Source organism: Brevundimonas sp. 357 (assembly GCF_003938605.1).
GTDB lineage: Bacteria > Pseudomonadota > Alphaproteobacteria > Caulobacterales > Caulobacteraceae > Brevundimonas.
Map to the genome: position 1 here is coordinate 1 of NZ_RHWX01000002.1, position 54,867 is coordinate 54,867.

Here is a 54,867-nt window from a genome sequence, read left to right on the forward strand (position 1 = left end):
CCGCAAGGGCGGTAGGCCGAGAGTAAAGCGTAACAGAGCGGCCCCCGGAGACATCCGGGGGCCGTTTTGCATGTCAGCCGTTCGGCGCGCCGGTCGCGGGATCGGTTTCCGTGCGGCCCGAGTTGCTGCTGCCCTCGGCGCCCTTGGGCTCGGTGGCCGGGCGAGGCGGACTGCCCTCCTTGTCGGGACGCTGGTTCTCGTTCTCGGTTTCGCGGGTCTTGGGGCGTGGTTTCGGCATGAGCACCTCCTGAATGAGGTCAATGCGGCGATACGCGGTGAAGCTCCGATCTTTTGTGCAAGGCGCTGAACGCTAACCCGGCCTCAAGGGCTTGGCCGTATGAGGCGGTGTTGGAACGGGACTTGCTGGGATCGTTCCGAAGGGAGCGTCATGTCGGGACCACTATCAGTTGAAATCCGCAACCTCGTCGACCTGTCGGCCGAGGAGGGCGTCCAATGGAACAAGTGGGCGCGCGCGGATCCGGACCTGAGCAGCCCCTATTTCCGGTGGGAGTTCGCACGGACGGCCGGGCCGATCTGTCCCGGTTCGGCTGTGGCCGTCTTCAAACGGGACGGCCGCGTCGTCGGCTATTATCCGCATCAGCGTCGGGGCGGGACGGTTCAGCCCCTCGCCGCGCCGATGAACGACTATCACGGCGTCATCGGCCCGCGCGAGGACAAGCCTTCGATGCAGGAGGCGGCGGCCTTGATCGGCGCGCCGCGTTTCGCCGCCGCCGCCTGGATCGGCGAGGCGCCGCAGGCGATGCTGCGCAATCACAGCGTGGTCTCCGTGGTGCCGGATGAGGGCGGATTCGACGCCTGGTACGCACGGCGCCGGAAGGCCTTCCCGAAATACTTCAAGGACAAGGAGCGCTCTCGTCGCGGCCTGGACGGTGCGTTCAGGGCGGTCGAAATCGAGATCGAGCTGCACGACCACGCCCTGCTGAAACGCCTGATCATCGAGAAGAGCGAACAGTACCGCCGCACGGGGCATCACGACATCTTCGCCTGCGGCTGGACGGGCGATGTCCTGCACGCCTTGATGGATTGCCGGGGCGAGGACGGCTTCGGCGCCTCCATGGCCGTGCTGCGGGTGGACGGACGGGTCGTCGCCATGGAGTACTCCATGCACGCCGGGCGTCATTTCCACCTGTGGTTCCCGGTCTATGAGCAGGAGGTCGCGCGCTGGTCGCCCGGCATCGTGCTGACGCAGGAGACGATCCGTCTGGGCTCGGAGCGAGGCTATCGCATCTTCGACTACGGCGTCGGCGTCGGCGGCAACTACAAGAAATACTATGACGACGGGGGCCTTGTGACCGTCGAAGGCGTTGTGGCTCGACCGGGCGTCGGCGTCGCCATGTGCGCGACGGCGAGCGCCGCCCTGGGCGTGCTGGGCCATGCACGGGCGGAGCGGTTGCGCATCAGCACGCGGCGGCGTTGGTCCGTGGTCGAGGCGTGTGAGACAAGTCTGGCCGGTCAGGCCTCGGGCGTGCTTAGAGCGGCCGCCGACATGGTCCGGAAACAAAAAGCGGCCGGCTCGGCCGATTGATGAGGAGAGCGGAATGACGGCTTCCATGACGCGCTACGCGGGCCCGATCACCCAGGCCGAGATTCACCCGCACGCCCTGGCGGCCGACGGCTTCGCCGAGGATCAGGCGCTGGCCGAGGTGCTGGACCGCTATCCGGCCGATTTGTTCGACATCAACCTGTACGACTATGACGACGAGGGTCAGGTCAGCCTGCGCACCGGCGCGCGCGGGCGCCTGAACGGCGCCGAACTGCTGGAGGCGATCCAGCAGGGCCGCCTGTGGGTCAATATGCGCAAGGTGGAGCAGGGCTGGCCCGAGCTGTGGCGCGCGGCCATGGTCGACTTCGAGCGCATCCTGGGCGGTTATGGTCTGAAGGCGGCCAGCGCCAGCGGCCAACTGATCCTGTCCTCGCCCAAGGCGCGGGTGCCCTACCACTTCGACGCCGGCGGCGTGGTGCTGTTGCACATGCGCGGTCGCAAGCGCCTGTTCGTCTATCCGGGTGATGAGGCCCATCTGCCGGAGCGCAGCATGGAGCAGGTCGTCACCCGCCAGACGACCGAAGAGATTCCCTATCGCCGCGCCTTCGAGGACGACGCTCGAATCGTCGATCTGGAGCCGGGCCAGGCGCTGACCTGGCCCTTCTATGCGCCGCATCGGGTGGAGAACCTGGACCGCTTCTGCGTCTCCCTGTCGGTGGAGTTCCAGAGCTGGCCGTCGCGTATCCGCAACGGGGCGCTCTACACCAACGCCTTCCTGCGCAGCCGGGGAGGGGAGCCGCGCACGACGGATCGCATGAGCAAGCCCGAACTGGCCGCGCGCTGGGCCGCTTCGGTGGCGTTGAAGCGCACGGGCCTGATGAAGAGCCGCATCGCCGCGTTCGAGCGGGATTTCGAGCCTGCTGTGGGCGCGACGGATGGCGCTGCGGCCTTGGCGCCGGATCGTGCAGGCGGTCCCGCAACCTGACGGTCGCCTTAGGTTAAAAGGGGTTCATGACCTCGATTTAAACTGACTTTGCGGGGCGCGGCCCTCAGTTTCGCCTGGACACAGAGACAGGGAGACCCCGCTGATGAAACCCGCTGCAATCGCCGCCGCCATGGGAACCGCACTGGCCGCATCCGCCGTTCTGGCGGCGCCGGCCATGGCCGAGGATGTGACGATCCGCAACGCCGTGGCGCGCGTCATCGTCATTCCGGAAGATCGCTCGGACGTCGGCGTCGAGATCACCCAGGGCTCGGCCGGCCTGCCGGAGCTTCGGATTGAACGCAGAGGCGCTCAGGTCCGCATCGATGGCGGCTTGGGACGCGGGCGCGGCATGAGCTTTAACGGCGGCCAGATCGGCTCGTGCAACAGCGGCCCCGCAGACGCTCGCCAACCCGGCGAAGGCGCGACGGTCGAGGTGCGCGGCAAGGGCCGCATTCGCATGGAGGAGGCCCCTCTGATCGTCCTGCGCACGCCGCGCGACGTGGATGTCAGCGGCGGCGGCGCCATCTTCGGTTCGGTGGGGCGCGGCGCCCGGTCCGTCGAGCTGGGTAATGGAGGCTGCGGCTCGTGGACGGTGGCCAACGTTGATGGCGATGTGGACCTGTCGGTCGGCGGATCCGGCTCGATCAGGGCTGGTACGTCACGCAATCTGGAAGCTGCGGTCGGCGGTTCCGGTTCGGTCTTCGCCGGCGCCACGGGCAAGCTGGACGCCAGCGTCGGCGGTTCGGGCGGCATCGATGTAGCGCGTGTGGATGGAGAGACCAACGTCGCCATCGGCGGATCCGGCGGCGTGCGGGTGCGCGGCGGCCGCGCCTCGACCCTGGAAGTCTCAATCGGCGGTTCGGGCGACGTGAGCTTCGGCGGAACGGCGGGCGATGTTTCGGTCGCCATCGCTGGTTCGGGCGACGTGCGAGTGGCCGAAGCCACGGGCGCGGTGTCCCGCTCGATCGTGGGATCAGGGGATCTGCGCATCGGTCGCTGACGCCGCGACCCCCTGAAGGAGAAGGCCCGGGAGCGTGGAACCCCTCGGGCCTTTTTCATGCCTGGGGCCTGGACGGTCCGGGCAAACAAAAACCCCGGCGGATCGCTCCGCCGGGGTTTCGTTGATCCGTGCGGTCGGAAGACCGCGAAGATCGCTTAGAGGCCGAGCAGGGCGGACACGCCGTTGTGCGTGCGGCCCAGGTTGGCGCCGGCTTGGTCGCGGGCTTGCAGACCGCCGCCGAAGCTGTAGCGCATGCCGATCTTGAAGACGTTGGCGTCGACGTCCAGGTCCGAGGACTTGACGTAGTCGTAGCCGCCGAAGACCGAGTACGGCGAGTTGGCGAACTGGTACTCAGCAGCCACGCCGGCCGACCAGGCGTCGACGTCGCCGGCGCCGATGAAGATGTTGTCGGCGTCGACGTTGGTGTAGGCGGCGCCGCCGCTCAGGCGCAGTTGCGGCGTGGCGTAGAAGGCGGCGTCGCCGGCCACGGTCCAGATGTCGGCGTCAGCAGCCGTGCCGTACGAGACAACGCCCGTCAGGGTGGCGCGGTCCAGGTACTTCTGGCCTTCCAGGCCGAAGGTGTTCAGCGTGGTGTTGCCCAGTTCCGAAGCGGCGTAGAAGCCGCCGAAGCGCATGTCTTCGATCTTCTTCGACAGGTGCACGGCGCCGGCCAGGGTGGTTTCGTCGCCGGCGTGCTGGACGTCCGTGTAGGCGGCTTCAGCGTTGAAGGTGACGGTCCAGTCGCCGAACACCGGCGAAGCGACGGTGCCGTCGATGACGCCGCGGTTCACGTCGGTGCCTTCGACGTCAGCGTAGTTGTAGGCGATGCCGACCGAGCCGATGGCGTCTTGAGCGAAGGCGGGAGCGGCGATCAGGGTCGCGGCGGCGACCGAAGCGAGAAAGACGGTTTTCATTTTCTTGTCCTTATGTACTGCCGCCAAACAAGCTTGGCCCGTCCGGCGATGAGCGAGACATAGGTCGCTCTTTGGCGCTTTGCCGTAACAAACATGTCATGCAGAGGTCACATCAGGGGCGATGTTGCCCAAAAGTGACGCATTGCGGCATAACTGCGTCAGTATGCGGCGCGCATTGCGGCAACGCCTTTCCGCGGCGTTCATCTGGCCGTTTTCCCGCCTCAGTCCCTAACGATCGGCCCGTGTTATGTTGCAGTGCGCGGTCAGGGAGGGGCGCGGGCGACGTGAGTCGCAAACCCTGACGGGGCGGGGATTTCCGCGCTTGACGGAAACGGAATCGGAAGGCATAAGCACCCCTCTTGTTGGACCGGCTGTGCACTTTCGGGTGCAGACGCGGTCCGCAGGGACGACCTAAGTTACTGTTCTTTGCAGCTTCTTGGGAACTTACGGCCTTCGCGGGGGACTGCGTGGGCCGCTCGTTTTTGCGGATTTGCGTTTCCTGGGGGCGAGTGATCGCTCTGAGGCTTCGGTCTTTGAAATGGTTCACAGGGACGCGGCTCCGGCCGCATGGGAATAACAACCGATATGGATCAAAGCATCCGCATCAGGCTCAAGGCCTTCGATCACCGCGTCCTCGACTTTTCGACGCGCGAAATCGTTAACACCGCCAAGCGCACGGGCGCGACCGTTCGTGGTCCGATCCCGCTGCCGACCCTGATCGAAAAGTTCACCGTGAACCGCTCGCCGCACGTCGACAAGAAGTCGCGCGAGCAGTTTGAAATCCGCACGCACAAGCGCGTGCTCGACATCGTCGACCCCACCCCGCAGACCGTGGACGCGCTCATGAAGCTCGACCTGTCCGCCGGCGTGGACGTCGAGATCAAGATCTAAGAAAGAAAGAGGCGGGATCCGACATGCGCACGGGCGTGATCGCCAAGAAGCTGGGGATGACCCGCGTGTTCGCCGATGACGGCGCACACGTTCCGGTCACTGTGCTCCAGCTCGACGGCTGCCAAGTCGTCGGCCAACGTACCAAGGAGCGCGACGGTTACGTCGCCCTTCAGCTGGGCGCTGGCGTTAAGAAGGCCAAGAACACGGCCAAGGCTCAACGCGAAGTCTTCGCGAAGGCCGAGGTCGAACCTAAGGCCTATGTAACCGAGTTCCGCGTGGGTGAAGACGCCCTGCTGGACGTGGGCGCCGAACTGTCGGCCGACCACTTCCTCGCGGGCCAGAAGGTCGACATCCAGGGCCATACCATTGGTAAGGGCTTTGCCGGCGCCATGAAGCGCTGGAACTTCGGTGGTCTGCGCGCCTCGCACGGCGTGTCGATTTCGCACCGTTCGCATGGTTCGACCGGCCAGCGTCAGGATCCGGGCAAGGTCTTCAAGGGCAAGAAGATGGCTGGCCATCTCGGCCAGGAAGTCGTCACGACCCAGAACCTGACCGTCGTCCGCGTCGACGCCGAGCGTGGCCTGATCCTGATCAAGGGCGCTGTCCCGGGTCACGACGGCGCCTACGTCAAGGTCAGCGACGCCATCAAGAAGGCCCGTCCCTCGGACGCCCCGTTCCCGGGCGCCGTGAAGTCGGCCGCTGCTCAACCCGCTTCGACCCCGGCTGAAGCGCCGGCCGTGGAAGCGACCGAAGGCGGTGAAGCGTAATGAAACTCTCGGTCATCAAACTCGACGGCAAGGCTGCTGGCGACGTTGAGCTGTCGGACGCCGTCTTCGGCATCTCCGACATCCGCGGCGACCTGCTGGCCCGTTACGTCAACTGGCAGCTGGCCAAGCGCCGCGCCGGCACGCACAAGGTTCAAACCCGCAACGAGAACTCTCGTACGGGCAAGAAGATGTACAAGCAAAAGGGCACCGGCGGCGCTCGTCACGGTTCGCGCCGTGCGCCGCAGTTCGTCGGCGGCTCGCGCGCCTTCGGTCCGGTTGTCCGTGACCACGGCTACTCGCTGCCGAAGAAGGTCCGCGCCCTGGCTCTGCGTCACGCCCTGTCGTCCAAGGCCAAGGCCGGCGACCTGGTCGTCGTCGACAGCGTCTCGGTCAAGGAAGCCAAGACGGCCTCGCTGCGCGAGACCTTCGGTAAGCTGGGCTGGACCAAGGCTCTGATCATCGCGGGTCCGGAAGTTGAAACCAACTTCGGCCTGGCCGCGCGCAACATCCCGCACATCGACGTGCTGCCGAACGCCGGCCTGAACGTCTATGACATCCTGCGGGCCGACAAACTGGTGCTGACCAAGGCGGCTGTTGAAGCCATCGAGGCGCGCTTCGCTGAGAAGGAAGCCGCATAATGGCCGCCGCTCAACCCACCGCCAAGCACTACGACACCATCCTGGCTCCGGTGATCACCGAGAAGGCCACGATCCTGTCGGAGCAGAACAAGGTCGTCTTCCGCGTCGCCGGCACGGCGACCAAGGACGAGATCGCCGCTGCGGTCGAAAGCCTGTTCAAAGTCAACGTCCTCAAGGTCAACACCCTGGTTCAAAAGGGCAAGACCAAGCGCTTCCGGGGCATCCTGGGCCGTCGCGTGGACATCAAGAAAGCGATCGTGACGCTGGCCGAAGGCCAGTCGATCGACGTCACGACGGGGCTCTAAGAAGATGGCTCTGAAGCATTACAATCCGACGTCGCCGGGCCGCCGCGCCCTGGTGCTGGTCGACCGTTCCGAGCTGCACAAAGGCCGCCCGGAGAAGTCGCTGACCGAAGGCCTGACCAAGTCGGGCGGTCGTGGTCAGGGCGGTCGCATCGCTGTCCGCTTCCGCGGCGGCGGCGCCAAGAAGCTGTACCGCAAGATCGACTTCAAGCGTCGCAAGTTCGACGTGGTCGGCACGGTCGAGCGTCTGGAATACGACCCCAACCGCACCGCCTTCATCGCCCTGGTTGTCTACCCGGACGGCGAGAAGACCTACATCATCGCGCCTCAGCGCCTTCACGCCGGCGACACCATCGTCGCGGGTGAGAAGGTCGACGTGAAGCCGGGCAACGCCATGCCGCTGCGCTCGATCCCCGTCGGCACCATCATCCACAACGTGGAGATGAAGCCGGGCAAGGGCGCTCAGCTGGCCCGTTCGGCCGGCGCCTACGCTCAACTGGTCGGTCGCGACCAGGGCTACGCTCAGATCCGTCTGGGCTCGGGTGAGCTTCGCATGGTCCTGGACGGCTGCATGGCCGTGGTCGGCGCCGTGTCGAACCCCGAGCACATGAACCAGAACCTGGGCAAGGCGGGCCGCAAGCGTCACATGGGCTGGCGTCCGCACGTCCGCGGCGTCGCCATGAACCCGATCGACCACCCGCACGGTGGTGGTGAAGGCCGGACCTCTGGTGGTCGCACCCCGGTTACGCCGTGGGGCAAGGACACCAAGGGCACCCGTACCCGCAAGAACAAGGCCACGGATAAGTTCATCATCCGTAGCCGTCACGTGAAGAAGGCTCGCTAAGAATGGCCCGCTCCTCCTGGAAAGGCCCGTTTGTCGACGGGTATCTGCTCAAGAAGGCCGACGCCGCTCAATCGTCGGGCCGCAAGGACGTGATCAAGACGTGGTCGCGCCGCTCCACCATCCTGCCGCAGTTCGTCGGTCTGACGTTCGGCGTCCACAACGGCCAGAAGCATGTGCCGGTGTCGGTCTCCGAAGAAATGGTCGGCATGAAGTTCGGCGAGTTCGCCCCGACCCGGAACTTCCCGGGCCACGCGGCGGACAAGAAGGCCAAGAGGAAGTAATCCATGGCCCAGACCAAGAACCCCCGTCGCGTTGACGCGACCGAGGCCCGCGCCAAGCTGGTCAACGTCCGCATCAGCCCGCAGAAGCTGAACCTGGTGGCCGCGTCGATCCGCGGTCTGCCGGTCCAGAAGGCGCTGAACGAGCTGGAATTCAGCCACAAGCGCATCGCTGGCGATGTCCGCAAGGTTCTGTACTCGGCGATCTCGAACGCTGAGAACAACCACAACCTCGACATCGACAACCTGGTTGTCGCCGAGGCCTTCGTGGGCAAGAACCTGGTGATGAAGCGTTTCGCGAGCCGCGCTCGCGGTCGCTCATCGCGCATCCTGAAACCCTTTAGCGAGATCACGATCGTGGTCCGTGAAGCCGGCGAGGCTGCCTGATGGGACAGAAAATCAATCCGATCGGTCTGCGCCTCGGCGTGAACCGCACGTGGGACAGCCGCTGGTTCGCCGGCGGCGCTGACTACGCCAAACTGCTCCACCAGGATCTGAAGCTGCGCACGTGGCTGAAGGAACGCCTGTCGGCCGCCGGCGTGTCGCGCATCATCATCGAGCGCCCCCACAAGAAGTGCCGCGTGACGATCTACGCCGCCCGTCCGGGTGTCGTGATCGGCAAGAAGGGCGCTGACATCGAGAAGCTCCGCAAGGACATCTCGGCCCGCACCGAAGGCGAAGTTCACCTGAACATCGTCGAAGTCCGCAAGCCGGAGACCGACGCTCAGCTGATCGCCGAGAACATCGCTCAGCAGCTGGAACGCCGTATCGCATTCCGCCGCGCCATGAAGCGTTCGATGCAGTCGGCCATGCGCCTGGGCGCCAAGGGCGTCCGCATCAACGTCTCGGGCCGTCTGGGCGGCGCCGAAATCGCTCGTATGGAATGGTATCGCGAAGGTCGCGTGCCGCTTCACACGCTGCGCGCCGACATCGACTACGGCTTCTATGAAGCCAAGACGACCTACGGCATCATCGGCGTGAAGGTCTGGGTGTTTAAGGGTGAAGTGCTCGAGCACGACCCGATGGCCCAGGACAAGCGTTGGGCCCAGGAAGCCTCGGGTCCGTCGTCCAACGAAGGCCGTGAGCGCGGCCCCCGCGGTGATCGCGGTCCGCGCCGTGGTCGTGAGGGCTGATAGGCCATGTTGCAACCGAAAAAGACCAAGTACCGCAAGGCCTTCAAGGGCCGCATCCACGGCTCGTCCAAGGGTGGTTTCTCGCTGAACTTCGGCTCCTACGGTCTGAAGGCCGTCGAGCCGGAGCGCATCACGGCGCGTCAGATCGAAGCGGCTCGCCGCGCGATCACCCGTCAGATGAAGCGTCAGGGCCGCGTCTGGATCCGTATCTTCCCCGACGTGCCGGTCTCCGGCAAGCCGGCCGAAGTGCGGATGGGTAAGGGCAAGGGCGCGGTGGACCACTGGGCCGCTCGCGTGGCCCCGGGCCGCATCATGTTCGAAATCGACGGCGTGCCGGACGACGTGGCTCGTGAAGCGCTGCGCCTCGGCGCCGCCAAGCTGCCGATCCGCACCAAGGTGGTCACCCGCCTGGACGCCGGCATCGTTACGGAGCAAGCCGCCTAATGACCAAGATCGCCGATCTCCGGTCGCAAACCGTCGACCAACTGTCCGACGAGCTGCTGAAGCTCAAGAAGGAACAGTTCAACCTGCGCTTCCAGGCCGCCACCGGCCAGATGGAAAAGACCCACCGGGTCTCGGAAGTGCGCAAGGACATCGCTCGCATCTCGACGCTTCTGCGCGAGAAGCGTGCGGCCTCGTAAGGAAACACCGATGCCCAAACGCATTCTTGAAGGCGTGGTCGTCTCCGACAAGGGCGACAAGACCGTCGTCGTGAAGGTCGAGCGCACCCTGCTGCACCCGCTGCTCCGCAAGACGGTCCGCAAGTCCAAGAACTACCACGCCCACGATGAAGCTAACGCTCTCAAAGTCGGCGATATCGCGCGCATCATCGAATGCGCCCCCAAGTCCAAGCTGAAGCGCTGGGAAATCATTTCCCCGGCCTCGGCTTCGTAAGAAGAAGGATCGGATCCCATGATCCAGATGCAAACTAACCTGGAGGTCGCCGATAACTCGGGCGCTCGCCGGGTCATGTGCATCAAGGTGTTGGGCGGCTCCAAGCGCCGCTACGCCTCGATCGGCGACACCATCGTCGCCTCGGTGAAGGAAGCGATTCCGCGCGGCCGCGTGAAGAAGGGCGACGTCGTTCGCGCCATCGTCGTGCGCACCGCCAAGGACATCCAGCGCAAGGACGGCTCGGTCATTCGTTTTGACAAGTCGGCCGCCGTCATCGTCAACAAGCAGAACGAGCCTGTCGGCACCCGTATCTTCGGCCCGGTTCCGCGCGAGCTGCGCGCCAAGAACCACATGAAGATCATCTCGCTGGCTCCGGAGGTTCTGTAACCATGGCCGCCAAGATCAAGAAGGGCGACAACGTCGTCGTCCTGACCGGCAAGGACAAGGGCCGCACCGGCAAGGTGATGCAGGTTCTGCCGACCGAAAACCGCGTCGTCGTGCAAGGCGTCAACATGGTTCAGCGCCACACGCGCCCGACCCAGGCTGACCCGCAAGGCGGCATCAAGCACAAGGAAGCCTCGCTTCACCTGTCGAACGTCGCGATCGCCGACGCCAACGGCAAGGCGACCCGCGTGGGCTTCAAGGTCGAGGGGGACAAGAAGGTCCGCTTCGCCAAGTCGACGGGAGACGTCATCTGATGGCCGACACCAAGTACACGCCGCGCCTCAAGGCCGAATATCAGGACCGCATCCGCGGCGTCCTGAAGGAAAAGTTCGGCTACTCCAACGAGATGCAGATCCCCAAACTGGACAAGATCGTCCTGAACATGGGTATCGGTGAAGCTGTCGCCGACTCCAAGAAGGCCAACGCGGCCCTCAAGGATCTGACGGCCATCGCCGGTCAGAAGGCTGTGCCGACCAAGGCTCGTAACTCCATCGCCGGCTTCAAGCTGCGCGAAGGCATGGTCATCGGCGGCAAGGTCACGCTGCGCGGCGCCCAGATGTACGAGTTCCTGGACCGCTTCATCACGATCGCTCTGCCGCGCGTGAAGGACTTCCGGGGCCTGAAGGGCACTTCGTTCGACGGTCGCGGCAACTACGCCACGGGTCTGAAGGAGCACATCGTGTTCCCGGAGATCAACTACGACCAGATCGACCAGATGTGGGGCATGGACATCGTTGTCTGCACCACGGCCAAGACCGATGAGGAAGCCAAGGCTCTCCTCACCGAGTTCAAGTTCCCGTTCGTGAACTGATCGGGAAGGGAAGAGAACAATGGCTAAGAAAAGCGCCGTAAACCGCAACGAAGCCGTCAAGGCCCTGGTTGCGAAGTATGCCGCGAAGCGGGAAGCCCTGAAGGCGACCGCCAACGACGAGAGCCTGCCGCTGGAGGAGCGCTTCGACGCGCGCCTGAAGCTGGCTGCCCTGCCGCGTAACTCCGCGCCGACCCGCATTCGCAACCGTTGCGAAGTCACGGGCCGCCCGCGGGCTTACTACCGCAAGCTCAAGATGAGCCGTGTCGCCCTGCGTGAGCTGGGCAACATGGGTCAGATCCCCGGCCTGACGAAGTCGAGCTGGTAAGGGGAGCGAACAGATATGATGATCAACGATCCCCTGAGCGACATGATCGCTCGCATCAAGAACGCGGCCACCCGCAAGCGTTCGTCGGTGCTCACCCCGGCTTCCCGTCTGCGTCAGCGCGTCCTCGACGTGCTGCAGGACGAAGGCTACATCCGCGGCTACTCGCTGGTTCAAAACCCCGGTGAGTTTCCGCAGTTCGAGATCGAGCTGAAGTACTTCGACGGCCAGCCGGTGATCGCCGAGATCGCCCGCGTGTCGAAGCCCGGCCGCCGCGTCTATTCGGCCATCAGCGATCTGAAGCCGATCAAGAACGGCCTCGGCATCTCGATCCTTTCGACTTCGAAGGGCGTCATGTCCGACGCCGCCGCCCGCGACGCCAACGTCGGCGGCGAAGTCCTCTGCAGGGTCTACTGATATGTCTCGTATCGGCAAGAAAACCATCGCTGTGCCGAAGGGCGTGACTGTCACGCTCAACGGCCAGGCCGTCACCGTGAAGGGTCCGAAGGGCGAACGCTCCTGGACCGTCGCCGAAGAGATCGAAGTCACGCAGGAAGGCGACGAACTGTCGCTGACCCCGCGTTCGGACACCCAGCGCGCTCGCGCCATGTGGGGTCTGTCGCGCACCCTGGTCGCCAACATGGTGACCGGTGTGACCGACGGCTTCGAGAAGACCCTGGAACTGGTCGGCGTCGGTTACCGCGCCGCCCTGAAGGGCAAGGATCTCTCGCTGCAGCTCGGCTTCTCGCACGACGTGGACATCGTTCCGCCGGAAGGCATCACCTTCGCCGTGCCGAAGCAGACCGAGATCAAGATCTCGGGCAACGACAAGCAGGCTGTGGGCGAAATCGCCGCCGTCATCCGCAAGATGCGTCCGCCGGAACCCTATAAGGGCAAGGGCGTGCGCTACCAGGGCGAGTTCGTCCGGCGCAAGGAAGGCAAGAAGAAGTAAGTCATGGCTCTCTCTCTTCAACAACAAGCCAAGCGCCGCGCCGAGCGCACCCGTCGTCGCCTCAAGGCGGTGGCCAATGGTCGTCTGCGTCTGTCGGTCTTCCGTTCGGACAAGAACATCTCGGCTCAGATCATCGACGATGCCCAGGGCATCACGGTGGCTTCCGCCTCGTCGCTGGAAGGCGGCAAGGGTTCCAAGGGTTCGGACGTCGCAGCCGCCGCCAAGATTGGCAAGCTGATCGCCGAGCGCGCCATCGAGAAGGGCGTCACGGACGTCGTCTTCGACCGTGGCGGCTACATCTATCACGGCCGGGTCAAGGCGCTGGCGGAAGCCGCGCGCGAAGCCGGTCTGAACTTCTAAGGGAACGGCAAGCATGGCTCGTGAACCCCAACGCGGCGGCGGCGATCGCAACCGTCGCGACAACCGCAACGCTCCCGTTGAAGGTCCGGATTCGGACATCATCGAGAAGCTGGTGCACATCAACCGCGTCGCCGCCACCGTCAAAGGCGGCCGCCGGTTCTCGTTCGCGGCCCTGATGGTCGTCGGCGACGGCAAAGGCCGCGTCGGCTTCGGTCACGGCAAGGCGCGCGAAGTGCCGGAAGCCATCCGTAAGGCGACCGAAGAAGCCAAGAAGACCATGATCAAGGTTCCGCTGCGCGAGAACCGCACCCTGCACCACGACGGCTCGGGCCGTTGGGGCGCCGGCAAGATCATGATGCGCGCTGCCCCTCCGGGCACGGGCGTCATCGCGGGCGGTCCGATGCGTGCGGTCCTCGAAACCCTCGGCGTCCAGGACGTCGTGGGCAAGTCGACCGGCTCGTCGAACCCCTACAACATGATCCGCGCCACCTTCGAAGCTCTGAAGGTTCAGTCGTCGCCGCGCCAGATCGCCTCCAAGCGGGGCAAGAAGGTGTCCGACCTGATGGGCCGCCGCAATGACGGCGCCTCGGCGCCGGAAGCCGTGGAGGGCTGATAGATGGCCAAGACCGAAAACAAGACTGTGACCGTCCGTCAGACGGCGAGCCCGATCCGCCGCAAGTCGGATCAGCGCGCCACCCTGGTGGGCCTGGGTCTCAACCAGATCGGCCGTGAGTCGACCCTGGAAGACACCCCCTCCGTCCGTGGGATGATCGCCAAGGTCGCCCACATGGTGGAAGTGGTCGAGAAGTAAGACGGATCGCCCTCTCCCGTTCGCGGGGGAGGGCGTTTCGCTTTATGAAGGAAGCATCTTGCGATGCTGACGCGGGTCGCTTAATCAGCGGCCCTTCAATTTATCCAACGCCGAGTCAGGACCGCCTGGCGGACCTGGCGCTAGAACCCGAAAGGATCAGGCAATGAAGCTGAACGAAATCCGTGACAACGAAGGCGCCGCCAAGAAGCGTATGCGCGTCGGCCGCGGCCCGGGCTCGGGCAAGGGCAAGACCGCCGGTCGCGGCGTCAAGGGTCAGAAGTCGCGTTCGGGCGTCGCCATCGGCGGCTTCGAAGGCGGCCAGATGCCGCTGTACATGCGTATGCCGAAGCGCGGCTTCAACGTGCCGAACGCGCCGAAGTTGGCTGAAGTCAACCTGTGGCGCCTGCAAGAGGCCGTCGACGCCGGCAAGCTGGACGCCAAGGCCGAGATCAACGGCGCGGCCCTGGTCGCCGCCGGCGTGATCCGTCGCGTCAAGGACGGCGTGCGCGTTCTGGGCGAAGGCGAACTGAAGGCCAAGCTGAACCTGGTCGTGTGGTCGGCCTCGTCGGGCGCCGTCAAGGCGATCGAAGCCGCCGGCGGCTCGGTCACCCAGCAGCGCATCGAAGCCGAAGCCAAGGCTGCGGCTCGCCTCGAAAAGCGCAACGCCGCTCGCGGCAAGGCGCCGGAACCCAAGGCTCCGAAGGGCGACGCCAACAAGATCTCGGCTCGCGCCAAGCGCACCGCCGCCAAGGCCTAAAATCCGATATCGTCATCCTGTCGGGGGCGCGGCTTTCGCGCCTCCGCCGGGATCGTCCGGACCGGGATGACGATTTTCCGAAAGCGGCCCTCGCAAGAGCGCCGCTTTCCGCCTATCTGACGACGGGCATAGTCGTGGGGACCGCCTGATGGCTTCGGCCGCTGAACAACTTGCTGCCAATATGAACATGGGCTCGTTCGCGAAAGCGACCGAGCTGCACAAGCGCCTGCTGTTCACGCTGGGCGCGCTGCTGGTCTACCGGATCGGCACCTATGTTCCGATCCCTGGGATCAACGGCGAGGCCTTCCTGGCCTTCTTCCAGAACCCGGATGGCCAACGCGGCATCCTGGACATGTTCAACATGTTCTCGGGCGGCGCCGTCGAGCGCATGGCCGTGTTCGCGCTGAACGTCATGCCCTACATCTCGGCGTCGATCATCGTCCAGCTGATGGGCGCGGTGTATCCGCCGTGGGAGAAGCTGAAGAAGGAAGGCGGCGAGTCGGGCCGCAAGCAGCTGAACCAGTACACCCGCTATCTGACGGTGTTCCTGGCCCTGGCCCAGTCCTTCGGCATCGCGGTGGGCCTGAACGCCCAGCCGGGCCTGATCGATCAGCCCGGCCTGTTCTTCATCATTTCGACGGTCACCGTTCTGACCGGCGGCACCATGTTCCTGATGTGGCTGGGCGAGCAGGTGACGGCGCGCGGCGTCGGCAACGGCATCTCCCTGATCATCTTCGCGGGCATCGTGGCGGTTCTGCCGTCGACGGTGGCGCGGATGCTGGGCCTGGCTCAGCAGGGTCAGATGTCGGCCTTCACCCTGCTGTTCATCGCCATCATGGCGGTGGCGGTCATCGTCTTCATCGTCTTCATGGAACGCGCCCAGCGCCGCCTTCTGATCCAGTATCCGAAGCGCCAGGAAGGCAACCGCATGACGGGCGGCGAGCGCAGCTTCCTGCCGCTGAAGGTCAACACCGCGGGCGTGATCCCGGCCATCTTCGCCTCGTCGCTGCTGATGCTGCCGACGACGGTGGCCCAGTTCACCGCCAATGCGAACCTGCCGGACTGGATGAGCTGGCTGCCCCTGGTGACGGCCCAGCTGACGCACGGCCAGCCGGTGTTCATGATCCTGTACGCCGTCCTGATCGTCTTCTTCTGCTTCTTCTACACCTCGATCACCTTCAACCCCGAGGACACGGCCGAGAACCTGCGCAAGTACGGCGGCTTCCTGCCGGGCATTCGTCCGGGCAAGCGCACGGCCGAGTATCTGGACTATGTGCTGACGCGCCTGACGGTGATCGGCGCCGCCTATATCACCGCCGTCTGTCTGCTGCCGGAGTTCCTGGTCAGCAGCCTGGGCAACAGCCTGTACTTTGGCGGAACGTCTATCTTGATCGTGGTCTCGGTGACGATGGACACTGTCGCCCAGATCCAGTCGCACCTGCTGGCGCACCAGTACGAGGGTCTGATCAAGAAGGCCAAGTTGCGCGGCCGTGGCCGGGGCGGTTCCGCTCCTGTCCGTCGCTGATCGGGTAGGGGAGCCCGGAATATAAAATGAACCTGATCCTGTTCGGGCCGCCTGCGGCCGGCAAGGGCACCCAGGCCAAGCGGCTGGTCGAAGAGCGAGGCATGGTCCAGCTCTCGACCGGCGACATGCTGCGCGCGGCGATCGCTTCCGGCTCGGAGCTGGGACTGAAGGTCAAGGACGTGCTGGCGCGCGGCGACCTCGTCACCGACGAGATCGTCATCGCCCTGATCGAAGCCCGCCTGCCGGAGGCCGAGGCCGCCGGCGGCGCCATCTTCGACGGCTTCCCCCGCACGGTGGCCCAGGCTGAAGCCCTGGACCTCATGCTGGCCAAGTGCGGCGCCAAGATCGACAGCGTCATCCGCCTGAAGGTGGACGACGCCGCCCTGACCGACCGTATCGGCAAGCGGTTCGCCGAGCAGGGTCGGGCGGACGACAACCCCGAGACCTTCAAGGACCGCCTGGCCGTGTACAACCGCCAGACCGCGCCGCTGCTTCCCTACTATGCAGACCAGGGCAAGCTGACCGAGGTCGACGGCATGGGCGACATCGCCGCCGTGGCCGCCGCCATCGACGCGGCGCTGGACGCCTGAGTCGACACGCGGTCTGATCCCCTCCGCTTCTGAAGCGTTAGCGTTCGGAAGCCTGCGCGGGAGAGACGGTTGCGGCCGAAACGAATGAAGCAATGGCGCTGGGGCGCGGCGGGGCTGGCGGCCCTTCTGCACCTCGGCGCCTTTGTGCTTTTGGGCGTCGGTCGACCCGAGGCGACCTTCGTGCCGCCACCGCCGCTCATCATTGTCGATCTGGTCCGGCCTGAGCCGGTCGCACCGCCGCCGCCGCCTCCAGAGCCTGCGCCGTCCCAGGGCGGCGGCGCCCCGGCCGCGCCATCCGTCGTGCGCCCCGCGCGTCCCCGTCCTGAGCCGCCCAAGCCGGAAGTCACGCCGCCGCCGCGTCCGGCCCCGGAGCAACCGCTGGTGATCGGCATTGCGCCCGAACCTGGCCCGACGCATGGTCAGGGGCAGGGCGGGCAGGGGACCGGCAGCGGGGGCGGCAGCGGATCGGGCGTCGGTCCTGGCGTGGGCGACGGCCCGCCGCGCATCATTCGCGGCCCCACGGTGGGGGAGCTGCGGACGCTACATCCGCGCGAGGCCTTCCGCCAGCGGCGAGGCGGTCAGGCGACCCTGGCCTGCCGGGTGCGCCTCGACACCACTCTGAGCGATTGCCGCCTGGTCGACGAATCGCCGCCGGGGATGGGATTCGGTCAGGCGGCCCTTGCGGCCTCGCGTTATTTCCGCTTTCGTCCTGCGACGCAGAACGGAGCGCCGCTTGATGGTCGAGAGGTCCGGGTGGGGGTCGAATGGCCCTGAGCCAGCCTGCTCACGGCGCTTGCCCGTTGACGCATTGGGAATCCCCTGTATAAGGGCGGCCTTCCGCGAAGGGCGTACACGTTCCAGGTCTGTTGACCGGAGCGGTTTCTGCGTCTGAATTAACGCGTACTTGGAGAATTTCGTGGCCCGTATCGCAGGCGTCAACATTCCGACGAACAAGCGCGTTGAAATCGCGCTTCAGTACATTCACGGCATTGGCGCGCACAACGCCAAGGAGATCACGGCCAAGATCGGCATCGAGCCGGCTCGCCGCGTGAACCAGCTGACCGACGCGGAGATCCTGCAGATCCGCGAGACCATCGACCGCGACTTCACCGTCGAAGGCGACCTGCGCCGCGAGACGTCGATGAACATCAAGCGCCTGATGGACCTGGCCTGCTACCGCGGCCTGCGTCACCGTAAGGGCCTGCCGGTCCGCGGCCAGCGCACCCACACCAACGCTCGCACCCGCAAGGGTCCGGCCAAGCCGATCGCCGGCAAGAAGAAGTAAGAGAGAGGCCTGACCGATGGCTAAGGAACCGGGTCGCGTTAAGCGCCGCGAACGCAAGAACATCACCTCGGGCGTGGCCCACGTGAACGCTTCGTTCAACAACACCATGGTGACCATCACCGACGCTCAAGGGAACGCGATTTCCTGGTCGTCGGCCGGCCACATGGGCTTCAAGGGCTCGCGCAAGTCGACGCCGTACGCCGCTCAGATGGCTGCGGAAGACGCTGGCAAGAAGGCCGCAGAGCACGGCGTCAAGACGCTGGAAGTGAACGTCTCGGGTCCGGGTTCGGGCCGTGAGTCGGCCCTGCGCGCCCTGCAGGCCGTCGGCATGACGATCACGACCATTCGTGACGTGACGCCGATGCCGCACAACGGCTGCCGTCCGCCGAAGCGCCGTCGCGTCTAAGGTTCACGCCGCCTAACCCTTCTCCCGGCGGCTCCTGTTGTTCTGAACGTGAGAACACGGTGCCGTCGAAACCCGTTCGAGGGACTTTATGATCGAAAGAAACTGGCAAGAGCTGATCCGTCCCGAGAAACCGCAAGTCGAGGGCGGGTCTGACCCGCAGCACAAGGCGCGTCTGATCGCCGAGCCTCTCGAACGCGGTTTCGGTGTGACGCTCGGCAACGCGCTTCGTCGCGTTCTGCTGTCTTCGCTTCAAGGCGCGGCGGTCACGGCCATTCAGATCGACGGCGTTGTTCACGAGTTCTCGTCGCTGGAAGGCGTTCGCGAGGACGTGGTCGACATCGTTCTGAACATCAAGCAACTGGCCCTGCGCATGCACGCGGAAGGTCCGAAGCGGATGACGCTGCGCGCCACGGGCCCCGGCCCGGTGACCGCGGCTCAGATCGACCTGCCGGCCGACATCGAGGTGCTGAACCCGGATCACGTGATCTGCACCCTGGATGACGGCGCTTCGGTTCGCATGGAACTGACGGTGCAGAACGGCAAGGGCTACGTCGCCGCCGAACTGAACCGCCCGGAAGACGCCCCGATCGGCCTGATCGCCGTCGACGCCCTGTATTCGCCGGTGAAGCGCGTCGCCTATCGCGTCGAGCCGACCCGTCAGGGCCAGTCGCTGGACTACGATAAGCTGATCCTGGAAGTTGAAACCAACGGCGCCGTCTCGCCGGTTGACGCTGTGGCTTACGCTGCGCGCATCCTGCAAGACCAGCTGCAGATCTTCATCACCTTCGATGAGCCGACCAAGGCGGTCGAGCAGTCGGACGGCAAGCCCGAACTGCCCTTCAACCCGTCGCTGCTGAAGAAGGTGGACGAGCTGGAGCTGTCGGTCCGTTCGGCCAACTGCCTGAAGAACGACAACATCGTCTACATCGGCGACCTGATCCAGAAGACCGAGGGCGAAATGCTTCGCACCCCGAACTTCGGCCGCAAGTCGCTGAACGAAATCAAGGAAGTTCTGGCGTCCATGGGCCTGAGCCTCGGCATGGACGTGCCGAACTGGCCGCCGGAAAACATCGAAGATCTGGCCAAGAAGTTCGACGACCAGATCTGATCATCAACCCTCCGCCCAGGTCCGTTGGATCGGTTGGGGCGGTTAGAATGAGAGGCCCCAGGTCTCGTCCGCCGAGTAGGGACGGGAAACCAGGGTTGAGTAGGAGAGACCCCGATGCGCCACGGCGCCGCCTATCGTAAGCTCGGCCGTACGGTCAGCCACCGCCAGGCCATGTTCGCCAACATGGCCGCCTCGCTGATCAAGCACGAGCAGATCACGACCACCCTGCCGAAGGCGAAGGAACTGCGTCCCTTCGTCGAGAAGCTGGTCACCCTCGCCAAGAAGGGCGACCTGCACGCTCGTCGTCAGGCTATCAGCGCCGTTCGCGACGTGCCGCAAGTCGGCAAGCTGTTCGACACGCTGGCCCCTCGTTACGCCGAGCGTAACGGCGGCTATATCCGCATCATGAAGGCGGGCTTCCGTCACGGCGACAACGCCGCGATGGCCGTGATCGAGTTCGTCGATCGCGACGTGGCCGCCAAGGGCCTGGACTCCGGTCCGGTCTTCGCCATCGAAGGCGACGACGAGGCCTGATTTCGGCTTCATCGCTACGATGCCGAAAGGACGACCGGAGCAATCCGGTCGTCCTTTTCTTTGTCTGGAATTCTGTGACGGGCAGGATGTTTCAATGACCTTCGCCATGCCTTCCATCGAGACATGGAATGGCCGCCGCGTCTCTATCTGCTCCGCGGATGGTTCGTTGTTGGCGACGACAGGCGACATCAACGACTTCCTGTCGATGGCCTTTGAAGCGAACGCGGACTGGCTGGCCCTGCCGGTCAGTCGTCTGGGGCAGGATTTTCTTCGTCTGCGCACCCGCCTTGCGGGCGAGACGACCCAAAAGTTCGTCAACTACCATGTTGGTTTGGCGATCATCGGCGACATCTCGGTCGAGAAAGCCGCATCGGATGCGCTGGCCGACTATGTGCGTGAGAGCAATCGAGGCCGTGCGGTCTGGTTCCTGCCGGACCTCGGCAGTTTGAAGACGGCTCTGGAGGCGGGGAGGGACGCGCCCTAGCGTCGTTCAACGTCGAGGCTTCGGTTTCATGCGGTACATCCGAAGAGAATTTGCGCCCGGGGGCGGTGTTTTCCGAAGTCGTGCAAATTGCGTCGGGGGCGGGAAGACGCCAAGCTGTCGCCAAGCCTCGCAGAAGGCTGAGAGTGAACGCATCAGGAGATCCCATGTCTCGTCCCCCCGCCATGCTGGCCGCAGGTCTGGCTGTGCTGGCCTTCTCGTCGCTGGCCATGACAACGACCAGCGCGCTGGCGCTAGAGGCGGCGGTCTCGCCCCAGGCTGCGACGGCGACGCCCGCCCGCACTCTGACCACGCCGCTGGAGGCGTTCGGCCATGAGGTCGGGGCGGACTATCGCCTGATCACCTACACTCAGTTCGAACGCTATCTGCACACTCTGGCCGGACAGTCGGACCGGATGAAGCTGGTTGAGATCGGCCGCTCGTCCGAAGGGCGGACGCAGTACCTCTCGGTCGTCTCCTCGCCCCAGAACCTGGCGAACATCGACCGCTATCAGGAGATCGCGCGGCGCCTGGCCAAGGCCGAGGGCGTCAGCGAGCAGGAGGCTCGCGCCCTGGCCTCCGAAGGCAAGGCCGTGGTTTGGATCGACGGCGGCCTGCACTCGACCGAGACGGTGCCGCCCCAGGCCCTGATCGCCGCCCTGTATGAATGGCTGACGGCCGAGGACGCCGAGGCCAAGCGCATCCTGGACGACGTGGTCATCCTGTTCGCGCCGCTGAACCCGGACGGGTGGGAGCTGGTCTCCACCTGGTACATGCGCAACGAGGATCCGCTGAAGCGCGAGTACGACAGCATTCCTGTTCTGTACCAGAAATACGTCGGTCACGATAACAACCGCGACTACTACCTGTCGGCCATGACTGAGACGACCAACGTCAACCGGCAGTTCTTTCGCGAGTGGTTCCCGCAGATCATCTATAACCACCACCAGACGGCGCCAGCGGGAACCGTGGTCTTCATGCCGCCGTTCCGCGACCCCTTCAACTACAACTATGATCCGCTGGTCATGAGCACCCTATCCGAGGTCGGGGCGGCGATGCACAGCCGCCTGATCGAGGAGGGCAAGCCCGGCTCGACCATGCGCAGCGGGGCCAACTATTCGACATGGAACAACGGGATGGAGCGCTCCGTCACCTATTTCCACAACGCCGTCGGCCTGCTGACCGAGATCACCGGCCACCCGACGCCCAGCCGGATCAGCCTGATCCCGGACAACCAACTGCCGCGTAACGACCTGCCCATGCCGGTCGCGCCTCAGACCTGGCGTTTCGCCCAGTCGATCGACTATTCGCAGTCGATCAACCGCGCCGTGCTGAACTACGCCTCGCGCAACAAGGACCGGACGCTGTTCAACATCTGGCGCATGGGCCAGAACGCCATCGACAAGGGGAATACCGACACCTGGCGCGTCACGCCCTCAACGGTCGAAGCCCTGCAGACTGCGGCCGGAGAGAACGCGCAGCAGGGGCGTCGCGGCGTTGATCCTGCGCTGTATGAGCAGATCCTGCGCGACCCGGCCCGTCGCGATCCGCGCGGCTATGTCATTCCCGCGGACCAGGCTGACCTGCCCACCGCCGTCGCCTTCCTGAACAGCCTGATCAAGACCGGCGTGGACGTCGAGCGGGCGACGCGCGCCTTCACCATCGGGGCTAAGACCTATCCGGCCGGTTCCTATGTGGTGAAGACGGCCCAGGCCTATCGCCCGCACGTGCTGGACATGTTTGAGCCGCAGGATCACCCGCACGATCTGCAGTATCCGGGCGGGCCGCCCAAGCTGCCCTATGACGCCACCGGCTACACTCTGGCCATGCAGATGGGCGTTCAGTTCGACCGTATCCTGGACGGCTTCGAGGCTCCGACCGAGCGCGTCGCCGATGTCATGGCGCCGCCGCCGGGCAGGATCGAGGGAACGGGTCGGGCGGGCTGGCTGATCGATCATGCGCCGATCAACGGTTTCATTCTGACCAACCGCCTGCTGGCGGCGGGCGCGCCCGTCTTCTGGCAGGAAGGCGAGACCCGCGCTGGCCGCACGACTCTGGCTCCCGGCGCTCTGTGGATTCCAGCTGACGACAAGACTCGCCCGATCGTCGAGGCGGCCGTACGCGACTTGGGCCTGAACGCTCACGCCGTCGCCCGTGCCCCCGGCGGCGACCGCATCGCCCTGAAGCCGATTCGGATCGGTCTGGTCGATCGTTACGGCGGCTCCATGGCTTCGGGCTGGACCCGCTGGATGCTGGAGCAGTTCGAATATCCGTTCGAGGTTGTCTATCCGCAGCGCCTAGACGCCGGCGATCTGAACAAGGACTTTGATGTTCTGGTCTTCGCGTCGGACATGATTCCTGCGGACCTGTCGGCGGCGGCCCAGCGCGAACAACCGGACCCTGAGACGATCCCGGCCCAGTATCGCGGTTGGTTGGGGGCCGTAACGGCCGAGAAGACGGCGCCGCAGATCGACGTCTTCGTGCGCGACGGCGGCAGTCTGGTCACCATCGGTTCGTCGCATCGCCTGGCCAAGGCCATCGGCGCGCCGGTGCAGGACGTGCTGACCCAGGCCGACGGCAGGCCGCTGGCGCCGACCGACTTCTTCATTCCTGGCGCGGTGCTCAAGACTGAGGTGGACAACAGCCGCCCTCTGGCCTTCGGAGCGCCGCGCGAGATGAACGTCTTCTTCAATCGCAATGCGGGCTTCCGCCCCGCGGGCGAGGGGACGTCAATGGTGCGCTATCCACAGCAGGTGGCGGTGAACAGCGGCTGGGCTATCGGGTCGGAGCGTCTATCGGGCGCAGAGGCGGTGCTGGACATCAAGCACGGCGAGGGGCGGGTGATCGTATTGGGGCCGGACGTGGTGAACCGCGCCCAGGCGCGGGCTTCCTCACGGCTGCTGTTCAACGCCCTGTTCTACGGTCCCGCCGTGACGGGCGCCGACCGTTAAGTCTCCCCCAGAGGCGGAAGTGAAAAGGCCGCCCGGCGTCCACCGGGCGGCCTTCTTTTTCAGAGATAGGCGGATCAGCCTTCGGTCGAACCGTCCTGGGGCGCCTTTGCGGCGCGGCCGCGGCTGTAGATGAAGTAGACGCCCAGGCCGACCAGGTTCCAGAACACGAACCACAGCTGCGTCTTCTGCGGCAGGCTGGCCAGTAGGTACAGGCAGCCGGCGATGGCCACGGGGCCCACGACCCAGCCCAGGGGCGTGCGGAACCCGCGCGGCATGTCAGGCGCGCGACGGCGCAGGATCAGCATGCACAGGGCCACGGCGCTGAACGCCACCAGGGTGCCCGCGTTAGCCAGGGCCACGATCTCGTCCAGCGGCACGAACAGGGCGATGGCGCCGACCACGACGCCGGTGAAGACGGTGATGCGCACCGGCGCCCCGCCCTTGGACACGCGGGCCAGGCCGCGCGGCAGCAGGCCGTCACGCGCCATGACGAAGAAGATGCGGCTCTGGCCGTAGAAGAAGGCCAGGATCACCGTCGGCAGGGTCAGCACCGCCGTCACCGCCAGGAAGTGGGCCGCGCCCGGCTGGTTGATCTCGCGCAGGATCAGGGCCAGCGGCTCGGGGCTGTTGGCGAAGCGGGTGAAGGGCGTGGCGCCCAGGGCGGCCGTGGCGATAACGGTGTAGATGGCGGCGCAGGCCAGCATCGAGCCGATGATGCCGATGGCCAGGTCGCGCTTGGGGTTGCGAGTCTCTTCGGCCGCGGTGGCGATGGCGTCGAAGCCGTAGAAGGCCGAGAAGATGATGGCCGCCGCCGCCATGACGCCGCGCTCGACGCCGTCCTCACCCATCTGACGGGCGAAACCGAAGGGGCTGAAGGGCTCCAGGTTGGCGGCGTTGAAGTGGGGCAGGGCGAACCAGACGAACAGGGCCAGGGCCGACAGCTTCACCGCCACCAGGATCAGGTTCAGCGTCGCGCTCTTCTTGGCTCCGGCCAGCAGCAGGGCGCCCACGGCCATGATGATGAACAGGGCTGGGACATTGGCCACGCCGCCGGCGTGCGGTCCCTGCATGAGGGCCATGGGCAGGCCCAGCCAATCATGCAGCAAGGGAGCCGCGTAGCCTGACCAGCTGACGGCCACGGCGCTGACCACCAGGCTGTATTCCAGGATCAGGCTCCAGCCGATGATCCAGGCGACCGCCTGGCCCAGCACGACGCGGGAATAGGTATAGGCGCTGCCGGACGCCGTCACCGTGGTCGCCATCTCGGCGTAGCACAGGGCGGCGCAGGCGCAGACGAAGCCAGCGATCAGGAAGGACAGCAGAACCGCCGGCCCCGCCTTATCCGCGCCGATGCCGATCAGCGTCAGGATGCCGGTGCCGACGATAGCGCCCACGCCCATGGCCACCAGATGCGGCCAGCTGAGGCTGCGGGCCAGGCTTTGAGCGCCGGACTCGGCGTTGGGGCGCGGTTGCGCGTCTGGGCCGCCCATCGGTGGCTCCTGTCTTGAGGAGATCATGAAGCCAGCGGGTTTGCTGCGGATGGCCGGGCAATACAAGGGGCGTGGGTCCGTCGCCCTGAGCGCGGGTTCGGTTTCTGATCCGATGGCGGAATTTTCGTCACGGTTTCTCAGTCGAAACGGCATGAAACGGAGGTCGATCCGTCACCGGCTCGCGCAAGCTTCGGTCCTGCTTTTCGCTATCCCTCGCCGCCGGGCAGGAGGGGTTCGACGTCATTCCGGTCGGTATGACCGCCTCCCGCCGCAGCTTTTTGACCAACCGGTGGAACGACGATGAACAGCAGCTTCAAGACCCTGCTCGTGGTGGCGGCCAGCACGCTCGCCCTGGCGGCCTGCGGCGGATCGGCCGAGGTGGCCTCGCCCGGCGAAGGCGACTTCGGCAATGGCAACGGGAACGGCAACGGCAATGGGAACGGCAATGGCGGCAACGGCCAGGCCGCGGCTGACTGCCCGACCGGGTTCGCCAACGTCGGCACCATGGCCAACGGCACGCTGCGCAACTGCCAGCTGCCGCAACAGATCAACGGCGCGCTGACCGTGCCGCTGCGCGCCGGCACCATCTACTCCATCTCGGGCCGCACGGCCGTCGGCACGGACGGCGGCGTCGACGCCTCGGCCAACACCGGCACCCAGGGCATCCTGACGGTGGAAGCGGGCGTGACCATCTTCGCCTCGGGCGGCGGCGACTACCTGCTGGTCAACCGCGGCTCGCAGATCTACGCCGAAGGCACGGCCTCGCAGCCGATCGTCTTCACCAGCCGCCAGAACGTCGAAGGCGCGACGACCGAGAACTCGCACGGTCAGTGGGGCGGCATCGTCATCGCCGGCCGCGCGCCCCAGGCCAACTGCCAGCTGACCGCGCCTGTCACCTGCACGGGCCAGGTGGAAGGCACCAACGCCTTCTACGGCGGCGGCAACGTCAACGACAACTCGGGCCGTCTGCGCTACGTCCAGATCCGCTATTCGGGCTTTGAGATTTCGACCGGCAACGAGCTGCAGGCCCTGACCCTGGCCGGCGTCGGCGCGGGCACGACCATCGAATACGTCCAGTCCTACAACTCGTCGGACGACGGCATCGAAATCTTCGGCGGCAACGTCAACCTGAAGCGCATCGTCATCAACGGCGCCGACGACGACGCCTTCGACACCGACACCGGCTGGCGCGGCGGCGCCCAGTTCGGCATCGTGACCCAGCGCGCCCCGAACGCGACCAGCCGTTCGGCCGGTTTCGAGTTCTCGGCGGCTCCGGCCTCGACCCCGCTGGCCCAGCGCTACAACTCGCAGCCCAAGATCGCCAACTGGACGATGGTGGGCCGCAACTCGCCGACCGACGCCCACACCGTCGCCCACTTCGACACGGGCACGAAGGCGACCGTGGTCAACTCCGTCTTCACCAGCGCCGCCGGTTCGCTGGCCGGTTGCCTGGACATCGCCGACGCCGACACCGCCAGCGTGAACCCGGTGTTCAACTCGGTCTTCATGTCCTGCGGCATCTCCTACCGCGCCAGCGGCGCCGCTCGCTCGGAGCCGATTTTCACGGCCGGCGCGAACAATACGGCCAAGGGAACCTCGACCCTGACCGCCCCGACCGCGGGCGTGACCATCTCCAACCAGGTTCTGACCTTCATCAACGGCGCCAATGAAACCGCCGTGACCCCGGTCAAGGCCTCGAGCGTCCACGCCGCCTTCACCGACACCGACTACATCGGCGCCGTGAAGAACGCTTCGGACACCTGGTGGCAGGGTTGGACCTGCGGCCTGACCGCCAACGCGAAGTGCTGATGAACCCTCTGGCGAGGCGGCGGTCCGAAAGGGCCGCCGCCGACCCTTTGAGCGTCCAGCCTCTCTCGACCTACGCAAGGCAGCCGAACATGAAGAACAAGACCCTGACCCGTAACGGGCTGCTGCTGGCCAGCAGCGCCCTGGTCGCCGCTTTCGGCGCGCCCAGCCTCGCGCTCGCCCAGGCGTCCGCCCCTGTCGCCGCCGTGGCTCTGAGCAATGAACTGCCCGCCGATCCGGAAAGCCCGGATCAGGTGTCGCAGACCCCGGCCACCCAACTGGGCGACATCGTCGTCCTGGGCCGCAATATCCCGCAGCCGAACCGTCAGAGCGCCGAGGTGGCCGCTTTCCTGACATCGGAAGACCTGCAACGCACCGGCGACTCCACCGCCGCCGCCGCCCTGACCCGCGTGACCGGCCTGTCGATCGTCGAAGGCCGCTTCGTCTATGTGCGCGGCCTGGGCGAGCGCTATTCCTCGGCCCTGCTGAACGGTTCGCCGCTGCCCAGCCCCGAGCCGCTGCAGCGCGTGGTGCCGCTGGACCTGTTCCCCTCCAGCATCCTGGCGGGCGTGACGGTTCAGAAGTCCTATTCCCCCAACTACCCGGGCGAGTTCGGCGGCGGGGTCATCGACCTGCGCACCGTGGACGCCCCGGCCGAGCCGTTCCTGACCTTCAAGGCGGGCATCGGCGGCAACACCGAGACGACGGGCCGCGACAACCTGGTCTATTACGGCTCGGACACCGACTGGACCGGCTTCGACGACGAGACCCGCAAGATTCCGGGGCCGATCGACCTGGCCTTCCGCACCGGCAAGCAGATCAACATGGCCAACTTCTCGGCCGCCGAGCTGCAGACGATGGGCCGCTCGATGGTCAATGCGCCGCTGCGCCTGATGCAGCGTCAGCAGACGCCGGTCGACGGCAGCCTGGAGCTGGCGGGCGGTTTCCGCACCCCGACCGAGGTCGGCGACCTGGGCGTCATCGCCGTGGCCGGCTACGACAACTCCTGGCGCACCCGTCAGGCGATCCAGGAAGAGGGCCAGTTCCAAGGCGACGACCTGGTGCCGGTCTCGACCTTCGACGTCGAGTCCAACCAGAACGACGTGCGCCTGAACTTCCTGGGCGGGCTGTCGCTGACGAACGACGATCATGAGGTGAAGTGGACCAACCTCTACGTCCGCACCACCACCAAGCGCGCCCGCACCTCGGCCGGTCCGGACTTCGACGCCGGCGGCAGCGTGATCCGCAACGACTACACCGAGTGGTTCGTGCGTCAGCTGTTCACCAGCCAACTGGCGGGCGAGCACTATTTCGGCGCCGACGGCGAGTGGAAGCTGGACTGGCGCGCGGCCTACGCCAAGACCTCGCGCGACGCCCCCTATGAATCGCGCTTCCAGTACGGCGTCGACGCCCAGGACCGCTTGATCCACAACGTCCAGGGCAACCAGATCTCGTTCAGCGAGCTGGACGACGAAATCTGGTCCGGCGGCGTGGACCTGGCCTATAAGCTGCCGATGGCGGCGGGCCGCGAGGCGACCATCAGCGTCGGCGCCTCGACCCTGGACAACACCCGCTCGGCCGAGCGTCACGACCTGCAGTTCGAGGCCGTCAACGGCCTGACCGACAGCCAGCGCCGCGCGCGGGTCGACTATCTGTTCTCGGACTTCAACATCAATCCGTGGACGCTGCAGCTGCGCGAGATCGCCGGCTCGAACGGCGCCAACGCCTATGACGCCGACATGAAGGTAAACGCGATCTACGCCATGGTCGACGCCGAGTTCGTGCCGACCATCCGCACCACCTTCGGCGTCCGCTTCGAGGACGGCCAGCAGAGCGTGACCCCGCGCGACCTGTTCGGCGGAACCTCGTCCTATGAGGCGACCGAGATCGAGGAGCAGTACTGGCTGCCGTCGTTCACGGCGACGTGGAACTTCACCGAGGATCAGCAACTGCGCTTCGGCGCGTCCAAGACCATCGGCCGTCCGCAGTTCCGCGAACTGGCGCCCCAGGCCTATACCGACCCGGAAAGCGACCGCGTCTTCATCGGCAACCCCTATCTGACGGACACCGAGATCCTGAACCTGGACGCGCGCTGGGAATGGTATTTCGGCCGCCAGCAGTTCGTCACGGCGGGCGTCTTCTACAAGAAGCTGGACAAGCCGGTCGAAGCGGTGATCGTCGATGTCGGCAACCAGCGCCAGCAAACCTTCCTCAATGCGCCGGAAGCGACCGTCATGGGCGTCGAGGCCGAGGTGAAGAAATACTTCGAGTTCGCCGATCAGGCGGCCTTCATCTCGAACAAGCGCTGGCTGGTGCAGGCCAACTACACCTGGTCGGACTCCGAGGTTTCGGTCGGCGAGGGCGACACCGTCATCACCTTGGGCGGCGGCGGCCGTCCCGAACAGGCGTCCTTCTTCATCCAGGACGGCAGCCGTCTGCAGGGCCAGTCGGAGCACGTCGCCAACCTGCAGCTGGGTTGGGAAGACGACACAGCCCGCTCGCAGGCGACCTTCATCCTGAACTACGTCTCGGAGCGGATCACCGCACGCGGCGCGGGCGTCGGTACGGCGCGCGAGCCGGACTATGTGCAGGAGCCGGGCGCCTTCCTCGACTTCGTCTATCGCAAGGACTTCACCGTGAAGGGCCGCGACCTGGGCTTCGCCTTGGAACTGCGCAACCTGCTGGGGACGGACTTCGAGGAGTATCAGGAGAAGGGCAATAAGATCCGCATCAACCAGTACGACCTGGGTCAGAGCGCCTCGGTCAGCCTGACGGCGCGCTTCTAAGCGCAGATCGCGCCTGACATTTGAGCCGGGAGGTCTAGCGGTCTCCCGGCTTTTTTTATCCCTCTCCTGTTGGGAGAGGGTGACGATATGGCGTCATTCGTTCCGAACCCGCTGCAGTTGTCGCGACAACTTCTCGGCCCTGTCATTGTTCGGAGCGAGCCGGGTACGGAGCATCCGACTAGGGAGGTTTTGCGGCCGCGAAAGGCCGTGGGGGATGTCTTCCTTGTTCGCTGGCCTTCGCAAATCGAGCGCCGTTTCGCCGGGCGGGAAAGCCCTGTCCCTGCGCGGATTTCGTCGCCCTCCGCTGCGGCGTCTGGTCGAGGCGGGGCTGGCGGTTCTTCTGTTAATTCAAGTCGTAAGGCTGGTCTGGCTGTTCGCCGCGCCGACGCCTCCAGCGACGCAGGCGCGGCCTCTGCCGGAGGTCGACCTGGGCGTGCTGTCGCGCTTCGACGCCTTCTTCCGCAACGGCGGCGGCGGGGCCGAGGCGGCGTCGTCGAACGGCGGCGGCCTGAGCCTGTTCGGCGTGCGCGCGGACGGCGCGGGCGGCGGCTCGGCCATCATCGGCCTGGTGGATGGACGCCAGGTCTCGGTCGGTGCGGGCGAGGAGGTGGAGCCGGGGCTGACCCTGAGCGCCGTCGCCCCCGACCACGTCATGCTGTCGCGCGGCGGCGCGCCGTTCCGTCTCGACTTCCCCGATATGGCGTCCGGGGCAGCCTCTGCGGCGCCCGCGACGACGGCGCCTCCGGTCGTGTCGACGCCTGAACCGGCCTCGGCCGAGGGCGCGGTGGTCGATCCTCAACGTCTGATCGCTCAGGCGGGGCTGCGGCCGCGCATCCAGGGCCTGGGGATCAAGGGGCTGACCGTGTCCGCTTCGGGCGACGGGGGCGAGTTGCGCAATGCAGGCCTGCGCTCAGGCGACGTCATCCTGTCAGTCAACGGCACGGCCCTGAACAGCCCGCAGGCGCTCGCCGCCCTGCGCGGCCAGTTGGCCGACGCTCCCTCGGCCCAGATCCAGTTCGAGCGCGACGGTCAGGTCCGCTCCACCACCGTAAGGACGCGCCCATGAAGGCCCCCAGTCGTCGCTCTGGAAGCCGCTCTCTGTTGACCGGCGTGCTGGCCGCTGTTCTGGCGGTGCAGCCGCTGGCCGCCGCGCCGGTGATGGCGCAGGAAGCGCGCCAGACGCTGAACGTCCAGAACGCCGATATCCGCGCCTTCGTGCAGGATGTGGCGCGCACCACGGGGCGCACCTTCATCGTCGATCCGGCGGTGACGGGCACGGTGACGGTGTCCAGCCCGCGTCCCCTGACCCGCGCCCAGCTGTTCGAGGTCTTCCTGTCGACGCTGCGGGCCAATGGTCTGGTGGTGACGCCGACGTCTTCGGGCGCCTATCGCATCAGTCCGGCGCAGGGGGCGGCGCAGGGACCGGCCACGGTCGGCGCCGAACGGTTTTCGACCGAGGTCTTCACCCTTCGCCACATCGACGCCGCCTCGGCCGCTGAGACGATCCGGCCTCTGGTCGGAGCGCAGGGGCAGGTGCTGGCCAATCCCGGCGCCAACAGCGTGGTGGTGGCCGACTTCGCCGACAACCTGTCGCGTATCCGGGCGCTGGTCGGCCGCATCGACGTGGACCGTTCGGCCTATGAGGTGGTGGCGCTGGAGAACGCCTCGGCGCGCGAGATCGCCGGCGTGCTGCAACAGGTGACGGGCGGTCCCGGCGGGCCGGGTCTGGTGACGATCACCCCGGTGGAAAGCTCCAATGCGCTGGTGCTGCGCGGCGACGGTCAGGCGCTGGCGCGGGTACGCGGCCTGATCGCCGATCTGGACGGACGGGCGCGGGCCAGTCAGGACGTCAACGTCGTCTTCCTGGAGCACGCCGACGCCGAGCAGCTTCTGCCGGTCCTGCAACAGATCGTCGGCCAGCCTGCGGATGCGGCGGCGACGTCTTCGCCGCGCCTGCGCACGGCCCGCGCGGGGGCGACCAATGCGACCAGCGGCATGGGGCAGGGCGGCCTGACCACGATGGGCGAGGCCGACAGCGGGCCGATCGGCTCGACCACCGTCACCGCCACCGGCCAGCGCGCCACCATCGCCCGTTTCCCCGGCGCCAACGCCCTGGTCATCTCCGGTCCGGCGGACCTGCAACGCACCCTGACCGAGGTGATCCGGCAACTGGACGTGCGCCGCCAGCAGGTGCTGATCGAGGCCATCGTCGTCGAGCTGAGCGACAAGGCCGTACGCGACCTGGGCGTCCAGTGGCTGATGGCGGGCGAGCAGGGCGTCGGCCTGACCAACTATTCCGACCGCGCGGCGCCGCTGGTGCCCATCGCGGGCGGGGCGGCGGCGGGTCAGCTCGACAAGGACGATCCCCTGCGCGAGCGGCTGCAGAACCTGGCCCTGAACAGCCTGCTGGGCTCCAACGGCTTTGTCGGCGGGGCGGGCGGCAAGTGGGGCGACGGCCTGTTCGGTTTCATCATCAATGCGGCCAAGACGGACGCGGGCTCCAACCTGTTGCAGACCCCGTCGATCATGACGTTGGACAATGAAGAGGCCACCTTCCTGGTCGGGCAGGAGGTGCCGATCACCACCGGCCGGGCCATTCTGGACGGCAATTCCAACCCCTTCACCACGACTGAGCGCAAGGACATCGGGGTGCGCCTGACGGTGCGGCCCCAGATCAATGCGGGGGGCTCCATCACCCTGACCCTGCGGCAGGAGGTGTCGAGCATCAACGGCCTGCTGACCAGCGGCGCCGCCGACCTGATCCTGGACAAGCGCGAGCTGGAGACGACGCTGGTCGTCGATGACGGCGACATCGCCGTGGCGGGCGGCCTGCTGGATCAGAACGACCGGCTGGAGACCAGCAAGGTGCCGGGGCTGGGCGACATTCCGGGCGTCGGCGTCCTGTTCCGCTCGACCAGCCGCGAGCGGGGGCGGACCAATCTGATGGTCTTCCTGCGTCCGACCATATTGCGCACTACGGCGGACGCGCAGGGGCTGGCGGCGGATCGCTGGGGCTATATGCGCGGCGAGCAGCAGCGCGTTCACCCCGATCGCGAGCCTAGCCTGGACGCCCTGTTGCGCGACTATATGCAGGCCCAGCCGCCCGCGGCTCCGGCAGCGGGCGAGCCGCTGGTCATCGCCCCCGTGGAGCCGGTCGCGGCCCGGCCGTTGCCGCCGGTGACGGGAGCCGCCCGGTGATCACCGTCGTCGATCCGCGCCTGCCCTACGGTTTCGCCAAGACCCACGGCGTCCTGCTGCTGGCGGCGGGCGAGGTGATGGCGGTCGGGGTGCGCGAGGGCGCCGACCCTCTGGCCCTGGTCGAGGCGCGCCGCGCGCTGGGCCGCCCGCTGGAGGCGACGCCGCTGAGCGCCGCCGCCTTCGACCGCAAGCTGTCGGAAGTCTATGCGGGCGAGCAACTGACGGCGGCCGACGGCGACGACCTGTCCCTGCCGGTCGGCCTGGACAGTCTGGTGGACGACATCCCGGCGGCGGCGGATCTGCTGGACGCCACGGACGACGCGCCGGTCATACGCCTGATTAACGGCGTCATCGCCGAGGCCGCCCGCATCGGCGCCTCGGACGTGCATCTGGAAAGCTATGAGACGCGCCTGCTGGTGCGGATGCGGGTGGACGGGGTGCTGCGTGAGGCGCTGAGCCTGAACCCGCGCGTGGCGCCGCTGCTGGTGTCGCGCATCAAGGTCATGGCGCGGCTGGACATCGCCGAGAAGCGTAAACCCCAGGACGGGCGCATCCCCCTGACGCTGGGCGGCAAGTCGCTGGACGTGCGCGTCTCGACCCTGCCGTCGCGGGCGGGCGAGCGGGTGGTGCTGCGGATTCTGGACAAGGATCAGGCCGGGCTGACGCTGGACCGGCTGGGCATGGACCCGGCGGCGCTGGAAGCCTTCCGCCATGCGCTGGCCGAGCCGAACGGCATCGTCCTCGTCACCGGGCCGACCGGCTCGGGCAAGACGACCAGCCTCTATGCCGGGCTGTCGCTGCTGAATGACGGCTCGCGCAACATACTGACGGTCGAAGACCCGGTCGAATACGCCATGGAGGGCGTGGGCCAGACGCAGGTGAATCCCAAGGTCGGCATGACCTTCGCCGCCGGTCTGCGCGCCATCCTGCGTCAGGATCCCGACGTGGTCATGGTCGGCGAAATCCGCGACACGGAGACGGCGGCCATCGCCGTTCAGGCCTCCCTGACCGGCCATCTGGTGCTGTCGACGGTCCACACAAACGACGCGGCCGGGGCGGTGACGCGCCTGCGCGACATGGGGGTCGAGCCCTTCCTGCTGGCCTCGACCCTGCGGCTGGTGGTGGCCCAGCGGCTGGTGCGGCGCCTGTGCCCGCACTGCCGGATCGAGGAGACGGCGGACAAGGCGACGGCGCGCCTGATCGGGGCCGAGGAGGGCATGCGCGTCTGGCGGCCGCACGGCTGCGCCGACTGCGGCTCGACCGGCTATGTCGGCCGCATCGGCCTTTATGAGACGTTGGCGGTGGACGAGAAGGTGCGCCGCCTGATCGCCTCGGGCGCCGACGAGGACGCGGTGTTCGACGCCGCCTTCGCGTGCGGCGGGACGCTGGCCGACCGGGCGCGGGCGCTGGTGCTGGAGGGCGTCACCTCGGTCGAGGAAGCCCTGCGCGTGGCGCGTCAGGAAACCGCCGCCGAAGAGGTCGCGGCCTGATGGCGGCCTTCGACTACATTGCGGCCGACGCGGCCGGGCGGACGATCAGCGGCTCCGTGACCGCCGCCGATGAGGCCGCCGCGCGCAAGGCGCTGGCGAAGCGTCAACTGGCGCCGTTGCAGCTGTCGCCGGGCCGAGCGGGCGCGGTCGCAACGTCGAAATCCGGCCGGACCGGACGACTGTCGCCCAAGGCGCTGGCGCTGACGACGCGGCAGTTGGCGACGCTGGTCTCCGTCTCTCCGCTGGAGGAGGCGTTGCGCAATCTGATGCTTCAGGCCGATCGACCCAACGTCCGGCGGGTACTGGAAGGCGTCCACGCCGGGGTGATCGAAGGGCGGCGCCTGTCCGACGCCATGGGCCAGCAGGGCGCGGCCTTTCCGCCGCTGTATCGCGCCATGACGGCGGCGGGCGAGCAGTCGGGCGCGCTCCAGCCCATCCTTGAGCGTCTCGCCGACGGGCTGGAGCGGGAGGAGGTCGTGCGCGGCAAGGTGCTGACGGCGCTGGTCTATCCGTGCGTGCTGGCGGTGGTGGCGCTGGGCGTCATCGTCGCCATGATGACCTACATCGTGCCCAAGGTGGTCGATCAGTTCGACAGCATGGGCCAGACCCTGCCGCTGCTGACGCGGCTGGTCATCGGCCTGTCGGATCTGATGCGCGACTGGGGCTGGCTGATGGCGCTGATCCTCGCCGCCGTGGTCGGCGCGGGGCTGATCGCGCGGCGGCGCGAGGCGGTGCGGCTGAGGCTGGACGCCTGGGTGCTGCGGCTGCCGCTGGTCGGACGTCTGACGCGCGACCTGCACGGGGCGCGCATGGCCCGCACCCTGTCGACCATGATCGCGGCGGGCCTGCCGGTGCTGGAGGGGCTGACCATCACCGCCCGCACCGTCTCCAACCGCGCCCTGCGCCGCGCTACCGAACAGATGGCCGAGGCCGTGCGCGAGGGCGGAGGCCTGTCGGCCGCCATGCGCCGCGCCGAGGTGTTCCCGCCCATCCTCGTCTACATGACCGCATCGGGCGAAAGCAGCGGTCGGCTGGAGCCCATGCTGGAGCGCGCGGCCGACTATCTGGAGCGCGAATTCTCCAACTTCACCGCCGTGATGCTCAGCCTGCTGGAGCCGGCGATCATCGTGGTCCTGGGCGGGATCGTCGCCGTGATCGTGCTGTCGATCCTGCTGCCCATCCTTCAGATCAACACCCTGGCTCTGGGGTGAGAGAGGCATTGATGTTCAAGACCTTCGCGCGTCCTCTTACTCCGTCATTCCCGGCCTTGTGCCGGGGATCCATAGACTCGACGGTCGATGGTCGAACGGTCGCGTTCCGCCTGTCCTCGGCTGCGTTTATGGATCCCCGGCACAAGGCCGGGGATGACGCTGGAAGGGAAGGCCGGCGTGCCGGCTTCACCCTGGTCGAGCTCATGGTCGTCATCGTCATCATCGGCCTGTTGGCGACGGTGGTGGCCATCAACGTCCTGCCCAGTCAGAACAAGGCCATGGTCGGCAAGGCGCGGGCCGACATATCGGTGCTGGAGCAGGCGGTGGAGACCTATCGCCTCGACAATCTGACCTTCCCGACGGACCAGCAGGGTCTGAAGGCGCTGACGGCGCCGCCCGCCGATCTGGCGCGGCCGGAACGCTATCGCCAGGGCGGCTATGTCCGCCGCCTGCCGGAAGACCCGTGGGGCAATCCCTATCAGTACCGCCGCCGCAGCGCCCATGGCGGCCAGTTCGACATCTGGTCTTTCGGCGCCGACGGCCAGGAAGGGGGCGAGGGGAATGACGCCGACATCGGCAACTGGCAGGGCTGAGGTCCGCCTAGCCACTCCCGCCACGTCATCCCCGGCCTTGTGCCGGGGATCCAGAGACTCACGGCTGGATCGTCGGGGCAAAACGCTTCAACGGCGCCGCCCGGCGTGGCTGGATTCTCGGGCCAAGCCCGAGAATGACGGCAGGAGGGGTTTCACCCTTGTCGAGTTAATGGTCGTCATCGCTATCATCGGCGTGGCGGCGGGAGCGGTGCTGCTGTCCATGCCGGACCCGCGCCCGACGCTGGCGGTCGAGGCCGAACGGTTCGCCGCGCGTCTGACGCTGGCGCGCGAAGAGGCGGTGATGACCAATCGCCCGGTGGCTCTGCGCGCCGATGCGGCGGGCTATGGCTTCGAGAGCTTCGACGGCGCCGCCTGGACGCCTTTGACCGGCGTGCTGGCGCCGAAGGCATGGGGCGAGGGGGCCGCCGTCGCTGGAGCTGCGCGCGCTGTGTTCGACCCCACCGGCGGCGCCGACGCCGCCAGCGTGCGGCTGGAGCGCGAGGGCCAAGCCGTCACCGTCGCCATCGACGGCGCGGGCGAGGTGACGATCCATGAGTGAGGGAGCGCCCCGCGCGGGCTTCACCCTGATCGAGTGTCTGGTGGCGCTGGCCGTGTTCGGTCTTGCGGCGATGGCGTTGCTGAACCTGTCGGGCGAGAGCACCCGCTCGGCGGCGCGGGTCGAGACGCGGACGCTGGGCGGCGTCGTCGCCGACAATGTGGCCGCCGAGGCGATGATCGCGCGCGACCTGCCCAGCGGCAGCACGTCGGGGCAGGCGTCGCTGGGCGGACGCGAATGGCGCTGGGTGCGGGTGGTCAGCGCGACCGACATGCCGGGCGTCGGTCGCATCGACGTTCGCGTCTTCGCCGATGAGGAACAGGCCGCCGAACGCGTGCTGTTCCGGGCGGCGGGCGCATGAGGAAAGATCGCCTATCCGCTCAAGCAGCGAGCCGCCGCGCGGCGAGCGATAGCGGAAGAAAGAGAGCCGGGTTTACACTGGTCGAGGTCATGATCGCCCTGCTGATCTTCGCCCTTCTGGCGGGGGCGGGCGCGCTGGTGCTGGGGCAATCGATCGAGACGCGGTTCGCGGTGAAGGCGAACGCGGACCGGGTGGCGGCGCTGCAACGCACCCGCGCCCTGCTGCGCGCCGATCTGGCGCAGGCGACGGCGCGGCGGGTGCGCGGGCCGACGGGGCGTCCGGCGCCTCAGGCGATCATGGGGCCGCAACGGCCGGGCGATCCGCTGCTGGTGCTGGCCCGCAGCGGCTGGAGCAATCCGGACGGCGCGCCGCGCGCCTCGGTTCAGAGGGTCGAGTACCGGCTGGTCGAGGATCGGCTGGAGCGCCGCGTGGCCCCCTATCTGGACGGGGCGCGGGCCGGGCCGCCGCAGGTGCTGTATCGCGGGGTGACGCAGGCGCGCGTCGCCTTCATCCAGAACGGGTCCGAGGCGCCCGCCTTTTCCGCCGGCAGCGACCGGCCCCTGCCGGACGCCGTGCGGGTGACGCTGACGCTGGACGGTTTCGGTCCGGTCGAGCAGCTGTTTCTGGTCGCGGCCGCATGAAGCCCGGCGCGCGCGATCGTCGGGGCATGGCCCTGCTGACTGTCCTGCTGCTGGTGGCGGTGATGGCGGCGCTGTGCGTGGTGTTTCTGGACGACGTGCGCTTTTCCGTGCGCCGCACCACCAACGCCGAGAGCCAGACGCAGGCGCAAGCCTATGCGGCGGGGGCGGAGGCGCTGGCGCGGCGGCGACTGTCCGACCTGGTTCGCGCTGATCCCGCGCGCACGCCGCTTCAGCCGCAGTGGAACGGCCGCGTCTTCGCCCTGCCGCTGGAAGACGGCGAGGGGCGGGCGGTGATCCGCGACGGCCAGTCCTGCTTCAACCTGAACAGTCTGGTGCTGGGGCAGGGTGAGGATCTGATCGCGCGGCCCGAAGGGGCGGCGCAGTTCATCGCGCTGGGCGCCGCGCTGGGCGCGCCGCGCGGGCGGATGGCGGCGGTGGCGGCGGCCCTGACCGACTGGATGGACGGCGACAATGAGGTTTCGTCGCAAGGGGCGGAAGACGCCGCCTACGCCAGCCGCCCGACGCCCTATCGCACCGGCGGGGTCATGTTGGCCGAGGTCAGCGAACTGCGCGCCGTGGCGGGGGTGGACGACGAACTCTATCGCCGTCTGAGGCCCTATCTTTGCGCCTTGCCGGAAGCCCGGTTGTCGCCCCTGAATGTGAATACGCTGGAGCCGCAGGATGTCGTGCTGCTGGTCGCGATCAGCCGGGGCGTGGTGGGGTTGAACGCGGCCAAGGCGGCGATCGCCGCGCGTCCGGCGACGGGTTGGAGCAGCCCGGACGCCTTCTGGGCTCAACCCGCCCTGTCGGGCGTGGTCGTCGACGAAGAGGCCAAGGGCCAGATCACCCTGGCCACCCGCTATTTCGACCTGAGGGTCGAGATCGAACACGGCGACGCCCGCGCCGTCCGCACCGCCCTGATCCACGTCGCGCCCGATGGTGCGGCGCGCACTGTCATCCGTCGCTGGACGTCTGAAGAATGAGCATGGAAGAATGAGCCACGCCCGCATCCTGTTCATCCCGACCCACGCGACCCTGGCGGCGCGTTTCCTGCTGGTCGATCGCGAGGGCCGCGTCGTCGGGCGCGGCGAGCTGGACCCGCATCAGGCCGACGCTCCGCCGCCGATGCGCACTATCGCCGTAGCGCCGGGCGCCGACGTCATGACGCGCTGGCTGGACCTGCCGCCGGGCAATATGGCGCAGGCCAGAGCCGCCGCGCGTTGGGCCTTGCGCGATCAGGCGGCGGGCGAGGTAGAGGGGCTGGACGTGGCCCTGGGCGCGGCGCCGGTCGACGGCGGCCCGCGCCTGACCGCGGCGGTGTCGGCCAAGCTGCTGCAGGCCTGGCTGCGCTGGATGGAGACCTTCGACATCCGGCCGGAGGCCGTCGTGCCGGACAATCTGTGCCTGCCTGCGTCGCTGGAGGCGGAGACATTGACGGCCGCACAGGCGGGGGCCGACGTGGCGCTGCGCGGCCCGGCGTTCGCCGTGACGGTCCAGCCGGATCTGGCGGAGGCGGTTGCAGCCGGGCGCTCTTTGACCTGGCTGGAAGGAGAGGCGTTGGACGCGGCCCTGGCGGCGGGGGCGATGGCGGCGCCGGTCGATCTGTTGCAGGTCCATGACCGGCGCGAGCGGGGGCAGGCGGCCAAGGGCTGGCGGCTGGCGGCGGGTCTGGCGGCGGCGCTGTTGGTCTCGCCCCTGATCCTGATGGCGGCCGAAGGGCTGCGCGACCGCGCGGCGGCCGATCGCGCCGAGGCCGGTGCTCGGGCAGGGGCGGTGAAGCTCTATCCTGAACTGGCGACGGCGGACGATCCGGCGCCGGAGGCTCTGCGGCGCCTCGACGCCGGGCCGCCGTCGGGCGGGACCGCGCGCGCGATGGCCGCCGTCTTCGCCGCCGTCGAGCGCATGCCGGGCGCCGAACTGGACGACGCGACCCTGGGCGGCGAGGGGCTGCGCGTCACCCTGGCCCATCCGACGTTCAATGATCTGGACGCCGTGCGCGCCGATTTGGCAGAGGCCGGGCTGGCGGTGGTCGATGAAACCTCGGCCGAGGAAGGCGGGCGCATGGTCAGCACGCTTACGATCGGAGGCGCCCGATGAAGGCCCTGTTCTCTTCCGTCGCCGCCTGGTGGGACGGCCGGTCGCTGCGCGAGCGGCGGATGCTGGCGGTCATGGGGGCGCTGGTGCTGGGCGTCGTCGGCTGGCTGGGCGTGGTGCGGCCGCTGGACGGTTGGCAGGCCGATCAGGCGCGCGCGCGCGTCGCCGCCGAACGGCGACTGACGCAGGTCGAGACGGCGGTGGTTCAGCGCGGCGCACGACCGACTGAGGCGGTCGATCTGCAGGCTCTGGTCGCCTCCACCGCCTCGGCGGCGGGGGTGCAGCCGACGCTGGGCATGTCCGAGGGCGGGCGGCTGGGCTTTCGGCTGGATCGCGTGACGACGGCCCAGGCCTTCGGCTGGCTGGCCGTGCTGGAGCAGGGCGGGGCGCGCATCGAGGAACTGGGCGTGGTCGAGAACGCGGACGGGACGCTGGGCGTGACGGGCGCGCTGGCGTCCGGGGCTAGGCCGGAGCGCTTTTCGGCCCCGTTGGAATCGTCCGTTGTGGACTTGGAGGGCGCGGCGGGGCAGGTATCGCAGCCATGATCTCTCGTCTGGCTCTTCCCCTGGTCAGCGCGGCCGTCCTGGCGGGCTGCGCTTCTGCGCCGCGCGTCGAGACGCAGTTGTCGGCCGCCGTGCCCGCGAACGTGACCGCCTATCGCCTGCTTGAGGCCGAGGCGCCGAGCGAGGCCGATCGCGCGGCGGCCGAGGCCGTGCGTCAGGCGTTGAGCGCGCGCGGCTGGCGCGAGGTGGACGACAAGGCCGCCTGGCGGGTCGAGACGGCCTATGCGGTGCGGCCTCAGAAGACCGGCGTCTTCACCGACGTCGATGCGCGCCAGGGCGAGTGGACCGATGCGCCGCGCCTGCCGCAATGGTGGAGCCAGGGCCGCCAGACGCACAGCCTGACGGTGATCCTGACCGGGCCGGGGAATGAGGCGGGCGCCTACCGCGCCTCGGCGGTGGCGATCCTGGGACGGCGTCAGGCCGAAACCGCGCCGGGCCTGCTGGCCGAGGCGGCGGTGGCGCAGTTGGACGTGGCGGACTAGGGCCGACCGCCCGCAGCTTCATGCCTCTTCCGTGATCCTGGGCAGGGTCAGGATGAAGGTCGCGCCCGGCGATCCGGGCTGGTGGCGGATGGTTCCGCCGTGGCGTTCGGCGACGGTGCGGACGAAGGCGAGGCCCAGACCCGCGCCGCGATGATCGGCGCCGCCGTGGCCGAAGGGCTGGAACAAACGACGCGCGGCCTCTTCCGACAGACCCGGGCCCTGGTCGCTGACGCTGAGGACGCAGACCGGGCGGCCGTCATCCTCGGCCCCGGTCAGGCTGACCTGGATGACGCCGCCCGCCGGGCCGTACTTCAGGGCGTTGTCGAGCAGGTTGGTGGTCAGGCGGCGAAGCAGGGCGGGGTCGCCCTGAACCAGGAACTCTTCCTCGCCGTCGGGCGTCAGGATGCGGACGCCCTTCTTCGACGCCTGGGGCCACAGGATGTCGGCGGCGTCCATCGCCACCTGGCCCAGGTCCAGCAGTTCCGAGCGATAGGGTTGGCTCTCGGCGCGGGCCAGTTGGACATAGCCTTCGGCCAGGTCGAGGGTCTGGCGGGCGTAGTCGGCGATGCGGCGCTCGACCATGGGGTCCAGTCGCGGCGCGGGGCCGTCCAGCAGGGTCAGGATCGACACCTGGGGCGCGCGCATGTCGTGGCTGAGCAGTTGCAGGGCTTCGGCGCGCTGGCGTTCGGCGGCGCGGAAACGGGTCATGTCGGCGAAGCGCACGATATGGCCGACCGGCTGCCCCTCGGCGTCGGTCAGCAGGGCGGCGGCGGCCTTCAGGATGCGGCCGTCGGGCGTGGTGATGTCGCCGGGATCGCCCTCGGGATCGAGGAAGCGGCGCCAGGCCGGTTCGCCCAGGGACTGGAACAGCAGGGGCAGGTCGGCGTCGTCCCTCAGTCGGTCGCCGAACAGGGCCTCGGCCCGATCGTTGGACAGGATGATGCGGGCGTGCGGGTCGGCGACGACCGTGGCGTCGGGCAGGCTTCGCAGGGCGTCGGAGATGAAGCGCTCCAGGTCGCGCACCTGGCGCACGGCGGCGCGCAGGGCGTCCACCTGGCGGGCCACCACGTCGCCGCCCTGGGCGCGGCCGATCAGGCGCACGCCGTCGCGCTCGAAGGCCTCGACCTCGCTCTGCATATAGGCCGAGGCGGCGGCCAGGCGGCGCCAGCTCCACAGGGGATAGGCCAGGGCCAGGCCGGCCACGGCGGCCGAGGGCGGGAACCACAGGCCGCCGACCAGGAAGGCGGCGGCGGTTCCGACCAGGGTCAGAACGATCAGCCCGGCCCCCAGGGCCATGTTGGCGGCCGGGCGCAGCACCAGGAAGCCGGCGACCAGCAGGCCGAGCGGCAGCAGGGACAGGATCAGCACCCAGACGGGCGACAGGCTGCGCGGGCCGCCGCCCTCGATCAGGGTCTGGAGCAGGGCGGCCTGCACCTCGACGCCGGGGCGCAGTTCGCCCTGGGGCGTGGCCGGGGTGGCGTAACGGTCGCCCAGGCCCGGCGCCGTCGCCCCGACCAGCACCAGCCTGTCCTTCAGGAAGGCGGCGGGCGTCTCGCCGCTGAGCACGTCGGCGAAAGACAGGGTGCGGAAGGCGCCGGGCGGGCCGCGATAGATCAGGGCCTCGGGCGAGGCGGCGAACAGGTCGCCGCCATCGTGCGGCGCGGGCGGGGCGGGCGCGGCGCCCTTGGCGGCGGCCAGGGGCAGGATCAGGTGCGGCCAGGTCCGCTCGCCCGCCTGAAGATAGAGAGGCAGGCGGCGCACGGCGCCGTCGTCGTCGACCGTCAGGTTGACGTGGCCCAGACCCGCCGCCGCCTCGGTCAGGATCGGCGCGGGGGCGTCCTCGCGAAAGGCGGCTCCGTTCAGGCCAGGGGCGTCCAGCACCACGGGCAGGCGGACCTTGCCGTTGCGCGCCAGGGCGGCGGCCAGGGCGTCGTCCTGCGGGGAGTCTTCGGTGAACAGGACGTCGTAGGCGACAGGCCCCGCGCCCGCCTGGGTCAGGCGGTCGATCAGCCGGGCGTGCAGGTCGCGCGGCCAGGGCCATTGGCCCAGCGCCTCCAGGCTGCGGTCGTCGATGGCGATGATGACGATATTTTCGTCGGCCGGCCCCGCCTCGGCCCGCATCAGGGCGTCATAGACCAGGTGGTCGGCGCCGTCGGCGACAGGCGTCAGCGCCATCCAGCCGACCAGCAGGGCGGACAGTGTCGCCACCAGCCCCCATTCGACCAGGGCGCGACGGCCGGTCAGGCGGGCGCCGAGCCAGCCTCTCCAGCCGTCTTTCGGCCCTGCGGGCGCGGGCACGGCGCTATCGTCCGATGCGGAGCTGTTGCGGCTCGGACCAGGCTTCCAGCAGACGGCCGAAGCGATGGCGCGCGCTCTGCACCCGCCAGCTGTAGACGCCCGGCGGCAGGTCGCTGAGGGTGAAGGCCTCTTCGGTCAGGCCGGGCTGGTCGACCAGCAGGGGGCCGTCGGCGGTTCCGTCCTCGGCCTCGCGCCACAGCTGGAAACGGAAGGTCGCTTCGCCGACGCCCTCGGCCTCCCAGCGGAAGCGGTAGAAGCGGCGGCGGTCGCGCTGGTCCAGGGCCGAAGCCAGGCCGCCGACGCCGTTGCGGGCGCGAATGAAGCTGTAGGTGACAGCCTTGCCCTCCAGCCCCTCGGGCGAGAGGGCGGTCAGGCGCAGGAAGAAGGCGCCTTCCTCCATCTCGCCGAAGACCAGGGGGCCGCCGGGCGCGCTGTCGGCTTCGGCGAAGGCCTCGATCATGCCCGCGTCCTGGGCGACGCGGCCGCGATAGCGTTCGGCGCCGGGCAGGGGCTGGATGTCGAAGGCGACCAGCGCCTGGGTCTGCGGCGCATCGGGATGGACCAGGGCGGGCGCGGGCAGAAGGGGCAGTAGGCGCACAGCGCCGGCGGCGGCGCTGACGCCTTGATCTGCGGCGGCCAGGGTTTCGGCCTGGCCCGAGGCGATGGTCACCGCGCCTTCCAGAACCTCGGTGGTCGAGCGGTCGGCGTCATCGTCGAAGGAGACGCGGAAGTCGGTGCCGCGCACGGCCGAGACCGAGACGGGGGTGCGGATGGCGAAGCCGCCGGGGCGGCGCCGGGGGCTGACGCGCGACTCGGCGCGACCGGCCTCGACCGTCAGGGCGTGGTCGACGGCGCCGTTGATGGCGTAGCGGCGCAGGCGGCTGACGCGCACGCGGCTGTTGGAGGGCACGACCACATGGCTGCCGTCGGACAGGGCCAGACGGACGAAGGCGTTGGCGCCGGTGCTGAGGACGGCGCCTTCGCGCACGGTCTGGCCGGAGGCGGGGGCGGCGGATCGGCCGTCCTGATTCAGGGTCGCGGCGCCCCGGAAGCCGGCGATGCGCGCCTCGTCAGGTTCGGCGCGCAGCAGATCGACCGGCAGGGCCAGGGTGTGGCCGATCGCGAGGCGGCGCGGATTGGCGACCCGGTTCTCGCGCTGGACCCGGCGATAGTCGAGCGGCCGGTTCATATAGGCGGTCGCCAGGTCGATCAGGGTGTCGCCGGGGCGGACCACATAGTCGAGGGTCTGGACGGCGGCGGAAGACGCCGTGCGGGACGCGGGCGGAGAGGCCGAAGTCTGTGCGGCGGCGCTTCCTGCGGCCAGCATCGCTGCAACCGCCAGAGCCGCAGACCAATCCGTCTTCATTTCGCCACCTGCGTCCTTATTCAGGCGTCAGGGCCGGGCTCGGCCCCCGCGACGCGCTCAAGACGGTATCCGTAGCTGTAAATGGGGGTCAGGCGGAAGCCTCGCTCGGGCCGAAGCTCCAGCTTGTTGCGGATACGCGAGATGTGCATGTCCAGCGAACGGCTGTTCAGGTCCGGCTCATTGCCCCACACCGTTTCGAGGATGTAGGTTCGCGACAGCGCCCGGTGCAGGTTGCGGAACAGCAGCAGGGCCAGGGCGTATTCCTTGGCCGTGAGGGCCACCGACTGGCCGTCACGGGTCACGGCCCCGGCCGACTCGTGGAAGGACACTCCGTCATAGATCTCGACGCCCGGCGTCGTCGGCTGGGCGTAGGCGCGACGGATCAGGGCGTTGATCCGCGCCGCCAGCACCGGCTTGGACAGGGGCTTGGGCAGGTAGTCGTCGGCGCCTGCGTCCAGGCCTGCGACCACGTCTTCATCCTCGGCGCGGCTGGTGACCAGCAGCATGGGCGGGGCGGGCTTCAGATTGGTGCGCGCCCAGGCCAGCACCTCCAGACCCGAACGGTCCGGCAGGTTCCAGTCGACGATCAGCATGTCGAAGGTGTCTTTGCGCAGAGCGGAGATCAGCGCCTGGCCGCGCGAAAACAGCGTGGCGCGATACCCAGCGTCCTGGACGACGTCGGAGACGAACTCCAACTGGACGGGATCGTCATCTAATATCGCGATCTTCATATGGGTTATGCAGCTCCGGGGAGAACGCTGGAGTCATAGCCCCGGATGCTTGGCTTTAGAGCAATGTAAAATGTAAAATATAGTCACCCCTCGGCGCGTCTTGGCGAGGATGCGGGCAGGGGGGCGAGACGGCGGGCCTGATCCTGGCACAGGGCCTTGATCCAGCGCCGGACCGTCTTCAGGCGCGCCGTGCCGTGGACCTCGCGGTGGGTGCTGAGCCAGAAACGGCGTTCTATCAGCACTTCGTTCGCTAGAACCCGCGTCAGCCCTTCGGCCAGAAAGCAGGGCAGGACGCCGATGCCGCCGCCCGCCGCCACCATGTCCCGTTGGGCGCGGATGGAAGACGAGGCCAGCCGCGGGCGCATGTGCGGGCGGATTTCGTCCAGATAATGTAACTCGGACGCATAGATCAGGTCGTCGACGTATCCGACCATGTCGGCGCGGTTCAGGTCGTCGATGGTGTCGGGCGCGCCGTGACGTTTCAGGTATTCCGGCGCGGCGTAGAGCGCCAGCTGATAGGTGGTCAGCGGCTCGACGATCAGACGCGGCCCAGCGGCGGGGCTGAGGGTGATGGCCATGTCCACCTCGCGGCGGCTGGGCGACAGGAAGCCGGAACTGGCCGCCAGTTCGACGTTCAGCCCCGGATGCGCCGCCAGCAGGCCGGGCAGGGCTGGGGCCAGCACCGCGCCGCCGAAGCCTTCCGAGGCGCTGATCCGCACGGCGCCCGCGATCAGGTCCGGCTGGGTGACGCGTCCGGCGGCCTCCATCGCGCTTTCGGCGTCCAGCGCCCGCTCCAGCAGCTGGGCGCCGGTGGCCGTCAGGTGCAGTCCGGCGGCCGAGCGCACCAACAGGGTCGACTTCAGCGCCGTCTCCAGCCGCGCCACGCGCCGCCCGACGGTGGCCGCGTCCACGCCCAGCCGTTGCGCCGCCGTGGCCAGCGACCCGGCGCGCGCGGCGGCCAGAAACACCCTCAGATCATCCCAATCGAACATATGCAAATATGCACATCATCACCTGCAAGATTGCAATGGGCCTGACCGGCCCGCTCTGCTAGGGCAGGCTCACGAAGAACCATAATCATCGGGAGAGACGTTCAATGCGCGATATTCGCCACTTCATCGACGGTGCGGCTTTTGATGGGGCGTCGGGCCGCTTCGGCGACGTCTTCAACCCCAACACCGGTGAGGTTCAGGCCCGCGTCCAGCTGGCGACGCCGTCGGAACTGGATCGCGCGGTCCAGTCGGCGCAGGCCGCATTCGAAGGCTGGTCCTCGACCAACCCGCAACGCCGCGCCCGCGTCATGTTCGAGTTCAAGCGCCTGGTCGAGGCGAACATGAACGAACTGGCCGAACTGCTGTCCAGCGAGCACGGCAAGGTCATCGCCGACTCCAAGGGCGACATCCAGCGCGGTCTGGAAGTGATCGAGTTCGCCTGCGGCATCCCGCACGCCTCGAAGGGCGAATACACCTATGGCGCCGGTCCGGGCATCGACGTCTATTCCATGCGCCAGCCGCTGGGCGTGGTGGCGGGCATCACCCCGTTCAACTTCCCCGGCATGATCCCGATGTGGATGTTCGGCGTGGCCATCGCCGCAGGCAACACCTTCATCCTGAAGCCGTCCGAGCGTGATCCGTCCCTGCCGGTGCGTCTGGGCGAGCTGATGATGGAGGCGGGCGCGCCCAAGGGCGTGCTGAACGTCGTCCACGGCGACAAGGTGGCGGTCGACTCCATCCTTGAACACCCGCTGATTCACGCCGTCAGCTTCGTCGGCTCGTCGGACATCGCCCACTATGTGTTCCAGAAGGGCGCGGCCCACGGCAAGCGCGTTCAGGCCATGGGCGGCGCCAAGAACCACGGCATCGTTCTGCCTGACGCCGACATGGATCAGGTCATCAAGGATCTGACCGGCGCGGCTTACGGCTCGGCCGGCGAGCGCTGCATGGCCCTGCCGGTCGTGGTGCCGGTCGGTCAGCGCACCGCCGATGAACTGCGCGAGCGTCTGGTCTCGGAAATCCCGAACCTGCGCGTCGGCGTCTCGACCGACGCCGAGGCCCACTACGGCCCGGTCGTCACCCAGACCCACAAGGACAAGGTTCTGGGCTGGATCAACAAGGGCGTGGAAGAAGGCGCCGAACTGGTCGTCGACGGCCGCGAGTTCAGCCTGCAGGGCCACGAGAAGGGCTTCTTCATCGGCCCGTCGCTGTTCGACCACGTCAAGCCGGAGATGGAATCCTACAAGGAAGAGATCTTCGGCCCAGTCCTGCAGATCATGCGCGCCGCCAGCTTTGAGGAGGCGCTGAGCCTGCCGAGCAAGCACCAGTACGGCAACGGCGTCGCCATCTTCACCCAGAACGGCCGCGCGGCCCGCGACTTCGCCGCCCGCGTCAACGTCGGCATGGTCGGCATCAACGTGCCGATCCCGGTGCCGGTGGCCTATCACTCGTTCGGCGGCTGGAAGCGTTCGGCCTTCGGCGACATCAACCAGCACGGCATGGAAGGCGTCCGCTTCTGGACCAAGACCAAGACCGTGACGGCCCGCTGGCCGGATAGCGACCTGGAGCATGCGGACTCGAGCTTCGTCATCCCGACGATGGGCTGACGCTGATTTTCCCTCTCCCTGCCTTGCGTGGGGAGAGGGTCAGCTCAGCGTATACGGGATCACCCCCCGCTCGTTCTCCGGCACGGCCAGCGTGCGGTCGATCGGCGGAAACGCCCGTTGCGTGCAGTCCGTCCGCTCGCAGATGCGGCAGTTGACCCCCATGCGCGTCGGCGGGCCGTTCAGGTCCAGCCCGTCCGCATAGACCAACTGGGCCGCGTGCTCGATCTCGCATCCCAGCCCCAGCGCATAGCGCCGGTCCGGCTCCAGGAACGACCCGCCCGGCTTTGACACGCTCTTGGCGATGCAGACGTAGCGGGCGCCGTCGGGCATCTCCGACAGATTGACCAGAATGCGGTCCGGGGCGCTGAACGCCTCATGGACGTTCCACAGCGGGCAGGCGCCGCCGAAGCGGGCGAACTGGAAGCGTGTCGCGCTGTGCCGCTTGGTGATGTTCCCGGCCATGTCCACCCGCGCGAAGTAGAAGGGCACGCCGCGCCAGCCGGGCCTCTGTAGCGTGCTGAGCCGGTGGCAGGCCTGTTCGAAGCTGACGTGGAAGCGGCTGCGCAGGCGGTCCACGTCATGCCGCAGCTCCCGCGCCGCCTCCAGAAAGGCGCGATAGGGCAGCAGCAGCGCCCCCGCCGCATAGTTGGCCAGACCCACCCGGCACACGTCGCGCGCGGCGGGAATGTCGAAGGCGGCGCGGTCCAGTTCGTGCTCGATCAGGTCTTCGAACCGTAAGCGAACCAACTGATGCGCCATCTGGAAGGCGCGGGTGGCGCCCGGCAGGCTGGCGTCGACATAGAGGATGCGCGCGCCCGGATCGAACCGCCGCATGGCGCCGCGCCCCTGACCGGTGGCGACGCGCACGCCGCACAGGTCGTTGAGGGCGGCCTCCAACTCGCGCTCCGGGTGGACGCCGTCGCCCAGGTTCAGCCGCGCGGCCAGATCCTCCGCCGCCCGGTCCAGGGCGTCGATGTAGTTGTCGCGATAGTGGAAGAAGTCGCGCACCGCCTCATAGGGCAGGGCGGAGGCGGCGTCGGCGGCGTGTTCGTCGCGGCCCAGCGTCTCGTTCAGCGTCTTCAGCCGCTCGTCCAGACGGCGATAGTCTTGATGCAGGGCCAGGAATTGCCGCGCCAGCCGGGGCGCGTTCATGGCGGCCTGCTTCAGTTCGCCCGCCGTCGGCGCCTCGGCGTGGCCCGCGACGTCGGTGGTCGCCTCGCGCAGGTCGGCGATCAGACGGGCGTCGCCGTCCAGGTCGAACAGGCTGGCGTCCACGTCGAAGGCGCGTGTCAGGGCGATCAGCACCCGCGCCGTGGCCGGGCGCTGGTTGGTCTCGATCTGCGACAGATAGGACGGCGACAGCGCCAGCCGCCCGGCGCACTGCTCCAGCGTCCAGCCGCGCGCCTCGCGCAGCTTGCGCACCTTGGTCCCGAGGTAGAGTTTTTCAGCCATGGTTGTTGGGCATTGCAACTTTGCAAAAATGCCTGTCCGCCTTGGCAGGCTTACGCACTTGGACGACTTTTGCAAAGTTGCGATTGCCTTTCTGTGATGAAGCGGCTTGTTGGACCCTGAACGAAGTCAGGGAGTCGCTCCAACCATGAGCCAGGCCATCCTCGAGGAACTCGAGCGCCGTCGCGCCGCCGCCAAGCTGGGCGGGGGCGAGAAGCGCATCGCCAGCCAGCACGCCAAGGGCAAGCTGACCGCGCGCGAACGCATCGGCGTCCTGCTGGACGAAGGCTCCTTCGAAGAGACCGACATGTTCGTGGAGCACCGCAGCCACGACTTCGGCATGGCCGAGCAGCGCATCCCCGGCGACGGCGTCGTCACCGGGCGCGGCACGATCAACGGCCGTCTGGTCTATGTCTTCTCCAAGGACTTCACCGTGTTCGGCGGCTCGCTGTCGGGCGCCCACGCGGCCAAGATCGTCAAGATCCAGAAGATGGCCCTGACGGCGGGCGCGCCGATTATCGGCCTGTTCGACGCCGGCGGCGCGCGCATTCAGGAAGGGGTGGAGAGCCTCGCCGGTTACGCCGACATCTTCCTGCAGAACACGCTGGCCTCGGGCGTCATCCCGCAGATTTCGGTCATCATGGGACCGTGCGCGGGCGGCGACGTCTATTCGCCCGCCATCACCGACTTCATCTTCATGGTGAAGGACACCTCCTACATGTATGTGACCGGCCCCGACGTGGTGAAGACCGTCACCAACGAGGTCGTCAGCCACGAGGATCTGGGCGGCGCCCGCGTCCATGCGGGCAAGTCGGGGGTCGCCGACGGCGCCTTCGAGAACGATCTGGAGGCCCTGTCCGAGGTCCGCCGCCTGATCGGCTTCCTGCCGCTGTCGAACCGCGAGACGCCGCCGGTCCGCGAAACCTATGACGAGCCGGATCGCGACGAGGCCTCGCTGGACACCCTGGTCCCTGCCAATCCGAACCAGCCCTATGACATGAAGGAGCTGATCCTGAAGACGGTCGACGAGGCCGACTTCTTCGAGATCGGCGCCGACTTCGCCAAGAACATCATCTGCGGCTTCGGCCGTCTGGACGGCCAGCCGGTCGGCATCGTCGGCAACCAGCCCCAGACGCTGGCGGGGGTGCTGGACATCGACTCCAGCCGCAAGGCCGCGCGTTTCGTGCGCTTCTGCGACGCCTTCCACATCCCGCTGGTGACCTTCGTCGACGTGCCGGGCTTCATGCCGGGCACGAAGCAGGAGTACGGCGCCCTGATCAAGCACGGCGCCAAGCTGCTGTTCGCCTATGCTGAGGCCACGGTGCCCAAGCTGACGGTCATCACGCGCAAGGCCTATGGCGGCGCCTATGACGTCATGAGCTCCAAGCACCTGCGCGGCGACGTCAACTACGCCTGGCCCACCGCCGAGATCGCGGTCATGGGCGCCAAGGGCGCGGTCGAGATCATCTTCCGCAAGGAGGCCGGCGACCCCGAGGCCCTGGCGGCGCGCGAGGCCGAATACAAGGAACGCTTCGCCAATCCGTTTGTCGCCGCCGGCTTGGGCTACATCGACGACGTCATCATGCCCCACGGCACCCGCCGCCGCCTAATCAAGGCGCTAAAGACGCTGAAGAACAAGACCCAGGAAAATCCCTGGAAGAAGCACGACAACATCCCGCTGTAGGAATGACGATGCGTTGGATCGATGAAATCGTGTCGGCCTTCCATGCTCTGGGAGGTGCGGCCAGATATGATGACTTGTATGCTTATATTCAGCGAACGACATCGCGTGAGCTGACGGCTGAATGGAAGGCGACTGTTCGACGGACGATTGAAGATCATTCAAGCGATTCCGCTAACCACAGAGCTGATGATGTTTTTGAACATCTGGATCATGGTTTCTGGGGCCTAAGAGCAATTAAGGGGGCTGCGGCAGTTGCAAAACAGCGCCTCCAGATGTCCGCCAATCAGGTCGTTGAAGAAGCACTACAGGCGAAGCCGCATATGTTCTCCAAAATCCTCATCGCCAACCGCGGCGAGATCGCTGTTCGCGTCATCAAGACCTGCCGTCGCATGGGCATCAAGACGGTGGTGGTTTACTCCGACGCTGACGCCGGTTCGCTGGCGTGCGAGATGGCGGATGAGACGGTTCACATCGGCCCGTCGCCCGCCGCCCAGTCCTATCTGATCCAGGACAAGATCGTGGACGCCGTGAAGCAGACGGGGGCGCAGGCCGTGCACCCCGGCTTCGGCTTCCTGTCGGAAAACGCCGGGTTTGCGCGGCGGCTGAAGGCCGAGGGCATCGCCTTCATCGGGCCGAACCCCGAGGCGATCGACGCCATGGGCGACAAGATCACCTCCAAGAAGTTCGCCGCCGAGGCGGGCGTCTCGACCGTGCCGGGCCACATGGGCCTGATCGAAACGCCGGACGAGGCGGTGAAGATCGCGCGCGAGATCGGCTATCCGGTCATGATCAAGGCTTCGGCCGGGGGCGGGGGCAAGGGCATCCGCGTCGCCCATTCGGACGACGACATGGCCGAGGGCTTCGCCGCCGTGAAGGCTGAGGCGCTGAACGCTTTCGGCGACGACCGCGTCTTCCTTGAGAAGTTCATCGTCGACCCGCGCCACATCGAGATCCAGGTGCTGGGCGACAAGCACGGCAACGTCATCCACCTGTTCGAGCGCGAATGCTCGATCCAGCGCCGCAACCAGAAGGTCATCGAGGAGGCGCCGTCGCCCCTGCTGGACGAGGCCACCCGCGCGGCCATGGGGGCGCAGGCCGTCGCCCTGGCCAAGGCGGTGAACTATGACTCGGCGGGCACGGTCGAGTTCGTCGCCGGTCAGGACAAGTCGTTCTTCTTCCTGGAGATGAACACCCGTCTGCAGGTCGAGCATCCGGTGACGGAACTGATCACCGGCGTCGATCTGGTCGAGCAGATGATCCGCTCGGCCTGGGGCGAGCAACTGGCGATCAAGCAGGACGACCTGTCGATCAATGGCTGGGCCATCGAGAGCCGCATCTACGCCGAAGACCCCTATCGCGGCTTCCTGCCGTCGATCGGCCGTCTGGTGCGCTATGAGCAGCCGGAAGAGGGCGATCAGGGGGACTACACCGTCCGCAACGATTCCGGCGTCCGCGAGGGCGACGAGATCAGCATGTTCTACGACCCCATGATCGCCAAACTGTGCGCCTGGGGCGAGACGCGCGACGACGCCGTGCGCGGCATGGCTCGCGCGCTGGAGGACACCCATCTGGCGGGACTGGGCCACAATGTGCCCTTCCTGGCGGCGGTCATGGATCAGGAACGCTTCCAGTCCGGAGAGCTGGCGACCAGCTACATCAAGGACGAGTTCCCCGACGGCTTCCACGGCCTGGCGCCGACGCCTGAGCAGGTGAAGATCCTGATCGCCTCGGCCGTGGCCATGAATGAGGTCATCGCCGAACAGGACGGCGACCCCAGCGAGCGCACCGACTGGACCGTCCTGGTCGACAAGACCGCCTATGAGGTCGAGGTCGGCTATGACGAGGCCGAAGACCTGATTGTCGCCATCGACGGCGAGGAAGTCTCCCTGTCCGAGATCGAATGGCGTCCGGGGCTGTCGCTGTTCAAGGCGGTGCTGGACGACGACGCCTTCACCGCCGAGGTGAAGCGCGCCGCCGATGGCTTTGACATCCGCCACCGTGCGGCGCGGGCGCGGGTGCGCGTGCTGCGTCCTGACGTGGCGCATCTCTACGCCCTGCTGCCCGAGAAGCAGGCGGCGGACACCTCCAAACTGGTGCTGTCGCCGATGCCGGGTCTGGTGGTCGACATCCCCGTGGTCGAGGGCCAGGAGGTCAAGTCCGGCGAGACCGTGGCCATCATCGAGGCCATGAAGATGCAGAACATCCTCAAGGCCGAGCGCGACGGCAAGGTGAAGGCGGTCAAGGCCATGGCCGGCGACCCGGTCGCCGCCGACGACGTTCTGGTGGAGTTCGAGTAAATGACTGAGTTCGCCGTCCCGACCCCGCTGGAGTGGCGCGAGGCCGCCGTCAAGGCGCTGAAGGAGCGTCCGCTGGAGAGCCTCATTCATTTGGATGCGGACCAACTGGCGACGAAGCCGCTGTATGGGACGGCGAATGGGGGCGAGCCTGTATTCGCGCCCCGGCCCTCGGATGCCGAAGGCCGGGCGTGGGACGTGCGGGCGCTGAACGAGGGCGAGGACGCGGAAGGCCTGAACCGCGCCGTCCTGACCGATCTGGAGAATGGGGCGGCCTCGGTCCTGATCGCCGGACCGGTCGCGGCGGACGCTGTGAAGCTGGCGCGTGCGCTGGATGGCGTGGCGCTGGAGCTGGCGCCGGTGGCGCTGGACGCCGGGTTTGAGGGCGTGAAGGCGGCGGAGGCCCTGTCGGCGGTCGCCAAGGGCTCGCCCCGCGCCAAGCTGGCCTTCCACCTCGATCCGATCTCGGCCTACGCCGAGGCGGGCGGGGCGCCGGGCGACTTTGCAGCCCTGATGAGCCAGACGGCCAGGGCGGCGGCGACCCGCGCCGCGACCTATCCCGAGGCGACGCTGTTCATGGCGTCGGGCCGTGTGGCGCATGAGGCGGGCGGCTCCATCGCGCAGGAACTGGCCTTCGCCGCATCGTCGGCCGTGGCCTATGTGAAGACGGCCGTTGAAGCGGGGCTGTCGGTTGAGGCGGCGCTGAAGGGCGTCGTGCTGGGCGTCGCCGTGGATCAGGCCTATTTCGACTCTCTGGCCAAGATCCGCGCGCTGCGCCTGATCTGGGCCAGCGTTTCCAGGGCGTTCGGCGCCGAGGTTCCGGCGATCATCGAGGCGCGCTCGTCGCGGCGGATGCTGTCGGCCCGCGACCCGTGGCCGAATATGCTGCGCCTGACCGCCGCCGGGTTCGCCGGGGCCGTGGGCGGGGCTGACGCGGTGGTGCTGGACGGCTTCACCCGCGCGGCGGGCCTGCCGGACGATTTCGCCAAACGTCAGGCGCGCAACACCCAGCTGATCCTGATGGAGGAATCCAACCTGGGCCGCGTCGACGATCCGGCCAGCGGCTCCTGGTATCTCGATGCCCGCACCCGCGAACTGGCTGAGGCGGCCTGGGCCGAGTTCCAGGTCTATGAGGCCGAAGGCGGCGTGATCGCCTGTCTGCAAGGCGGGGTGATCCAGCCCCGCATCGCCCGCGCCCGCGACATGGCTGAGAAAGCCTTCAAGGACGGCGCCGCCCAGATCGTCGGCGTCACCAAATTCGTCGACCCGGACGTGCGTCCTGCGCCGGTGACGCCCGCGCCTGCTGCGCCTGCCGCTGTCGGAACGTTCGAGGCCCTGGCGCCTGTCCGCTTCGCCGCCGCCTTCGAGGAGGCCGCCCAATGAGTTTTCCTGACTTCTCCAAGGTCGCTCTCGACCTCGACGCCACCGGCGCCGGGCCGGACCGCGCGGCGTGGACGACGCCCGAGGGGCTGACGGTCGAGACCGCCTATGGGCCGGCGGCGCTGGACGGGCTGGACTTCATCCACGGCCTGCCGGGCTTCGCCCCCTTCGTGCGCGGGCCCTATCCGACCATGTACGCGGGCGCGCCGTGGACGATCCGCCAGTATGCGGGCTTCTCGACCGCCGAGGAGTCCAACGCCTTCTATCGCCGCAACCTGGCCGCCGGTCAGAAGGGCCTGTCGGTCGCG

General features: G+C 67.7%; 59 protein-coding genes and 1 pseudogene (1 of these 60 only partly in view). 52 read left to right on the top strand and 8 right to left on the bottom strand.

Features of this window, described 5'->3' with window-relative positions; genetic code table 11:
- Positions 1-73: 73 nt before the first annotated feature.
- Positions 74-238, bottom strand: coding sequence for a hypothetical protein (locus EGK63_RS16420; RefSeq protein ID WP_165906505.1), 165 nt, complete (start codon positions 236-238; stop codon positions 74-76).
- Between the two features lie 150 nt (positions 239-388).
- Here EGK63_RS16420 and EGK63_RS01700 point away from each other — a divergent pair, with 150 nt between their 5' ends.
- From EGK63_RS01700 to EGK63_RS01710, 3 genes are all read left to right on the top strand, one after another.
- Complete coding sequence (locus EGK63_RS01700) at positions 389-1,546, top strand: GNAT family N-acetyltransferase (protein WP_165906506.1); 1,158 nt, start codon at positions 389-391, stop codon at positions 1,544-1,546.
- Between the two features lie 13 nt (positions 1,547-1,559).
- On the top strand, positions 1,560-2,489 hold the full coding sequence (locus EGK63_RS01705) for a transcriptional regulator (RefSeq protein ID WP_125899647.1): 930 nt from the start codon (positions 1,560-1,562) through the stop codon (positions 2,487-2,489).
- 103 nt (positions 2,490-2,592) lie between these two features.
- Entirely contained in the window at positions 2,593-3,489 is an 897-nt protein-coding gene (locus tag EGK63_RS01710) for a DUF2807 domain-containing protein (protein WP_125899648.1), read from the top strand.
- Between the two features lie 155 nt (positions 3,490-3,644).
- Here EGK63_RS01710 and EGK63_RS01715 read toward each other — a convergent pair whose 3' ends face one another.
- Positions 3,645-4,403, bottom strand: coding sequence for an outer membrane protein (locus EGK63_RS01715; protein WP_125899649.1), 759 nt, complete (start codon positions 4,401-4,403; stop codon positions 3,645-3,647).
- A gap of 585 nt (positions 4,404-4,988) precedes the next feature.
- Between EGK63_RS01715 and rpsJ the strand changes: the two genes are divergently transcribed.
- From rpsJ to EGK63_RS01865, 30 genes and pseudogenes are all read left to right on the top strand, one after another.
- Positions 4,989-5,294 carry a 30S ribosomal protein S10 gene (gene rpsJ, locus EGK63_RS01720; protein ID WP_003164367.1) on the top strand — a complete coding sequence of 102 codons (306 nt, stop codon included), beginning with the start codon at positions 4,989-4,991 and terminating at the stop codon, positions 5,292-5,294.
- A 23-nt stretch (positions 5,295-5,317) separates the two neighbouring features.
- Positions 5,318-6,061 (top strand): 50S ribosomal protein L3, encoded by a 744-nt coding sequence (gene rplC, locus EGK63_RS01725; RefSeq protein ID WP_087139530.1) that lies wholly within the window; start codon positions 5,318-5,320, stop codon positions 6,059-6,061.
- Positions 6,061-6,699, top strand: a complete 639-nt coding sequence (rplD, locus tag EGK63_RS01730) for a 50S ribosomal protein L4 (RefSeq protein WP_003164369.1) — start codon at positions 6,061-6,063, stop codon at positions 6,697-6,699. The genes rplC and rplD overlap by 1 nt, the downstream gene beginning before the upstream one ends.
- The gene (locus tag EGK63_RS01735; RefSeq protein WP_003164370.1) at positions 6,699-7,004 is read left to right on the top strand and encodes a 50S ribosomal protein L23; all 306 of its coding nucleotides are present in this window, start codon (positions 6,699-6,701) and stop codon (positions 7,002-7,004) included. The genes rplD and EGK63_RS01735 overlap by 1 nt, the downstream gene beginning before the upstream one ends.
- 4 nt (positions 7,005-7,008) lie before the next feature.
- Entirely contained in the window at positions 7,009-7,845 is an 837-nt protein-coding gene (rplB, locus tag EGK63_RS01740; RefSeq protein ID WP_003164371.1) for a 50S ribosomal protein L2, read from the top strand.
- A gap of 2 nt (positions 7,846-7,847) precedes the next feature.
- On the top strand, positions 7,848-8,126 hold the full coding sequence (gene rpsS / locus EGK63_RS01745; protein ID WP_003164372.1) for a 30S ribosomal protein S19: 279 nt from the start codon (positions 7,848-7,850) through the stop codon (positions 8,124-8,126).
- Between the two features lie 3 nt (positions 8,127-8,129).
- Entirely contained in the window at positions 8,130-8,510 is a 381-nt protein-coding gene (rplV, locus tag EGK63_RS01750) for a 50S ribosomal protein L22 (RefSeq protein ID WP_125899650.1), read from the top strand.
- Entirely contained in the window at positions 8,510-9,256 is a 747-nt protein-coding gene (gene rpsC / locus EGK63_RS01755; protein ID WP_003164374.1) for a 30S ribosomal protein S3, read from the top strand. The genes rplV and rpsC overlap by 1 nt, the downstream gene beginning before the upstream one ends.
- 6 nt (positions 9,257-9,262) lie before the next feature.
- Positions 9,263-9,700, top strand: coding sequence for a 50S ribosomal protein L16 (rplP, locus tag EGK63_RS01760; protein ID WP_003164375.1), 438 nt, complete (start codon positions 9,263-9,265; stop codon positions 9,698-9,700).
- A complete protein-coding gene (gene rpmC / locus EGK63_RS01765) occupies positions 9,700-9,897 on the top strand; it encodes a 50S ribosomal protein L29 (protein WP_003164376.1) in 198 nt (65 codons plus the stop codon). The genes rplP and rpmC overlap by 1 nt, the downstream gene beginning before the upstream one ends.
- Before the next feature lie 10 nt (positions 9,898-9,907).
- Positions 9,908-10,150, top strand: coding sequence for a 30S ribosomal protein S17 (gene rpsQ, locus EGK63_RS01770; protein WP_087139529.1), 243 nt, complete (start codon positions 9,908-9,910; stop codon positions 10,148-10,150).
- 18 nt (positions 10,151-10,168) lie between these two features.
- Positions 10,169-10,537 carry a 50S ribosomal protein L14 gene (rplN, locus tag EGK63_RS01775; protein ID WP_003164378.1) on the top strand — a complete coding sequence of 123 codons (369 nt, stop codon included), beginning with the start codon at positions 10,169-10,171 and terminating at the stop codon, positions 10,535-10,537.
- Positions 10,538-10,539: 2 nt separating this feature from the next.
- Complete coding sequence (rplX, locus tag EGK63_RS01780; RefSeq protein WP_125899651.1) at positions 10,540-10,848, top strand: 50S ribosomal protein L24; 309 nt, start codon at positions 10,540-10,542, stop codon at positions 10,846-10,848.
- Positions 10,848-11,405 carry a 50S ribosomal protein L5 gene (gene rplE, locus EGK63_RS01785; protein WP_087139527.1) on the top strand — a complete coding sequence of 186 codons (558 nt, stop codon included), beginning with the start codon at positions 10,848-10,850 and terminating at the stop codon, positions 11,403-11,405. Before rplX ends, rplE begins: the two co-directional genes overlap by 1 nt.
- A gap of 19 nt (positions 11,406-11,424) precedes the next feature.
- Positions 11,425-11,730, top strand: a complete 306-nt coding sequence (gene rpsN / locus EGK63_RS01790; RefSeq protein WP_003164381.1) for a 30S ribosomal protein S14 — start codon at positions 11,425-11,427, stop codon at positions 11,728-11,730.
- Between the two features lie 15 nt (positions 11,731-11,745).
- Positions 11,746-12,144 (top strand): 30S ribosomal protein S8, encoded by a 399-nt coding sequence (rpsH, locus tag EGK63_RS01795; RefSeq protein ID WP_087139526.1) that lies wholly within the window; start codon positions 11,746-11,748, stop codon positions 12,142-12,144.
- Position 12,145: 1 nt separating this feature from the next.
- Positions 12,146-12,679: a 50S ribosomal protein L6 gene (gene rplF / locus EGK63_RS01800; protein ID WP_087139525.1), complete on the top strand. Its 534-nt coding sequence runs from the start codon at positions 12,146-12,148 to the stop codon at positions 12,677-12,679.
- A 3-nt stretch (positions 12,680-12,682) separates the two neighbouring features.
- A complete protein-coding gene (rplR, locus tag EGK63_RS01805; protein ID WP_003164382.1) occupies positions 12,683-13,039 on the top strand; it encodes a 50S ribosomal protein L18 in 357 nt (118 codons plus the stop codon).
- A gap of 13 nt (positions 13,040-13,052) precedes the next feature.
- Positions 13,053-13,652 (top strand): 30S ribosomal protein S5, encoded by a 600-nt coding sequence (rpsE, locus tag EGK63_RS01810; RefSeq protein ID WP_003164383.1) that lies wholly within the window; start codon positions 13,053-13,055, stop codon positions 13,650-13,652.
- Between the two features lie 3 nt (positions 13,653-13,655).
- Complete coding sequence (gene rpmD / locus EGK63_RS01815; RefSeq protein WP_003164384.1) at positions 13,656-13,850, top strand: 50S ribosomal protein L30; 195 nt, start codon at positions 13,656-13,658, stop codon at positions 13,848-13,850.
- Positions 13,851-14,013: 163 nt separating this feature from the next.
- Positions 14,014-14,469 (top strand): annotated as a pseudogene (rplO, locus tag EGK63_RS01820) (50S ribosomal protein L15); the annotation flags it as partial.
- Between the two features lie 286 nt (positions 14,470-14,755).
- Positions 14,756-16,132 carry a preprotein translocase subunit SecY gene (gene secY / locus EGK63_RS01825; RefSeq protein ID WP_003164387.1) on the top strand — a complete coding sequence of 459 codons (1,377 nt, stop codon included), beginning with the start codon at positions 14,756-14,758 and terminating at the stop codon, positions 16,130-16,132.
- Between the two features lie 26 nt (positions 16,133-16,158).
- Complete coding sequence (locus tag EGK63_RS01830) at positions 16,159-16,722, top strand: adenylate kinase (RefSeq protein ID WP_087139523.1); 564 nt, start codon at positions 16,159-16,161, stop codon at positions 16,720-16,722.
- 84 nt (positions 16,723-16,806) lie between these two features.
- Complete coding sequence (locus tag EGK63_RS01835; protein WP_125899652.1) at positions 16,807-17,496, top strand: energy transducer TonB; 690 nt, start codon at positions 16,807-16,809, stop codon at positions 17,494-17,496.
- A gap of 142 nt (positions 17,497-17,638) precedes the next feature.
- Positions 17,639-18,007, top strand: a complete 369-nt coding sequence (gene rpsM, locus EGK63_RS01840) for a 30S ribosomal protein S13 (RefSeq protein ID WP_025978145.1) — start codon at positions 17,639-17,641, stop codon at positions 18,005-18,007.
- 16 nt (positions 18,008-18,023) lie between these two features.
- A complete protein-coding gene (gene rpsK, locus EGK63_RS01845; protein ID WP_003164390.1) occupies positions 18,024-18,413 on the top strand; it encodes a 30S ribosomal protein S11 in 390 nt (129 codons plus the stop codon).
- 88 nt (positions 18,414-18,501) lie between these two features.
- Positions 18,502-19,521 (top strand): DNA-directed RNA polymerase subunit alpha, encoded by a 1,020-nt coding sequence (locus EGK63_RS01850; RefSeq protein WP_003164391.1) that lies wholly within the window; start codon positions 18,502-18,504, stop codon positions 19,519-19,521.
- A 114-nt stretch (positions 19,522-19,635) separates the two neighbouring features.
- On the top strand, positions 19,636-20,055 hold the full coding sequence (gene rplQ, locus EGK63_RS01855) for a 50S ribosomal protein L17 (RefSeq protein WP_087139521.1): 420 nt from the start codon (positions 19,636-19,638) through the stop codon (positions 20,053-20,055).
- 94 nt (positions 20,056-20,149) lie between these two features.
- The gene (locus EGK63_RS01860) at positions 20,150-20,539 is read left to right on the top strand and encodes a DUF4180 domain-containing protein (RefSeq protein WP_207896322.1); all 390 of its coding nucleotides are present in this window, start codon (positions 20,150-20,152) and stop codon (positions 20,537-20,539) included.
- A 164-nt stretch (positions 20,540-20,703) separates the two neighbouring features.
- Positions 20,704-23,487, top strand: a complete 2,784-nt coding sequence (locus tag EGK63_RS01865; protein WP_125899653.1) for a M14 metallopeptidase family protein — start codon at positions 20,704-20,706, stop codon at positions 23,485-23,487.
- Positions 23,488-23,561: 74 nt separating this feature from the next.
- Here the strand turns inward: EGK63_RS01865 and EGK63_RS01870 are convergent, their stop codons facing one another.
- The gene (locus EGK63_RS01870; RefSeq protein ID WP_125899654.1) at positions 23,562-24,977 is read right to left on the bottom strand and encodes an amino acid permease; all 1,416 of its coding nucleotides are present in this window, start codon (positions 24,975-24,977) and stop codon (positions 23,562-23,564) included.
- Positions 24,978-25,277: 300 nt separating this feature from the next.
- Between EGK63_RS01870 and EGK63_RS01875 the strand changes: the two genes are divergently transcribed.
- From EGK63_RS01875 to EGK63_RS01940, 14 genes are all read left to right on the top strand, one after another.
- Positions 25,278-26,786 carry a hypothetical protein gene (locus tag EGK63_RS01875; protein ID WP_125899655.1) on the top strand — a complete coding sequence of 503 codons (1,509 nt, stop codon included), beginning with the start codon at positions 25,278-25,280 and terminating at the stop codon, positions 26,784-26,786.
- Positions 26,787-26,875: 89 nt separating this feature from the next.
- Positions 26,876-29,569 carry a TonB-dependent receptor domain-containing protein gene (locus EGK63_RS01880; protein ID WP_125899656.1) on the top strand — a complete coding sequence of 898 codons (2,694 nt, stop codon included), beginning with the start codon at positions 26,876-26,878 and terminating at the stop codon, positions 29,567-29,569.
- Between the two features lie 214 nt (positions 29,570-29,783).
- On the top strand, positions 29,784-30,635 hold the full coding sequence (locus tag EGK63_RS01885) for a type II secretion system protein N (RefSeq protein ID WP_125899657.1): 852 nt from the start codon (positions 29,784-29,786) through the stop codon (positions 30,633-30,635).
- Entirely contained in the window at positions 30,632-32,767 is a 2,136-nt protein-coding gene (gene gspD / locus EGK63_RS01890; protein ID WP_125899658.1) for a type II secretion system secretin GspD, read from the top strand. Before EGK63_RS01885 ends, gspD begins: the two co-directional genes overlap by 4 nt.
- On the top strand, positions 32,764-34,257 hold the full coding sequence (gene gspE / locus EGK63_RS01895; protein ID WP_125899659.1) for a type II secretion system ATPase GspE: 1,494 nt from the start codon (positions 32,764-32,766) through the stop codon (positions 34,255-34,257). The genes gspD and gspE overlap by 4 nt, the downstream gene beginning before the upstream one ends.
- On the top strand, positions 34,257-35,468 hold the full coding sequence (gspF, locus tag EGK63_RS01900; protein WP_125899660.1) for a type II secretion system inner membrane protein GspF: 1,212 nt from the start codon (positions 34,257-34,259) through the stop codon (positions 35,466-35,468). Before gspE ends, gspF begins: the two co-directional genes overlap by 1 nt.
- A 128-nt stretch (positions 35,469-35,596) precedes the next feature.
- Positions 35,597-36,061 (top strand): type II secretion system major pseudopilin GspG, encoded by a 465-nt coding sequence (gene gspG, locus EGK63_RS01905; protein WP_125899661.1) that lies wholly within the window; start codon positions 35,597-35,599, stop codon positions 36,059-36,061.
- A gap of 109 nt (positions 36,062-36,170) precedes the next feature.
- Complete coding sequence (locus tag EGK63_RS01910; RefSeq protein WP_256375745.1) at positions 36,171-36,620, top strand: GspH/FimT family pseudopilin; 450 nt, start codon at positions 36,171-36,173, stop codon at positions 36,618-36,620.
- Positions 36,613-36,978: a type II secretion system minor pseudopilin GspI gene (gene gspI / locus EGK63_RS01915; protein ID WP_125899663.1), complete on the top strand. Its 366-nt coding sequence runs from the start codon at positions 36,613-36,615 to the stop codon at positions 36,976-36,978. The genes EGK63_RS01910 and gspI overlap by 8 nt, the downstream gene beginning before the upstream one ends.
- A complete protein-coding gene (gene gspJ / locus EGK63_RS01920) occupies positions 36,975-37,619 on the top strand; it encodes a type II secretion system minor pseudopilin GspJ (RefSeq protein WP_125899664.1) in 645 nt (214 codons plus the stop codon). Before gspI ends, gspJ begins: the two co-directional genes overlap by 4 nt.
- A 26-nt stretch (positions 37,620-37,645) precedes the next feature.
- Complete coding sequence (gene gspK, locus EGK63_RS01925; RefSeq protein ID WP_243637530.1) at positions 37,646-38,602, top strand: type II secretion system minor pseudopilin GspK; 957 nt, start codon at positions 37,646-37,648, stop codon at positions 38,600-38,602.
- Positions 38,603-38,612: 10 nt separating this feature from the next.
- Positions 38,613-39,716: a type II secretion system protein GspL gene (gspL, locus tag EGK63_RS01930; RefSeq protein ID WP_165906508.1), complete on the top strand. Its 1,104-nt coding sequence runs from the start codon at positions 38,613-38,615 to the stop codon at positions 39,714-39,716.
- Positions 39,713-40,258: a type II secretion system protein GspM gene (gene gspM / locus EGK63_RS01935; RefSeq protein WP_125899667.1), complete on the top strand. Its 546-nt coding sequence runs from the start codon at positions 39,713-39,715 to the stop codon at positions 40,256-40,258. The genes gspL and gspM overlap by 4 nt, the downstream gene beginning before the upstream one ends.
- Positions 40,255-40,758, top strand: a complete 504-nt coding sequence (locus tag EGK63_RS01940; protein ID WP_125899668.1) for a hypothetical protein — start codon at positions 40,255-40,257, stop codon at positions 40,756-40,758. The genes gspM and EGK63_RS01940 overlap by 4 nt, the downstream gene beginning before the upstream one ends.
- Positions 40,759-40,776: 18 nt before the next feature.
- Here EGK63_RS01940 and EGK63_RS01945 read toward each other — a convergent pair whose 3' ends face one another.
- The 4 genes from EGK63_RS01945 to EGK63_RS01960 all read right to left on the bottom strand — a co-directional run bounded on the left by EGK63_RS01945 (position 40,777) and on the right by EGK63_RS01960 (position 46,145).
- Positions 40,777-43,056, bottom strand: coding sequence for a CHASE2 domain-containing protein (locus EGK63_RS01945; RefSeq protein ID WP_125899669.1), 2,280 nt, complete (start codon positions 43,054-43,056; stop codon positions 40,777-40,779).
- Between the two features lie 4 nt (positions 43,057-43,060).
- Positions 43,061-44,422 (bottom strand): FecR domain-containing protein, encoded by a 1,362-nt coding sequence (locus EGK63_RS01950; protein ID WP_125899670.1) that lies wholly within the window; start codon positions 44,420-44,422, stop codon positions 43,061-43,063.
- A 20-nt stretch (positions 44,423-44,442) separates the two neighbouring features.
- Complete coding sequence (locus tag EGK63_RS01955; RefSeq protein ID WP_125899671.1) at positions 44,443-45,153, bottom strand: response regulator transcription factor; 711 nt, start codon at positions 45,151-45,153, stop codon at positions 44,443-44,445.
- A gap of 83 nt (positions 45,154-45,236) precedes the next feature.
- A complete protein-coding gene (locus tag EGK63_RS01960) occupies positions 45,237-46,145 on the bottom strand; it encodes a LysR family transcriptional regulator (RefSeq protein WP_125899672.1) in 909 nt (302 codons plus the stop codon).
- Positions 46,146-46,249: 104 nt separating this feature from the next.
- On the opposite strand from EGK63_RS01960, the gene EGK63_RS01965 reads away from it, so the two are divergent.
- Positions 46,250-47,752, top strand: a complete 1,503-nt coding sequence (locus EGK63_RS01965; protein ID WP_003165585.1) for a CoA-acylating methylmalonate-semialdehyde dehydrogenase — start codon at positions 46,250-46,252, stop codon at positions 47,750-47,752.
- Between the two features lie 39 nt (positions 47,753-47,791).
- On the opposite strand, the gene EGK63_RS01970 is transcribed toward EGK63_RS01965, so the two are convergent.
- Positions 47,792-49,204, bottom strand: a complete 1,413-nt coding sequence (locus tag EGK63_RS01970; RefSeq protein WP_125899673.1) for a short-chain fatty acyl-CoA regulator family protein — start codon at positions 49,202-49,204, stop codon at positions 47,792-47,794.
- A gap of 145 nt (positions 49,205-49,349) precedes the next feature.
- On the opposite strand from EGK63_RS01970, the gene EGK63_RS01975 reads away from it, so the two are divergent.
- From EGK63_RS01975 to scpA, 4 genes are all read left to right on the top strand, one after another.
- A complete protein-coding gene (locus EGK63_RS01975; RefSeq protein ID WP_087140222.1) occupies positions 49,350-50,885 on the top strand; it encodes an acyl-CoA carboxylase subunit beta in 1,536 nt (511 codons plus the stop codon).
- Positions 50,886-51,205: 320 nt separating this feature from the next.
- Entirely contained in the window at positions 51,206-53,182 is a 1,977-nt protein-coding gene (locus EGK63_RS01980; RefSeq protein ID WP_125899674.1) for an acetyl/propionyl/methylcrotonyl-CoA carboxylase subunit alpha, read from the top strand.
- A complete protein-coding gene (locus EGK63_RS01985; protein WP_125899675.1) occupies positions 53,183-54,562 on the top strand; it encodes a methylmalonyl-CoA mutase family protein in 1,380 nt (459 codons plus the stop codon). It abuts the gene before it with no gap.
- On the top strand, positions 54,559-54,867 hold the start of the coding sequence (scpA, locus tag EGK63_RS01990) for a methylmalonyl-CoA mutase (RefSeq protein ID WP_125899676.1). The gene runs 1,851 nt beyond the window's last position; the window shows 309 of its 2,160 coding nt (coding positions 1-309); it begins with the start codon at positions 54,559-54,561; its stop codon lies off the right edge, out of view. Before EGK63_RS01985 ends, scpA begins: the two co-directional genes overlap by 4 nt.

What these genes read in the sequence shown, in the direction of transcription:
- EGK63_RS16420 (WP_165906505.1), bottom strand. Translation starts at nt 238, where the DNA reads ATGCCGAAACCACGCCCCAAGACCCGCGAAACCGAGAACGAGAACCAG.
- EGK63_RS01700 (WP_165906506.1), top strand. Translation starts at nt 389, where the DNA reads ATGTCGGGACCACTATCAGTTGAAATCCGCAACCTCGTCGACCTGTCG.
- EGK63_RS01705 (WP_125899647.1), top strand. Translation starts at nt 1,560, where the DNA reads ATGACGGCTTCCATGACGCGCTACGCGGGCCCGATCACCCAGGCCGAG.
- EGK63_RS01710 (WP_125899648.1), top strand. Translation starts at nt 2,593, where the DNA reads ATGAAACCCGCTGCAATCGCCGCCGCCATGGGAACCGCACTGGCCGCA.
- EGK63_RS01715 (WP_125899649.1), bottom strand. Translation starts at nt 4,403, where the DNA reads ATGAAAACCGTCTTTCTCGCTTCGGTCGCCGCCGCGACCCTGATCGCC.
- rpsJ (WP_003164367.1), top strand. Translation starts at nt 4,989, where the DNA reads ATGGATCAAAGCATCCGCATCAGGCTCAAGGCCTTCGATCACCGCGTC.
- rplC (WP_087139530.1), top strand. Translation starts at nt 5,318, where the DNA reads ATGCGCACGGGCGTGATCGCCAAGAAGCTGGGGATGACCCGCGTGTTC.
- rplD (WP_003164369.1), top strand. Translation starts at nt 6,061, where the DNA reads ATGAAACTCTCGGTCATCAAACTCGACGGCAAGGCTGCTGGCGACGTT.
- EGK63_RS01735 (WP_003164370.1), top strand. Translation starts at nt 6,699, where the DNA reads ATGGCCGCCGCTCAACCCACCGCCAAGCACTACGACACCATCCTGGCT.
- rplB (WP_003164371.1), top strand. Translation starts at nt 7,009, where the DNA reads ATGGCTCTGAAGCATTACAATCCGACGTCGCCGGGCCGCCGCGCCCTG.
- rpsS (WP_003164372.1), top strand. Translation starts at nt 7,848, where the DNA reads ATGGCCCGCTCCTCCTGGAAAGGCCCGTTTGTCGACGGGTATCTGCTC.
- rplV (WP_125899650.1), top strand. Translation starts at nt 8,130, where the DNA reads ATGGCCCAGACCAAGAACCCCCGTCGCGTTGACGCGACCGAGGCCCGC.
- rpsC (WP_003164374.1), top strand. Translation starts at nt 8,510, where the DNA reads ATGGGACAGAAAATCAATCCGATCGGTCTGCGCCTCGGCGTGAACCGC.
- rplP (WP_003164375.1), top strand. Translation starts at nt 9,263, where the DNA reads ATGTTGCAACCGAAAAAGACCAAGTACCGCAAGGCCTTCAAGGGCCGC.
- rpmC (WP_003164376.1), top strand. Translation starts at nt 9,700, where the DNA reads ATGACCAAGATCGCCGATCTCCGGTCGCAAACCGTCGACCAACTGTCC.
- rpsQ (WP_087139529.1), top strand. Translation starts at nt 9,908, where the DNA reads ATGCCCAAACGCATTCTTGAAGGCGTGGTCGTCTCCGACAAGGGCGAC.
- rplN (WP_003164378.1), top strand. Translation starts at nt 10,169, where the DNA reads ATGATCCAGATGCAAACTAACCTGGAGGTCGCCGATAACTCGGGCGCT.
- rplX (WP_125899651.1), top strand. Translation starts at nt 10,540, where the DNA reads ATGGCCGCCAAGATCAAGAAGGGCGACAACGTCGTCGTCCTGACCGGC.
- rplE (WP_087139527.1), top strand. Translation starts at nt 10,848, where the DNA reads ATGGCCGACACCAAGTACACGCCGCGCCTCAAGGCCGAATATCAGGAC.
- rpsN (WP_003164381.1), top strand. Translation starts at nt 11,425, where the DNA reads ATGGCTAAGAAAAGCGCCGTAAACCGCAACGAAGCCGTCAAGGCCCTG.
- rpsH (WP_087139526.1), top strand. Translation starts at nt 11,746, where the DNA reads ATGATGATCAACGATCCCCTGAGCGACATGATCGCTCGCATCAAGAAC.
- rplF (WP_087139525.1), top strand. Translation starts at nt 12,146, where the DNA reads ATGTCTCGTATCGGCAAGAAAACCATCGCTGTGCCGAAGGGCGTGACT.
- rplR (WP_003164382.1), top strand. Translation starts at nt 12,683, where the DNA reads ATGGCTCTCTCTCTTCAACAACAAGCCAAGCGCCGCGCCGAGCGCACC.
- rpsE (WP_003164383.1), top strand. Translation starts at nt 13,053, where the DNA reads ATGGCTCGTGAACCCCAACGCGGCGGCGGCGATCGCAACCGTCGCGAC.
- rpmD (WP_003164384.1), top strand. Translation starts at nt 13,656, where the DNA reads ATGGCCAAGACCGAAAACAAGACTGTGACCGTCCGTCAGACGGCGAGC.
- secY (WP_003164387.1), top strand. Translation starts at nt 14,756, where the DNA reads ATGGCTTCGGCCGCTGAACAACTTGCTGCCAATATGAACATGGGCTCG.
- EGK63_RS01830 (WP_087139523.1), top strand. Translation starts at nt 16,159, where the DNA reads ATGAACCTGATCCTGTTCGGGCCGCCTGCGGCCGGCAAGGGCACCCAG.
- EGK63_RS01835 (WP_125899652.1), top strand. Translation starts at nt 16,807, where the DNA reads ATGAAGCAATGGCGCTGGGGCGCGGCGGGGCTGGCGGCCCTTCTGCAC.
- rpsK (WP_003164390.1), top strand. Translation starts at nt 18,024, where the DNA reads ATGGCTAAGGAACCGGGTCGCGTTAAGCGCCGCGAACGCAAGAACATC.
- EGK63_RS01850 (WP_003164391.1), top strand. Translation starts at nt 18,502, where the DNA reads ATGATCGAAAGAAACTGGCAAGAGCTGATCCGTCCCGAGAAACCGCAA.
- rplQ (WP_087139521.1), top strand. Translation starts at nt 19,636, where the DNA reads ATGCGCCACGGCGCCGCCTATCGTAAGCTCGGCCGTACGGTCAGCCAC.
- EGK63_RS01860 (WP_207896322.1), top strand. Translation starts at nt 20,150, where the DNA reads ATGACCTTCGCCATGCCTTCCATCGAGACATGGAATGGCCGCCGCGTC.
- EGK63_RS01865 (WP_125899653.1), top strand. Translation starts at nt 20,704, where the DNA reads ATGTCTCGTCCCCCCGCCATGCTGGCCGCAGGTCTGGCTGTGCTGGCC.
- EGK63_RS01870 (WP_125899654.1), bottom strand. Translation starts at nt 24,977, where the DNA reads ATGGGCGGCCCAGACGCGCAACCGCGCCCCAACGCCGAGTCCGGCGCT.
- EGK63_RS01875 (WP_125899655.1), top strand. Translation starts at nt 25,278, where the DNA reads ATGAACAGCAGCTTCAAGACCCTGCTCGTGGTGGCGGCCAGCACGCTC.
- EGK63_RS01880 (WP_125899656.1), top strand. Translation starts at nt 26,876, where the DNA reads ATGAAGAACAAGACCCTGACCCGTAACGGGCTGCTGCTGGCCAGCAGC.
- EGK63_RS01885 (WP_125899657.1), top strand. Translation starts at nt 29,784, where the DNA reads ATGTCTTCCTTGTTCGCTGGCCTTCGCAAATCGAGCGCCGTTTCGCCG.
- gspD (WP_125899658.1), top strand. Translation starts at nt 30,632, where the DNA reads ATGAAGGCCCCCAGTCGTCGCTCTGGAAGCCGCTCTCTGTTGACCGGC.
- gspF (WP_125899660.1), top strand. Translation starts at nt 34,257, where the DNA reads ATGGCGGCCTTCGACTACATTGCGGCCGACGCGGCCGGGCGGACGATC.
- gspG (WP_125899661.1), top strand. Translation starts at nt 35,597, where the DNA reads ATGGATCCCCGGCACAAGGCCGGGGATGACGCTGGAAGGGAAGGCCGG.
- gspI (WP_125899663.1), top strand. Translation starts at nt 36,613, where the DNA reads ATGAGTGAGGGAGCGCCCCGCGCGGGCTTCACCCTGATCGAGTGTCTG.
- gspJ (WP_125899664.1), top strand. Translation starts at nt 36,975, where the DNA reads ATGAGGAAAGATCGCCTATCCGCTCAAGCAGCGAGCCGCCGCGCGGCG.
- gspK (WP_243637530.1), top strand. Translation starts at nt 37,646, where the DNA reads ATGGCCCTGCTGACTGTCCTGCTGCTGGTGGCGGTGATGGCGGCGCTG.
- gspL (WP_165906508.1), top strand. Translation starts at nt 38,613, where the DNA reads ATGAGCCACGCCCGCATCCTGTTCATCCCGACCCACGCGACCCTGGCG.
- gspM (WP_125899667.1), top strand. Translation starts at nt 39,713, where the DNA reads ATGAAGGCCCTGTTCTCTTCCGTCGCCGCCTGGTGGGACGGCCGGTCG.
- EGK63_RS01940 (WP_125899668.1), top strand. Translation starts at nt 40,255, where the DNA reads ATGATCTCTCGTCTGGCTCTTCCCCTGGTCAGCGCGGCCGTCCTGGCG.
- EGK63_RS01950 (WP_125899670.1), bottom strand. Translation starts at nt 44,422, where the DNA reads ATGAAGACGGATTGGTCTGCGGCTCTGGCGGTTGCAGCGATGCTGGCC.
- EGK63_RS01955 (WP_125899671.1), bottom strand. Translation starts at nt 45,153, where the DNA reads ATGAAGATCGCGATATTAGATGACGATCCCGTCCAGTTGGAGTTCGTC.
- EGK63_RS01960 (WP_125899672.1), bottom strand. Translation starts at nt 46,145, where the DNA reads ATGTTCGATTGGGATGATCTGAGGGTGTTTCTGGCCGCCGCGCGCGCC.
- EGK63_RS01965 (WP_003165585.1), top strand. Translation starts at nt 46,250, where the DNA reads ATGCGCGATATTCGCCACTTCATCGACGGTGCGGCTTTTGATGGGGCG.
- EGK63_RS01970 (WP_125899673.1), bottom strand. Translation starts at nt 49,204, where the DNA reads ATGGCTGAAAAACTCTACCTCGGGACCAAGGTGCGCAAGCTGCGCGAG.
- EGK63_RS01975 (WP_087140222.1), top strand. Translation starts at nt 49,350, where the DNA reads ATGAGCCAGGCCATCCTCGAGGAACTCGAGCGCCGTCGCGCCGCCGCC.
- EGK63_RS01980 (WP_125899674.1), top strand. Translation starts at nt 51,206, where the DNA reads ATGTTCTCCAAAATCCTCATCGCCAACCGCGGCGAGATCGCTGTTCGC.
- EGK63_RS01985 (WP_125899675.1), top strand. Translation starts at nt 53,183, where the DNA reads ATGACTGAGTTCGCCGTCCCGACCCCGCTGGAGTGGCGCGAGGCCGCC.